The sequence below is a fragment of the Pseudomonas sp. PF05 genome (assembly GCF_056521845.1).
This window is the reverse complement of the sequence record NZ_JBWLPW010000013.1, coordinates 1-57,671: the sequence shown is the minus strand read 5'-3', so window position 1 is coordinate 57,671 and position 57,671 is coordinate 1. Positions and strand designations below refer to the sequence as shown.

The 57,671-nt window shown below is 61.6% G+C and carries 44 protein-coding genes (1 of these 44 running past the window's edge); 26 read left to right on the top strand and 18 right to left on the bottom strand.

Going from position 1 to position 57,671, the window contains the following annotated elements:
- On the top strand, positions 1–473 hold the 3' portion of the coding sequence (locus AC09SL_RS20815) for a threonine aldolase family protein (RefSeq protein WP_058543380.1). 568 nt of this gene lie to the left of the window's left edge; only the last 473 of its 1,041 coding nucleotides appear in the window; its start codon lies off the left edge, out of view; its stop codon occupies positions 471–473.
- A 171-nt stretch (positions 474–644) separates the two neighbouring features.
- On the opposite strand, the gene gbcB is transcribed toward AC09SL_RS20815, so the two are convergent.
- Positions 645–1,745 carry a glycine-betaine demethylase subunit GbcB gene (gbcB, locus tag AC09SL_RS20810; RefSeq protein WP_058543379.1) on the bottom strand — a complete coding sequence of 367 codons (1,101 nt, stop codon included), beginning with the start codon at positions 1,743–1,745 and terminating at the stop codon, positions 645–647.
- A 283-nt stretch (positions 1,746–2,028) separates the two neighbouring features.
- On the opposite strand from gbcB, the gene gbcA reads away from it, so the two are divergent.
- Positions 2,029–3,324 carry a glycine-betaine demethylase subunit GbcA gene (gbcA, locus tag AC09SL_RS20805; protein WP_064106876.1) on the top strand — a complete coding sequence of 432 codons (1,296 nt, stop codon included), beginning with the start codon at positions 2,029–2,031 and terminating at the stop codon, positions 3,322–3,324.
- A 102-nt stretch (positions 3,325–3,426) separates the two neighbouring features.
- Here the strand turns inward: gbcA and AC09SL_RS20800 are convergent, their stop codons facing one another.
- The 9 genes from AC09SL_RS20800 to AC09SL_RS20760 all read right to left on the bottom strand — a co-directional run bounded on the left by AC09SL_RS20800 (position 3,427) and on the right by AC09SL_RS20760 (position 19,160).
- Complete coding sequence (locus AC09SL_RS20800) at positions 3,427–4,671, bottom strand: metallophosphoesterase (RefSeq protein WP_058543659.1); 1,245 nt, start codon at positions 4,669–4,671, stop codon at positions 3,427–3,429.
- Between the two features lie 27 nt (positions 4,672–4,698).
- Positions 4,699–6,567 carry a c-type cytochrome gene (locus AC09SL_RS20795; RefSeq protein WP_058543658.1) on the bottom strand — a complete coding sequence of 623 codons (1,869 nt, stop codon included), beginning with the start codon at positions 6,565–6,567 and terminating at the stop codon, positions 4,699–4,701.
- 187 nt (positions 6,568–6,754) lie between these two features.
- The gene (locus AC09SL_RS20790; RefSeq protein WP_058543657.1) at positions 6,755–10,207 is read right to left on the bottom strand and encodes a GMC oxidoreductase; all 3,453 of its coding nucleotides are present in this window, start codon (positions 10,205–10,207) and stop codon (positions 6,755–6,757) included.
- A gap of 1,127 nt (positions 10,208–11,334) precedes the next feature.
- On the bottom strand, positions 11,335–12,105 hold the full coding sequence (etfB, locus tag AC09SL_RS20785; protein WP_064106877.1) for an electron transfer flavoprotein subunit beta: 771 nt from the start codon (positions 12,103–12,105) through the stop codon (positions 11,335–11,337).
- Positions 12,106–12,118: 13 nt separating this feature from the next.
- Positions 12,119–13,339 (bottom strand): electron transfer flavoprotein subunit alpha, encoded by a 1,221-nt coding sequence (etfA, locus tag AC09SL_RS20780; protein ID WP_058545292.1) that lies wholly within the window; start codon positions 13,337–13,339, stop codon positions 12,119–12,121.
- Positions 13,336–15,288 carry a dimethylglycine demethylation protein DgcB gene (dgcB, locus tag AC09SL_RS20775; RefSeq protein WP_058545293.1) on the bottom strand — a complete coding sequence of 651 codons (1,953 nt, stop codon included), beginning with the start codon at positions 15,286–15,288 and terminating at the stop codon, positions 13,336–13,338. Before dgcB ends, etfA begins: the two co-directional genes overlap by 4 nt.
- 208 nt (positions 15,289–15,496) lie before the next feature.
- A complete protein-coding gene (gene dgcA / locus AC09SL_RS20770) occupies positions 15,497–17,557 on the bottom strand; it encodes a dimethylglycine demethylation protein DgcA (RefSeq protein WP_058545294.1) in 2,061 nt (686 codons plus the stop codon).
- Between the two features lie 15 nt (positions 17,558–17,572).
- The gene (locus tag AC09SL_RS20765; protein ID WP_030139308.1) at positions 17,573–18,103 is read right to left on the bottom strand and encodes a DUF5943 domain-containing protein; all 531 of its coding nucleotides are present in this window, start codon (positions 18,101–18,103) and stop codon (positions 17,573–17,575) included.
- 79 nt (positions 18,104–18,182) lie between these two features.
- Positions 18,183–19,160: a dipeptidase gene (locus tag AC09SL_RS20760; protein WP_030139307.1), complete on the bottom strand. Its 978-nt coding sequence runs from the start codon at positions 19,158–19,160 to the stop codon at positions 18,183–18,185.
- A 235-nt stretch (positions 19,161–19,395) separates the two neighbouring features.
- Between AC09SL_RS20760 and AC09SL_RS20755 the strand changes: the two genes are divergently transcribed.
- Entirely contained in the window at positions 19,396–19,797 is a 402-nt protein-coding gene (locus AC09SL_RS20755; RefSeq protein WP_058545295.1) for a lysozyme inhibitor LprI family protein, read from the top strand.
- A 57-nt stretch (positions 19,798–19,854) separates the two neighbouring features.
- Positions 19,855–20,271, top strand: coding sequence for a DUF3010 family protein (locus tag AC09SL_RS20750; protein WP_058545296.1), 417 nt, complete (start codon positions 19,855–19,857; stop codon positions 20,269–20,271).
- A 201-nt stretch (positions 20,272–20,472) separates the two neighbouring features.
- On the opposite strand, the gene AC09SL_RS20745 is transcribed toward AC09SL_RS20750, so the two are convergent.
- Positions 20,473–21,648, bottom strand: coding sequence for an ATP-binding protein (locus tag AC09SL_RS20745; protein ID WP_058545297.1), 1,176 nt, complete (start codon positions 21,646–21,648; stop codon positions 20,473–20,475).
- 68 nt (positions 21,649–21,716) lie between these two features.
- Positions 21,717–22,676 carry a GlxA family transcriptional regulator gene (locus AC09SL_RS20740; protein ID WP_058545298.1) on the bottom strand — a complete coding sequence of 320 codons (960 nt, stop codon included), beginning with the start codon at positions 22,674–22,676 and terminating at the stop codon, positions 21,717–21,719.
- A gap of 186 nt (positions 22,677–22,862) precedes the next feature.
- Here AC09SL_RS20740 and AC09SL_RS20735 point away from each other — a divergent pair, with 186 nt between their 5' ends.
- From AC09SL_RS20735 to AC09SL_RS20710, 6 genes are all read left to right on the top strand, one after another.
- Positions 22,863–23,807: a choline ABC transporter substrate-binding protein gene (locus AC09SL_RS20735; RefSeq protein ID WP_058545299.1), complete on the top strand. Its 945-nt coding sequence runs from the start codon at positions 22,863–22,865 to the stop codon at positions 23,805–23,807.
- 71 nt (positions 23,808–23,878) lie between these two features.
- On the top strand, positions 23,879–24,766 hold the full coding sequence (gene cdhC / locus AC09SL_RS20730; RefSeq protein ID WP_014340599.1) for a 3-dehydrocarnitine:acetyl-CoA trimethylamine transferase CdhC: 888 nt from the start codon (positions 23,879–23,881) through the stop codon (positions 24,764–24,766).
- 162 nt (positions 24,767–24,928) lie between these two features.
- Positions 24,929–25,894, top strand: coding sequence for an L-carnitine dehydrogenase (locus AC09SL_RS20725; RefSeq protein WP_058545461.1), 966 nt, complete (start codon positions 24,929–24,931; stop codon positions 25,892–25,894).
- A gap of 131 nt (positions 25,895–26,025) precedes the next feature.
- Positions 26,026–26,502 carry a thioesterase family protein gene (locus AC09SL_RS20720; protein WP_058545451.1) on the top strand — a complete coding sequence of 159 codons (477 nt, stop codon included), beginning with the start codon at positions 26,026–26,028 and terminating at the stop codon, positions 26,500–26,502.
- 20 nt (positions 26,503–26,522) lie between these two features.
- Complete coding sequence (locus AC09SL_RS20715) at positions 26,523–27,686, top strand: gamma-butyrobetaine dioxygenase (RefSeq protein ID WP_058545452.1); 1,164 nt, start codon at positions 26,523–26,525, stop codon at positions 27,684–27,686.
- 382 nt (positions 27,687–28,068) lie between these two features.
- Complete coding sequence (locus tag AC09SL_RS20710) at positions 28,069–28,332, top strand: hypothetical protein (protein ID WP_058545453.1); 264 nt, start codon at positions 28,069–28,071, stop codon at positions 28,330–28,332.
- A gap of 83 nt (positions 28,333–28,415) precedes the next feature.
- On the opposite strand, the gene gbdR is transcribed toward AC09SL_RS20710, so the two are convergent.
- Positions 28,416–29,519 (bottom strand): choline metabolism transcriptional regulator GbdR, encoded by a 1,104-nt coding sequence (gene gbdR / locus AC09SL_RS20705; RefSeq protein ID WP_058545454.1) that lies wholly within the window; start codon positions 29,517–29,519, stop codon positions 28,416–28,418.
- Positions 29,520–30,218: 699 nt separating this feature from the next.
- Positions 30,219–31,595 (bottom strand): L-serine ammonia-lyase, encoded by a 1,377-nt coding sequence (locus tag AC09SL_RS20700; RefSeq protein WP_058545455.1) that lies wholly within the window; start codon positions 31,593–31,595, stop codon positions 30,219–30,221.
- 424 nt (positions 31,596–32,019) lie between these two features.
- On the opposite strand from AC09SL_RS20700, the gene AC09SL_RS20695 reads away from it, so the two are divergent.
- The 12 genes from AC09SL_RS20695 to yccS all read left to right on the top strand — a co-directional run bounded on the left by AC09SL_RS20695 (position 32,020) and on the right by yccS (position 49,852).
- Complete coding sequence (locus AC09SL_RS20695) at positions 32,020–32,967, top strand: choline ABC transporter substrate-binding protein (RefSeq protein WP_058545456.1); 948 nt, start codon at positions 32,020–32,022, stop codon at positions 32,965–32,967.
- 70 nt (positions 32,968–33,037) lie between these two features.
- Positions 33,038–33,883: a choline ABC transporter permease subunit gene (choW, locus tag AC09SL_RS20690; RefSeq protein WP_058545457.1), complete on the top strand. Its 846-nt coding sequence runs from the start codon at positions 33,038–33,040 to the stop codon at positions 33,881–33,883.
- Positions 33,880–35,058, top strand: coding sequence for a choline ABC transporter ATP-binding protein (gene choV, locus AC09SL_RS20685; RefSeq protein WP_058545458.1), 1,179 nt, complete (start codon positions 33,880–33,882; stop codon positions 35,056–35,058). Before choW ends, choV begins: the two co-directional genes overlap by 4 nt.
- Positions 35,059–35,493: 435 nt before the next feature.
- Entirely contained in the window at positions 35,494–36,114 is a 621-nt protein-coding gene (gene betI / locus AC09SL_RS20680) for a transcriptional regulator BetI (protein ID WP_058545459.1), read from the top strand.
- A gap of 80 nt (positions 36,115–36,194) precedes the next feature.
- The gene (betB, locus tag AC09SL_RS20675) at positions 36,195–37,667 is read left to right on the top strand and encodes a betaine-aldehyde dehydrogenase (RefSeq protein WP_003206360.1); all 1,473 of its coding nucleotides are present in this window, start codon (positions 36,195–36,197) and stop codon (positions 37,665–37,667) included.
- Positions 37,668–38,057: 390 nt separating this feature from the next.
- Positions 38,058–39,761: a choline dehydrogenase gene (gene betA / locus AC09SL_RS20670; RefSeq protein ID WP_058545460.1), complete on the top strand. Its 1,704-nt coding sequence runs from the start codon at positions 38,058–38,060 to the stop codon at positions 39,759–39,761.
- A 156-nt stretch (positions 39,762–39,917) separates the two neighbouring features.
- A complete protein-coding gene (locus AC09SL_RS20665; protein ID WP_064106878.1) occupies positions 39,918–41,360 on the top strand; it encodes a TldD/PmbA family protein in 1,443 nt (480 codons plus the stop codon).
- Positions 41,360–42,697 (top strand): TldD/PmbA family protein, encoded by a 1,338-nt coding sequence (locus tag AC09SL_RS20660; RefSeq protein ID WP_058546326.1) that lies wholly within the window; start codon positions 41,360–41,362, stop codon positions 42,695–42,697. The genes AC09SL_RS20665 and AC09SL_RS20660 overlap by 1 nt, the downstream gene beginning before the upstream one ends.
- A gap of 70 nt (positions 42,698–42,767) precedes the next feature.
- On the top strand, positions 42,768–44,234 hold the full coding sequence (gene mdtD / locus AC09SL_RS20655) for a multidrug transporter subunit MdtD (RefSeq protein WP_116643671.1): 1,467 nt from the start codon (positions 42,768–42,770) through the stop codon (positions 44,232–44,234).
- A 369-nt stretch (positions 44,235–44,603) separates the two neighbouring features.
- Complete coding sequence (gene dbpA / locus AC09SL_RS20650; RefSeq protein WP_230149652.1) at positions 44,604–45,941, top strand: ATP-dependent RNA helicase DbpA; 1,338 nt, start codon at positions 44,604–44,606, stop codon at positions 45,939–45,941.
- A 244-nt stretch (positions 45,942–46,185) separates the two neighbouring features.
- Complete coding sequence (locus tag AC09SL_RS20645; protein ID WP_064106880.1) at positions 46,186–47,364, top strand: BaiN/RdsA family NAD(P)/FAD-dependent oxidoreductase; 1,179 nt, start codon at positions 46,186–46,188, stop codon at positions 47,362–47,364.
- 304 nt (positions 47,365–47,668) lie between these two features.
- Positions 47,669–49,852, top strand: coding sequence for a YccS family putative transporter (gene yccS / locus AC09SL_RS20640; protein WP_058544061.1), 2,184 nt, complete (start codon positions 47,669–47,671; stop codon positions 49,850–49,852).
- 107 nt (positions 49,853–49,959) lie between these two features.
- Here the strand turns inward: yccS and AC09SL_RS20635 are convergent, their stop codons facing one another.
- Positions 49,960–50,697, bottom strand: a complete 738-nt coding sequence (locus AC09SL_RS20635; RefSeq protein ID WP_058544060.1) for a substrate-binding periplasmic protein — start codon at positions 50,695–50,697, stop codon at positions 49,960–49,962.
- A gap of 261 nt (positions 50,698–50,958) precedes the next feature.
- On the opposite strand from AC09SL_RS20635, the gene AC09SL_RS20630 reads away from it, so the two are divergent.
- Entirely contained in the window at positions 50,959–51,411 is a 453-nt protein-coding gene (locus tag AC09SL_RS20630) for a GNAT family N-acetyltransferase (RefSeq protein WP_058544059.1), read from the top strand.
- Positions 51,412–51,563: 152 nt separating this feature from the next.
- Here AC09SL_RS20630 and AC09SL_RS20625 read toward each other — a convergent pair whose 3' ends face one another.
- From AC09SL_RS20625 to AC09SL_RS20615, 3 genes are read right to left on the bottom strand one after another with little or no spacing between them, the layout of a single operon-like run.
- Entirely contained in the window at positions 51,564–51,860 is a 297-nt protein-coding gene (locus AC09SL_RS20625; RefSeq protein ID WP_058544058.1) for a winged helix-turn-helix domain-containing protein, read from the bottom strand.
- Between the two features lie 4 nt (positions 51,861–51,864).
- A complete protein-coding gene (locus tag AC09SL_RS20620) occupies positions 51,865–52,368 on the bottom strand; it encodes a M48 metallopeptidase family protein (protein ID WP_058544057.1) in 504 nt (167 codons plus the stop codon).
- A gap of 42 nt (positions 52,369–52,410) precedes the next feature.
- Positions 52,411–54,534: a putative bifunctional diguanylate cyclase/phosphodiesterase gene (locus AC09SL_RS20615; RefSeq protein ID WP_058544056.1), complete on the bottom strand. Its 2,124-nt coding sequence runs from the start codon at positions 54,532–54,534 to the stop codon at positions 52,411–52,413.
- A gap of 322 nt (positions 54,535–54,856) precedes the next feature.
- On the opposite strand from AC09SL_RS20615, the gene AC09SL_RS20610 reads away from it, so the two are divergent.
- From AC09SL_RS20610 to AC09SL_RS20600, 3 genes are all read left to right on the top strand, one after another.
- A complete protein-coding gene (locus AC09SL_RS20610; RefSeq protein WP_058544055.1) occupies positions 54,857–55,528 on the top strand; it encodes a polysaccharide lyase family 7 protein in 672 nt (223 codons plus the stop codon).
- A 299-nt stretch (positions 55,529–55,827) separates the two neighbouring features.
- On the top strand, positions 55,828–56,496 hold the full coding sequence (locus AC09SL_RS20605) for a polysaccharide lyase family 7 protein (protein WP_058544054.1): 669 nt from the start codon (positions 55,828–55,830) through the stop codon (positions 56,494–56,496).
- Between the two features lie 464 nt (positions 56,497–56,960).
- Positions 56,961–57,245 (top strand): hypothetical protein, encoded by a 285-nt coding sequence (locus AC09SL_RS20600; protein WP_058544053.1) that lies wholly within the window; start codon positions 56,961–56,963, stop codon positions 57,243–57,245.
- The last annotated feature ends 426 nt before the right edge of the window (positions 57,246–57,671 follow it).

The following is a 57,671-nucleotide window of genomic DNA, read 5'->3' as shown; positions in this document are numbered from 1 at the left end:
CCGACCTGACCTGGAAGGCCGGCGTGGACGTGCTGTGCTTCGGCGGCACGAAAAACGGCATGGCGGTGGGTGAGGCGATCCTGTTCTTCAACCATGACCTGGCCGAAGACTTCGACTATCGCTGCAAACAGGCCGGGCAACTGGCCTCGAAGATGCGTTTTCTCTCCGCGCCCTGGGTCGGCTTGCTGCAAAACCAGGCCTGGCTCAAGCACGCCCGCCACGCCAACCACTGCGCCCAATTGCTGGCAGAGCTGGTCAGCGACATTCCCGGCGTGGAATTGATGTTCCCGGTCCAGGCCAACGGCGTGTTCCTGCAACTCTCGGAGCCGGCCATCGCCGCGCTGACCGCCAAGGGCTGGCGTTTCTACACCTTCATTGGCAAAGGCGGCGCACGGTTCATGTGTTCGTGGGATACCGAAGAAGTGCGGGTGCGGGAATTGGCGGCGGATATTCGGGAAGTGATGAGCGCCTGAAGCAACGACCGATATCTTGTAGGAGCTGTCGAGCGGAGCGAGGCTGCGATCTTTCCAAGCCAGATTAAATCTCAAGCGAAAGATCAAAAGATCGCAGCCTCGCTTCGCTCGACAGCTCCTACAGAGCCGAGCGGGAGCAAGCGCCCTCGCCACAGGGGGCTCACTGCAGCATCAGAACTCGATCCGCACATCCCCCTTCGGCACGCTGCAGCACGACAGGATGTAGCCCTCGGCCTCGTCGTCCTCGGTGATCCCGCCGTTGTGGTCCATCTCCACTTCCCCGCCCAGCTTCAGCACCTTGCAGGTGCCGCAAATGCCCATGCCGCAAGCCTTGGGGATCATCATGCCAAGCTTGGCGGCGGCGGCGTGGACGGTCTCTCCCGGACCCACGCGAATACTCTTGCCGGAGGCGGTGAACTCCACCAGATGCAGGTCCGCCATATCGACTTCCGGGGCGTCGGCAGCCTGTTCGGCCTGTTCCACCGCGTCGGCGCGGGCTTCCGGTGGCGTGGCGCCGAAGGATTCCTCGTGGTAACGCGTCATGTCGAAGCCAGCGGCTTCCAGCAGGCGCTTGACCGCGTTCATGTATGGCGTCGGGCCACAGCAAAACACTTCGCGCTCCAGGAAGTCCGGCGCCATCAACTCCAGCATCTTGTGGTTCAAATAGCCGCGATACCCGGCCCAGGGCTCGCCCAGCCCGTGTCTTTCGCAGATCAGGTGCAGGTTGAAGTTATCGATCCGCGACGCCATGTGCTCAAGCTCGCGGTGATAGATGATGTCCTTGGGCGAGCGGGCGCTGTGGATAAACACCATGTCGACGTTGGCATTAGTGTCGTAGTACCAGCGCGCCATGGACATCACCGGCGTGATGCCGACGCCGCCGCTGAGGTAAAGCACCTTCGGGTTCGAGAAGTCGATGGCATTGAACAGGCCAACCGGCCCGTGTACCGCCAGTTCCTGGCCTTCATGCAGGGTGTCGTGCAGCCAGTTGGACACCTTGCCCCCCGGTACGCGCTTGATGGTTACCGAAAAACTGTAGGGCACCGACGGCGAGCTGGAGATGGTGTAGGACCGCATGATCGGCTGACCTTCGATTTCCAGCTCCAGGGTCACGAACTGCCCCGGCTTGAAAAAGAACAGGATCGGCTGATCAGCCATGAAACAAAAGGTGCGCACATCCCAGGTTTCCTGGATGACTTTGACGCAACGGACAATGTGACGACCATTGGCCCAGGTCTGGGTGGTTACCGGGTTCAGGAAGCTGTTGGACATGCTGATCTCCACGGCCGACTGTCGGCCTCTTATGAGGCGATTCTGCGTATAGCGCGAACCGCCCATTTACCTATCTGCGACATTCACATGCTTACCGCGACCAGCCCCCAACGGCCGGACCTTGCGCGTCGGGAACAGATTGGGCCATGTCGCCCATGGATAAGGTTCGCCCCCTGCGCGGCCCCACACTCGCCCCCAACAGACAAATAATATTTTCTGCCTTGCGTAGCACATATGATCAGCCACTTTCGCCGGCCACGTAGAGGGCCATGAGGATAAAACGATGGACGTCACCGCAACCCTGAGCCTGGGCGATCCGCTGGAACCCGCACGCAAGGCCACCGCGCAAATGCTGCAGGAACGCGAGCGCACTTTCTCGCTGCCGCAGCCGTTCTACTCCGATGAGCGCCTGTTTGATATCGACATGCAGGAAATCTTCCAGAAGGAATGGTTGATCGCCGGCATGACCTGCGAAATTCCGACCAAGGGCAACTACCTGACCCTGCAGGTTGGCAAGAACCCGATCATCGTGATTCGCGGCGCCGATGGCGTGGTGCATGCGTTCCACAACGTCTGCCGTCACCGTGGCTCGCGGCTGTGCACCAGCGAAAAGGGCAAGGTCGCCAAGCTGGTCTGCCATTACCACCAGTGGACCTATGAGCTGGACGGTCGTCTATTGTTCGCCGGCACCGAAATGGGCGCCGATTTCGACATGAACCAGTACGGCTTGAAGCCAGTAAACGTGAAGACCGCTGGTGGCTACATCTTCATCAGCCTGGCGGAGAACCCGCCGGCCATCGATGACTTCCTGTCGACCCTGACCCATTACATGGAACCCTACGACATGGAAAACACCAAGGTGGCGGTGCAAACCACCTTGATGGAGAAAGCCAACTGGAAACTGGTACTGGAAAACAACCGTGAGTGCTACCACTGCGGCGGCGCGCACCCGGAACTGCTCAAGACCCTGCTGGAATGGGACGACGTCACCGACCCACGCGCCGACCAGGCGTTCAAGGACCACGTGGCTGCCTCCGCCGCTGCCTGGGACGCCGAGAAGATCCCTTACGCCCACGCCAGTTTCGGCCTGCGCAACCGCATCGTGCGCATGCCGCTGCTCAAGGGCACCGTGTCGATGACCATGGACGGCAAGCAAGGCTGCGCCAAGCTGATGGGCCGCATCAAGAACCCGGACCTGGGCTCGATGCGCATCCTGCACCTGCCGCACTCGTGGAACCACTGCATGGGCGACCACATCATCGTGTTCACCGTGTGGCCGATCAGCGCCCAGGAAACCATGGTCACCACCAAGTGGCTGGTGCATAAGGATGCAGTCGAAGGCGTGGACTATGACGTGGCGCGCATGCGCCAGGTCTGGGACGCCACCAACGACCAGGACCGTCGCCTGGCCGAAGAAAACCAGCGCGGCATCAACTCCACCGCCTACCAGCCAGGCCCGTACTCCAAGACCTATGAGTTCGGCGTGGTGAACTTCGTGGATTGGTACAGCGAGCGCATGCTCAACAACCTGGGGGCCGAACCGGCACCGTACCTCAAGGGCGTTCCGGTCCAGGGCTAAGTCAGAAGCATCGCGAGCAAGCTCGCTCCCACAGGTTTTGTGAACGACACAAAACCCCTGTGGGAGCGAGCTTGCTCGCGATAGCGGTCTAAGATTCACCGGCTACTTGGAAGACCACCGCACACTGCCATCCTCCCCATAAAACGTCTCGACAATCTCCTCCCCCTTCAGCCGCACCTTCACATACCCGTTCAACACCCGTTGCGGATACGCCTCGTCCCCTGCCAACTGGGTCTCCGACCACAGCACCCGGGCATGCCCATTCAATTCGCTGGTGGTGCCGTAGGGGATCGCCCCGTGCCCGGCGCAGCGCGCATGCAATCCGCCTTGCGGCGCGTAGCAGATGCCGTTGTGCAGATGCCCCCAATACCAGTAGTCCGGTTCTCGCCCCAAGGCATCGCACACCGGTTGGTAGAGCGCGGTCTTGTTGTGCCCGGAAATGTCGAAGCCCTGGTGATGACTGAGCACCATGAGTTTCTTGCGCTTGGGCAGGGTCTTCATCCACTCGATCTGCTGGGTGTTGAGGGTGCCGTCCATGTACAGGTTCATGGCGTCCGAGGCGTAGGCGCTGTCCAGGCCCACCACCAGCCAGTCGTCGTTGTACAAGGCAAAGTAACTGGTGCCTTGCTGCACCGGGAAACGCTTGGACAGTTCCTTGAAATAGCCGTGGGCGCCGCTGTACATCTCGTGGTTGGAATTGAGGGTGAACGCGCCATGCTTGCCCTGGGGCCAGCCGACCATGTCGACGTCTTCCTGGGAATGGGTGCCGGCGTAATACACGTCACCCAGATGGATGGTGAAATCGGCCAGGGCCAGCTGCATCTGGTTGGCCACCGCCACGGCCGGGGCGTGACTGTCGAACGGCCCGGTGCCCCAGTCGCCAGCAATGGCCAGCACCACGTCGTTGTCCATTTTCACCAGCGCCGGGTTGGTGGCGAACGGCGCATGGTGGCGCAGGTTTTCGATCCACTTGAGCAGCGCCTCGCTCCACAACAGGTCCAGCAGTTCCCATTTGCGGCAGCCGAGCAAGGTGCCGTCCTTGAGCACCCGGGTCGGCAACTCGTCCTCGCTTTGCGGCAAGGGCGTGGCGTTGCCGATCTTGAGGATCGACAAGCCGTGGGACAACTCCCAGGGTACGGCAGGTTCGTCGTCCGGCAGTTCGCCATGTTCGATGACATGCCGCGCCTGGTCGTGGCCTCGCTGCAATAATTTGACGATGGCCTGGAATTCCTCGGGCTCCAAGTCGTTGACCAGTTTTTTCCAGGACATCTCCAGCCGCGTGACCAACCCGTGCAGGCGGACCTTGACCTTGTCGAACTCATGTTCCCAATGATGCAGTAATGACATGTGAACGCTCCTTCGCAATGCCCTGGGCTACAGGGTCTTCATGAATTCGATCAGGGCCCGTTTGTCGACATCCGACAGCTGCGTGCCATACAGGTGACCGCCGTTGTGGTTGCCTTCCAGGCGGGTGTCATATTTGAAATCCGCCGACGCCTTCATCTGCGCGCCGCTGGTAATGAAGCCGACCTTCTCCTGGTCGTAGATGTCGGAGCCGGTGTAGAACACCTGCGGCCGCTGTTCCGGTGCTTGCAGCAAATCCCACAGGGTCGGCACCGAACCGTTGTGCAGGTATGGCGCGCGCAGCCAGATGCCGTCGGTGGGCGTGTTGCTGTAGCTCTGGGTCTTGCGGTAGGCGCCAAAGTCGAACGGCGGCTTCTTGAAGCCGTGGAACGCCGTCACCAGGCCGGTGGTGAAGGAATTCAGGCGATGAGGGTCGGTGCCCAACTGGTCGATGTTGGTGGTGACCTGGCCGGTGTCGCTGCGGCCAAAATCATGGCAACCGGCGCAGTTTTTCTCCCAGATCGGTTTGCCTTGGGCGACTTTCGCCTGGTCCAGGGCGAACGGCCAGGCCGGTGCCTTGTGGCCCAGCAGCCAGTTGGTCACGCGATTGAAACTCGGTGGCAGCACCGATTCCGGCGTCGCGCCCACGGCCATGGCCGCTGCGTAGTTGCGTTCGTGGATCTGGTTGTTATTGCCGTCCCAATGCAGGTACATGGACTCGCGGGGTTTCTGGTTCCAGACCTGCGGCAGGTCCACGGTGCCGATGGTGGAGTCATCCGGGAAGCCGAACACCACCATTTTGGTCGGGTTGAAAGTGTCGGTCCGCCCTGGCCCCTGGTCCGGACGCAGTTTCTGCCAGGCGTACGCTTGCTTCTGCTTGAGCAGCGCGGTCTTGGCCATCGGGATGATCAGGTAACGGTTGTACAGCTTTTCGAAAAAGCCCAGCTGGAACTTGCTGTTGATCGCCGCCATCACCGCATCGGGGGTGAATTTCGGGTCGCTGGCACAATCGTAGGCGAACCACTGGAAGGCTTGCAGTTGCAGGGTATTGGCCGGTGCAGTGGCGACCGGAACCGCTACGTCACTGGTGTTGGCCCGATAGGAACCGGTGTGGCACAGGGCGCAGTTGGGCTCCACGGTGGGGTAGCCGAGTTGCCGCTTGGCCATGCCGATGGGCAGGTCGTTGCCGTTTTCATAGAGGAACCCGAACACCTCATAGCCGCCCGGTTTGGGCAGTTTTTCCGGGCACATTTGCGGCAGCACGGCGAACAGGTAGTAGGGAATCCGCGCCTCGATGCCCAGGCCGATGGCGGCGTATTTGTAATGGTCTTCATCGGAGGCGAAGTCCGGTTGCGGCACTTCGCGGATCATCTGGTACCAGGTCTGGTAACCGATGAAACCCAGCAGCAATACCACCACCAACGTGCCGACCTTGAAACCGTGGCGCTGCCAACGCAGCGCCCAGCCGGCGCGCCACTCCCGCCAACCGGCGCAGAGCAAGGCCAGCGGACGATTGGCCACTGGGCAGCCCAGGTACAACAGCACGCCCAGGATCAGGAACATGCTCAGGTCGCCCATCAACATCGGCACGAACAGCTGGCCCTGGTTGTTGGTGTTGATCAGGTAGATCCAGAACACCACCGCCACCAGCCGCGACAGCACGCACAACCATGAGTGCACGACGAAACGCGGCGCGTTAAACCCCGAGGGCATGTAGAACAGGCTGATCCCCACCAGCAACATGCCGGTATTTTCCAGCCAGGGATCGGACAACACGGGCGGCAGGCCGAGCATGGACGTCAGCAACGCCGGCGCGAACAGCGCCGGTATCGCGAAGACCATGTTCATGACAATCCCGACCCAGATGATGCGTTGGAACCAGCGGATGTAAGTGTTCATGGCATCCTTTTCCTTATTCTTGACTCACCACACAGCCTTTGCGGCCAGAGCTTGCTCCCGCTGGGCTCCTGTAGGAGCTGTCGAGCGAAGCGAGGCTGCGATCTTTCCAAAGACACTCGAATCTCAAGCGAAAGATCAAAAGATCGCAGCCTTCGGCAGCTCCTACAGAGCCGAGCGGGAGCAGTGATTAGCCAAGCGCCGTCTTCTCCAGGTGCTCAAGGATGATCGGATACACATCCACCACCGCATCCTTGCCGAACATGCAGTCGATGTGGCCGTACCCCGGTATTTCGTGGCGGCTGAACAACTGCGGGCCGTGCATCTCGCACAATCGTTCGTAGGTCTTGAGGGTGCTTTGCGGCAGGTAGCACTGGTTGTCGGCGCCGCTGATGAAGCAGATCGGCAACTTCAGCCGATCGAAATGCGGCATGTAGACGTCGTTGCCCTTGAAGTCCACCAGGTGCCCTTTGCGCACGATCAGCGCCAGGTGCTCGAAGGTCTGGATGTTCGATTCGCCGAACAACTCATGCAGGTTGTCGTGCAGGGTTTCGTTGAGGGTGTCGTGGCGGTACAGCGAGGCATACATAAACGTGATGCGATGGCAGACCGGGTTGGTGCAATAGCCCTGGGCCTCGATCCGGGCATAGCCATTGAGGGCCTTGTCGTAGAGTTTGTTGAACCAGCTTTCCTTGGTATCGGCGTAGGCCGTGAGGGACTTGATGCCGATGGCATCGAGCATCCCCGGCAAGTGCAGACCGGCTTTCAGACCAGTGGCGGTGGCGACCACCGTGTCGGCGGCGATCTGCGAGCAGACCACCGAGCGCACGCCCTGCAAGCCTGCCAGCATCGACATGAAGAACGTCGTCGCACCGTAGCAATGCACCACGCACTGCACGTCCCGGGCCAGGGTCGCTTGCTGGATCTGCTCGATGGCGGCCTTGAAGTCGTACTGGGCCACTTGGTCGCCGTTCCATTCGTTTTTGCTGGCCGGCAGCAGGATGCTCACCCGCAGGTCCAGCAGCCAGACGTCGTATTCGTGCTTGCAGAGGTATTCCAGCAGGTTGGTGTGGATGGTGTCGGTGGAGAAAATATTCGAGCCCACGCCCAGGCCATGGACCAACATCACCGGGCCTTTGGTGCCGGCCTGGTACCGCGTCAGGCGCAGCTCGACGTTGTCTTCGGTCTGGAAGAAATGCACCACCGGTGGCGGCGCATCCAGCGGCCGTTTCAACCGGGGTGGCGCGTCCGGATTGAAGTAGACGTCGCCCGCGAAGACACCGCCGTAGCTCTCCCACAAGATGCCGGCAAAGAACTTGCCGAACCGCGCCAGCGCCTCCACGCGCTCACGTTCATTGCGCGCGTTAAGCACATTCATGGTGGTCATTTGCTTGGCGAAGTCGGCCGGCAGAATGTGCATCACCCCGGAGCCGATCACCGCGCCGGTCTTGTCCGGCCCGTGATAGAGCGTGACATAGAGCGTGCTGGTGTCGTGCCAGATGTTCAGCACGCCGTTGTCCTCGGGCACGGTCTTGAAGGCGCTGAAATAATAGTCGCTGCCGTCTTCGGCGGTCAGCTTCATGTCGTAGTTCATGTGCCGCACACCAACTTGTTCCTGGTACTGCTCGAACAGGTTGAACACCCCATTGCTGGCGACCAGCGGCTGCGGCGAGAGCGACGGTGCGTCGAGGGTGCCCACCAGGGTCGCGGCGTGCTCCGGTTCCTTGATCAGCCGGTTGAGGTCGGCGGCGGTGATGGTCAGGGTGAATTCGATGGGCGAGTTGTCGGCCTTGCCACGCTTGGCCGCCGCTTCGTACAGGCTCAGATCGGTGCCTTGGGGCTGGATAAAGGCGGTGGAAAAGTAGCCCTTCATGGTTTCGGTGAACTGCACGCCGAGGGTGGGTGCCGCCACCGGTTTGCGCGGGGCCGAGGGCAGCGTGTAGTCGATGACCCAGCCTCGATCAGCCGCCAGCAGGCCCATGTTGCGCTCGCTCACCGCCGAGATGGTCAGCAGCGGGTTGACCGCCAGTGACGTGGGAATCACCGCACCGTCGGTCACGTACAGGCCCGGATAGACATCGGTGCCGCTGGTGCCACTGAACACCTGGCCCTTGTGGTTGACCACGCCTTGGGTCGCATCTTCGCCCATCACGCAACCGCCCAAGGGATGGACCGAGACGATGCTGTGCTTGAGCAGCTTGGTCCAGATCGGGTTCTCGACCCAGATCCCGCCCAGGGCCTTGGTGCTCTGGTGCAGCCGTTCATTGCCGAGGGTGACGTTCTCCTGTTCGCCGACGCCGGGCCAGTCGATGCGCAACTGATCCTTGTTGTCGAGCAGCATGCGGCCCTTGGCGTTGTCATGGCTCATGATCAGGTAGGTCTGCATGTTATGCAGCGCGCCGTAGTAGGGGCCGCGCAAAAAGCTCTCGGCCTCCCGTCCCTTGTACTTGAGGCTGGCGCCGAAACCGGTGTCGGTGGGCACGCCGATCATTTCGGCAAACGCCGCCATGCTCGGCACCATGGCCCGGCCGAGGGCGCCGGGAATCGAACCTTCTTCGATGACCATGCGGCTGCGCCAGTCGCCCTCGGTGCGCATGTCGATGATCGAGGTGATGCACGGCCCCACCGGCTCCAGTTCCTTGGCCGAATGGGCGCCGAAGCCGATGCCGTTGATGGTCTGGTCGCAGTTGTGGCCGAAGCCCAGGATGTCGCCGTTGCCGCTCATGTGTTCGCCCAACTGGCTGGACATCGACAGGCCCTTGTCCCGCGAGCGCAACATGATTTCAGTGGAGCCCAGGGTACCGGCGGACACCACCACGATGTCGGCGCGAACGAACAGGGTCGGCGCCGAGAACATCTCCCGACCGCTGTCCAGGTATTGGAAGTGCACGATCCAGCCATCGCCGTCGCGCTCCAGGTGCCGCACCTCGGCCTGGCAGAAAATTTCCGCGCCGTGGTTCCAGGCATCGGGCAGATAGTTCATCAGCGTGGTGTTCTTGGCCTTGTTGTTACAGCCCGAGACGCAATCGCCACAGCCATTGCACGGCAGCTGTTCGACGCCGACGTGATTAAGATTGTTGGGCAGTTTGTCGAAGGTCACGTTGATCGGCGGCTTGTAGAAATGCGCGCTTTGCTTGAGGTAGTCGGCGGACTTCTTGTGGGCATCAAGCTTGGGCAGGTTCGGCCCCGACGCCGGATACGAATTGGGCTTGAGCATCTCCCGGGCCCGGGTGTAGCCGTCCTTGAGCAGCGTGTCGCGGTGTTCCCGTACCGCCTGGGGCCAGCGCGGGTCCTCGAACACGCCCGGCTCCGGCTCCAGCGAAACGTTGGCATTGATCAGCGACGTGCCGCCCAGGCCACAACCGACCACCACGTTTTGCTGGGCGTTGACGTGCAGGTCGAACAGCCCGGTGCGCGAACCGATGTGGCCATCCGGGTCGTGAACTTGCAGTTCCTCGGTGGCCGCGAGCAGGGTATTGGGGTATTCGCCGGGCTGGATTTCCCGGCCTCGCTCCAGCAGGCACACCTTGCGTCCGGCCCTGGACAGGCGCGAGGCAGCAATACCGCCACCGTAGCCGGAACCGATGACAATCACGTCGTAGTGTTCCTGGATGTCACTGATGGGGGTCGAGATCCGTGTCATGTTCAAGTCCTCTCAGGCAGAAGGGGCAACTCTGCGGTTGCCTGCAAATCGACAGGCGCACGAACGCCTGGCCGCTATCCCGCAAGGGGCGAACGGCAGTGAGCGGTTACGAAGCAAACTCAGGTACTGATCAGGGCGCTATAGCCGCGCACGCTGATTGACGGCACGTCGACGGGGGCGCTTGGGCAGCGCGGTGGGACGCTTCGGCACGCACGTTACAGGGAAAAAAAAATAGGTGCGGGGGGGCTGGCTATCCATCATGCGTTCTCCCTGAACCTGACATGGATAAAGTGACGATGTCCTTGTGCCATGGAGTGAAGACAGCCCACAGACCCTCGTCAAGGCAGTGACTTAGAACTGTATGAAATTTGATCTATCGCGATTTGCACTATGCAGGCCGTGGCTTGCAGCGTTCGGCGAACAAGTTATCCACACGACCACCCACAGCTAATGGGGACAAGTGCGGGTATGCCCGGCATTTTTCCACCGGCAAAGTGAATAAAAACCGTGACTTATGAACAATGATGGTTTTACCGGCCTATCGGTTGTTTTTTGATCAAAGGCCTGTAAGCCTTGCCTGGCAAGGGGTGTGGCGGTGAGCGAACACCTTATCCACAGAAGCACCAACAGTGTTTGGGGGTAATTTTGACGATTCTGTGGAAAACCCATTGAACGGCTTGTAAATCGAGGTTTTCCAGGCGTTTTCCCGACAAAAAGGACTGATTGATCATTTTATAATCAACTGACTGAACGCCACGTCCCGTATGGCCTGCAGCGTAGAGCGAACATCTTATCCACAGAAGCGCCAACAGAGATTGGGGGCAAGTTTCAGCTTGAACGGATAACTACTCACAGGCAAAAGCCAATAAAAACCGTGGGTTAGGCTGGCTATTTTTTGATCGCAGGCCTGCAGGGCCTGGTTTTCATAGGTTGCAGCGAGGGGCGAACAGGTTATCCACAGAGGCGCGCACAGGGATTGTGGGTAACCCACCATGCCTATCTTCTGTAGGAGCTAGCCCTGTGGGAGCAAAGCTTGCTCGCGGTGAAAACGCCTCGGTCTCTTAAGTCCAAGCCGCCTGGATCGCGAGCAAGCGTTGCTCCCACAAGGGGGTTAGGGGTATTTGAGGTCAGCGAACCACGCCTTCCTCCACCAACAGCTTGAGAATCGCCTCGGCCCCTGCCTCCGGGCTCACGTCCTTGAGCACTTGCCCGCCTCCACCGCTGGCCTTGGCCGTGGCGGCTTTCATGCGGTCGGCGCCGCTCTTGGCCTTGATCACTTTCAAGCGTTTGGGGCGTGGCTTGGCCGGTTGCAGGGTTGCCACCGCCAGCAAGGTGTCGTCGATCACCTCGACTTCCTCGCCATGCAATGCCCCCCGCCGGGCCGGGCCGAAGGCGCTTTGCCGGGGTTTTGGCGCGGCGTTATCCACAGTGGCCAGGAACGGCAGGCGCACTTTGAGACGGCGACGTTGACCGCGAGGCAAGGCTTGCAACACCAGGGCCACGCCGCCGTCGATGGATTCGACCTGGGCCAGCCCCACCACCAGCGGCCAACCGAGATTCTCGGCCAACAGGAACGGCAACATGCCCGAGCCTTCACCGGTTTCCGCCTGGCTGCCGGTGAGCACCACTTGGGCACCGGCGTCACGCAGGTAATCGGTCAGGGCCGGCAGGGCGTCGGCACCCACGGGGTTTTCCAGCACATGCAGTTCGTCCAGGCCCATGCCCAGGTAGGCGCGCAGGGCCGGTTCGGCCACGTCGCCGGCGTGCAGCACTTGCAGGTCGCTGCCGGCCAGCTGCAGGCCCAGTTCAACGGCCCGGGCGTCCTGTTCGGCGCGCCGGGGCCGACCGGAAGTGGGGTGGGCGCCGATGGACACGAGGCTGATCACTTGGGTACTCATCAACTTATCCTTCTTAAGCCGCATCGCGCTTGGCTTCGTTGCGGTAAGCCTCTACCGCCGCGATCAAGGCCTGGAGAATCGCCGCGCTGTCACCGATCACCGACAGGTCTGCCCGTTTGATCATGTCGCAACCTGGGTCGAGGTTGATCGCCACCACCTTGTCGCAGGCGCCGATGCCCTGCAGGTGCTGGATCGCCCCGGAAATCCCCACGGCCACGTAGACCCGCGCCGTGACCCAGGTGCCAGACGCACCGACCTGGCGATCGCGGGCCATGAAACCGTCGTCCACCGCCACCCGCGAAGCGCCTTCGGTGGCACCCAGGGCCGCAGCGGTCTGGTGGAAAAGATCCCAGTCCTTGACCCCGTTGCCGCCGGAGAAAATGAATTCGGCCTCGGCCATCGGGATCGCGCCCGGGTCCACTGCCACCGCACCGAGGTCTTCAATGCGCGACAAGCTACGGGCCACGCTTGTGGATAACTCCACCGGCAAGGCTTCGTGACGGGTCTCACTGACCGGTTCGGCGCATTCGGCCGCCGCCAGGATCAAGCGCGCCAATGGCCGGGCCAAGTCTTGCAGGCCGGCACCGGCGCGGCCGATGCACTCTTCGCCCTTGACCTGCCAGACCCGCGTAGCCGGGCGTTCGCCCAGGGCTGCGGCAAAACGCCGACCCAGTTCACCGCCACCGGTGCGGCTGTCGGGCAGCAGCCAATGGCGTGGGTTGAATTGGTTATCCACAGCCCGCAGGCCTTGCACTCGTTGCTCCGGTGCATAACCGCTGAATGCCTCACCTTCCAATACCAACAAGCGGTCGACACCGGCCGTGGCGAAGGCGTTTTCCTTATGCTCGCCGAAGACCACCGCCAACACCGCACCTTCGCTGCCGGCAAGCTGATGGGCCAGGCCCAGCAGATCGCGGTCGTGGCTGCTGAGGCGGCCACCGACCATGTCCGGCACCACACTGATGAAGAACGCCGGTTGCGGCACCTGATGCAGCGGCAGTTGCACTTCAGCGGCAGCGGTACGCTTGGTTGCGCCGCCCTGCTGGGCGCCGCTGCGGTCGATACGCTTGATGCCGTTGGGGCCGATGAAACCGATACCATGGACATTCTTGCGGATGATGCCGTTGGGCCCCATCCAGCTGTGCTGCACCGGTTGCATCGCCGCGTGCAGCGGGTGCAGGCGGTTGCGGGCGATCCACTCGGCACGAGGGTCGCGGCGGATGATTGTGCTCATGAATGCACCTGCGCGAGTTCACGTTTGGACGGGGCCACTGGCTTGCTTGGCGCCGCGTCTTCCAGCAGCGCGTCGGCCACCAGTTCGGCAATGTCCTTGATCATCGGCCGCGGTTCGACCACGCCTTCCAGCATCGCGGTGCACTGTGGACAACCCACGGCCACCAGTTCGGCGCCGGTTTCGCGGATGTCTTCCATGCGCATGTCAGGGATTCGCTGCTTGCCGGGGATGTCCGTGATTGGCGCACCGCCGCCACCGCCGCAGCAACGCGAACGGAAACCGGAACGCTGCATCTCCTTGACCTCGATGCCCAGCGCGCGCAGCACCTGGCGCGGCGCCTCGTATTCGCCGTTGTAGCGGCCCAGGTAGCACGGGTCGTGATAAGTCACGCTGTCGCCCTTGTGCTGGCCGAGGTTCAGCGCCCCGGCGTCGATGATTTCCGCCATATAGGTGCTGTGGTGCTGCACCAGGTAGTTGCCATCGAAGGCGCCGTATTCGTTTTTCAGCACGTGGAAGCTGTGGGGGTCGCAGGTGACGATGCGGTTGAAGTTGTATTTGGCCAGGGTCTGGATGTTGCGCTTGGCCAATAGCTGGAACGTCGCCTCATCACCCAGGCGCCGGGCCACGTCGCCACTGTCGCGTTCTTCGAGACCGAGCACGGCAAAGTCGATTTTCGCCGCCTTGAGCACTTTGACGAAGGCGCGCAAGGTGCGCTGGTTGCGCATGTCGAAGGCACCGTCGCCGACCCAAAACAGCACGTCGGTGGATTTCTTCTCGCTGAGCAGATTGAGGTTCAGGTCCGCCGCCCAGTTCATCCGTCCGCCCGGAGCGAAGCCGCCAGGGTTGTCGGTGGCGATGAGGTTTTCCAGCACTTCGGCGCCCTTGTTCGGCGTGGCGCCTTTTTCCAGGGTCAGGTGCCGACGCATGTCGACGATGGCGTCGACGTGCTCGATCATCATCGGGCATTCCTCGACGCACGCCCGGCAGGTGGTGCAGGACCACAGCGTCTCGGCATCCACCAGACCGTTGACGATCGGCTGATGTAGGTTGCCGCTGTGCTCGCCCACAGGTTTGCCTGGGTAGGGGCTACCGGCGAATTTCGCATCGGTGCCGCCGGCCAGGCCGACGACCATGTCCTGGATGAGTTTTTTCGGGTTCAGCGGCTGACCGGCAGCGAACGCCGGGCAGGCAGCCTCACACTTGCCGCACTGCACGCAGGCATCGAAGCCCAGCAGTTGGTTCCAGGTGAAGTCCTTGGGTTTTTCCACACCCAGCGGCGCGCTCGGGTCATTCAGGTCCAGCGGCTTCAGGCCGGTGGAGCGACCGCCACCAAAGCGCTCGGCTCGGCGGTGCCAGGCCAGGTGCAGGGCACCGGCGAAGGCGTGTTTCATCGGCCCGCCCCAGGTCATGCCGAAAAATAGTTCCGACACACCCCACAGCACGCCGACACCGAGGATCGCCGCCACCAGCCAACCGCCGAAGTTTTCCGGGAGGATACCCGCCACCGGCAGGGTCACCAGGAAGAACGACGCCGAGAAGGCCAGCAGGCTTTTCGGCAGGCGCATCCACGGGCCCTTGGACAAACGGGCCGGCGGATTGCGCCGGCGCAGGTAGACGAAGATCGCACCGACGAACATCACGGCCGACATCAACAGCAACGCATAGCCGAGGAAGCGATTATGCAGGCCAAACCCGTGGACCAGGATCGCCAGCACCACCGACGCCACCGCACCACCGGCCGTGGCGACGTGGGTATTGGCAATGTATTTGTCCCGCGCCACCACATGGTGCAAATCCACCATGTAGCGCTTGGGCATGGCGAAGAGACCGCCGATCAGGTCGACCTTGGCCGGTCGTCCGCGGCGCCACATGTTCACCCGCCGCAAGGCGCCAAGGACCGCGAGGCCCAAGGCAGCGAACAGCAGGATTGGAAGAAGGGTGTTCAACATGGTGAAGCTCCCAAAGACCTCAGGGTCATGTGCGCGCCAGTGAGAGCGACGCACCTACTTGTGGCGAGGGAGCTTGCTCCCGCTGGAGCGCGAAGCGCTCCCAAAACAGCCCCAGGTGTAAACCTGACGCTCCTCGACTGATAATTTGGGGCCGCTTCGCAGCCCAGCGGGAGCAAGCTCCCTCGCCACAGGTGATGGTGTTAAGCCGTTAGAAATCCTTGCACAACCGCAGGGCGTCGTAGATGGCCGCGTGGGTATTACGCTGGGCCACGCAGTCGCCGATGCGGAACAGCAGGTAGCCGTCGCCACTCTGCGCAAGGCACGGCTGGGGCTTGATCGCGAACAGGGCTTCAACGTCGATCTGGCCCTTGTTGCGCGAACCTTCCTTGAGCGCGTAGTAGATTTCCTCGTCCGGCCGCACGCCGTTTTCCACCACCACCTGGTCCACCACGCGTTCTTCCTTGGCACCGGTGTATTCGTTCTCCAGCACCGCCACCAGCTTGTCGCCTTCGCGGTAGACCTTCTCCAGCATCATGTCCCCGGTCATGATCACTTCCTTGGGGTACATGCTGCGGTAGTAGGTAGGGAACGACGTCCCGCCAATCGCCACGCCCGGCTTGATGTCGTCGGTGACGATCTCGACCTGGCTGCCTTTGTCGGCGAGGAAGTCGGCCACCGACATACCGGTGAATTCGCAAATGGTGTCGTAGACCAGCACGTTCTTGCCCGGCGCAACCTTGCCGTCGAGCACGTCCCAGCTGCTGACCACCAGCCCTTCGGCAGCGCCCCAGTGTTCGTTCTGCTCCAGGAACGGATGGCCGCCGACGGCCAGCACCACCACATCCGGACGCAGGTCCATGATGGTCGCCGCGTCAGCCGCCACGCCCAGGCGCAGGTCGACTTTCAACCGTGCCAGTTCCAGTTGGAACCAGCGGGTGATGCCGGCGATCTGGTCCCGTTGCGGGGCTTTCGAGGCGGTGGTGATCTGCCCGCCGATGAATTCCTTCTTCTCGAACAAGGTCACATCGTGGCCACGTTCGGCGGCCACGCGCGCCGCTTCCATCCCCGCTGGGCCGGCACCGACCACAACGACTTTGCGCTTGGGCCCGGTGGACTTCTCGATGATGTGCGGCACGCCCATGTATTCACGGGACGTCGCGGCGTTCTGGATGCACAGCACGTCCAGGCCTTGGTACTGGCGGTCGATGCAGTAGTTGGCGCCGACGCACTGCTTGATCTGGTCGATCTGGCCCATCTTGATCTTGGCGATCAGGTGCGGGTCGGCGATGTGGGCGCGGGTCATGCCGACCATGTCGACGTAACCGCCCTCCAGGATCCGCGTGGCCTGGTTCGGGTCCTTGATGTTCTGCGCGTGCAGAACCGGAACCTTGACCACTTCCTTGATACCGGCGGCCAGGTGCAGGAACGGCTCCGGTGGATAACTCATGTTCGGGATGACGTTGGCCAGGGTGTTGTGGGTGTCGCAACCCGAGCCCACCACGCCGATGAAATCCAGCATGCCGGTGTCGTCGTAATACTTGGCGATCTGCTTCATGTCCTCATGGGACAAGCCGTCCGGGTGGAATTCGTCACCGCAGATGCGCATGCCCACGCAGAAGTCGTCACCGACCTCGGCACGCACGGCTTTCAACACTTCCAGGCCGAACTTCATGCGGCCTTCGAAGGTGCCGCCCCATTCGTCGGTCCGCTTGTTGACCCGCGGGCTCCAGAACTGGTCGATCATGTGCTGGTGCACGGCGGACAGCTCGACGCCGTCCAGGCCACCGGCCTTGGCACGTCGTGCGGCCTGGGCGTAGTTGCCGATCACCCGCCAGATCTCTTCCGGCTCGATGGTCTTGCAGGTGGCGCGGTGCACCGGCTCACGCACACCGGACGGCGACATCAGGGTCGGCCAGTTGAAACCGTCCCAACGCGAGCGCCGGCCCATGTGGGTAATCTGGATCATGATCTTGGCGCCATGCTTGTGCATGGCGTCGGCCAGGTTCTGGAAGTGCGGGATGATGCGGTCGGTGGACAGGTTCACCGAACTCCACCACTCCTGCGGGCTGTCGATGGCGACCACCGACGAGCCACCGCAGATCGCCAGGCCGATGCCGCCCTTGGCCTTCTCTTCGTAATACTTCACGTACCGGTCGGTGGTCATGCCGCCGTCGGTGGCGTAGACCTCGGCGTGGGCGGTGCTGAGCACACGGTTGCGGATGGTCAGCTTGCCGATCTGGATCGGCTGGAACATTGCTTCAAAAGCCATGGCGCAATCCTCGACTTACAACGGCTTGACGATGAACAGGCCGTCGTCGTGGCCTTCTTCGGAACCGCCGTAGACCTGCTCGGCCACGGTGCGGATCGAACTGCCGCGCGCGGCCAGGATCTGGTCCATGGCGCCGGCGAACCAGCCGGTGAACATGTAGTCGACCTTGCGCCCGACCTTGCCGTACACATAGACGAACGCCGAGTGTTCGAGCTTGACGCTGGCGGTGCCTTTGTCCAAGTCGATGTCCTGGATCTTGAACAGGCCCCAACCACGCTGCGACAGGCGCTTCATGTAGTGCTCGAACACCGCGACGCCTTCCAGGCCATGGCATTCGGCTTCTTTTTCACACCAGTGCCAGGCGGATTTGTAGCCGGCCTTGTAGAGAATCTCGGCGTAGGCGTCGGCGCCCAGCACTTCTTCGATGCCCATGTGGTTGTTGACGAAAAAGTGACGCGGCACGTAGAGCATCGGCAGGGCGTCGGAGGTCCAGACACCGGTTTCGCTGTCGACTTCGATAGGCAGTTGGGGGGCGATCTTGGCCATGAAAACTTGACTCCGGAAATTCGTGGTATTGCCTGCGGCGCAGAGGGCCGCAGGTAGAGGATTGGCGGTGCGGCGGCGTTTATTCGCCCCAGACGTCTTTCAAGACGTTGACCCAGTTTTCACCCATGATCTTGCGCACCACCCGCTCGGGATGGCCGCGCTTGAGCAGCGTTTCGGTGAGGTTCGGGAACTCGCCCACAGTTCGGATGCCCAGGGGGTTGATGATCTTGCCGAAGCTGGTCAGACGACGGGCGTAGCCCTTGTCATGGGTCAGCATTTCGAAGAAGTCCTGGCCGTGGCCCTGGGTGAAGTCGGTGCCGATGCCGATGGCGTCTTCACCGACGATGTTCATGGTGTATTCGATGGCTTCGGCGTAGTCGTCGATGGTCGAATCGATGCCCTTGGCCAGGAATGGCGCGAACATGGTCACGCCAACGAAACCTCCGTGGTCGGCAATGAACTTCAGTTCTTCATCGGACTTGTTGCGCGGGTGTTCTTTCAGGCCGGACGGCAGGCAGTGGGAATAGCACACTGGCTTCTTCGATTCGAGGATGACCTCTTCGGAGGTCTTGGAGCCGACGTGGGACAGGTCGCACATGATGCCGACGCGGTTCATCTCGGCGACGATTTCGCGACCGAAGCCCGACAGGCCGCCATCACGCTCGTAGCAGCCGGTGCCCACCAGGTTCTGGGTGTTGTAGCACATCTGCACCACACCGACGCCCAGTTGCTTGAAGATCTCGACGTAGCCGAGCTGGTCCTCGAAGGCATGGGCGTTCTGGAAGCCGAAGATGATGCCGGTCTTGCCCTGTTCCTTGGCGCGACGGATGTCGGCGGTGGTTTTCACCGGGATCACCAGGTCGCTGTTCTCGCGGATCAGTTTCTGGCTGGCCACGATGTTGTTGATGGTGGCCTGGAAACCTTCCCACACCGACACGGTGCAGTTGGCTGCGGTCAGGCCGCCCTTGCGCATGTCTTCGAACAGGTCGCGGTTCCACTTGGCAATGATCAGCCCGTCGATAACGATGCTGTCGGCGTGCAGTTCGGCTGGGCTCATCAGGCAGTCCCCTTTTGTCAGCGATTCATGCGCCGAATCGTGTGCCGGCGCTTTGGGGCCAGCATATGCCTGAGGGCCGTGGCGACCGGGTGCAAAAACGACAGGGGAATTGCCGAAAGCGTCAATCCACGACAAAGGGGTATGCCAGGCCCAGCCTGCCCGTCTGTTCTTTAGCCGACGCTTGCCCCAGAATCCGCCGCATCACTGGTTTTCACTGGACTCGAGCGGCAACACAATGAAATCAATCTTCCTGGCTTTGGCACTGATCAGCACCGTCGCACACGCAACCGAAGACACCGAACCAAACCCCTGCGATGAAGTTGAAAACGACGTCCAGACCCTGGCCTGCTCGGCCTACGGCAAAGCCGCCGCCGAACAACTACTCGCCGAAAACCTGCAAAGCCTCTTTGAGCGCCTGCAAACCCGCTACGCCAGCGACAAGGCCCAGCTCAACGACATCACCGCCAAGGTCAAGTCCGCCCAACAACTGTGGCAAAAACAGCGCGACGCCGACTGCGCCATCGCCGCTTTCCCGGCCAAACCCAGCAGCGAAGCCTACAAAATCGCCGAAAACGATTGCATGGCCCAGGTGAGCGACGATCGGTCGGAGTTTTTGGAGTCGATTGGGCAGGAGTGATGCTTCAGAAACCGTTTAGCGCGGTAAGCTGCTTGCATCATTGGTAAAGGGATTCACATGAAAACGTGCGGCATCGAAATCAAAGGCAGCGAAGCGATCATCGCCGTTGCCTCGCTGGATCAACAGGCGTTGAGCCACGTCCCTCTGAACACCAAGAAAATCGCCCTGGACGACGATGACGAAGCCGCCAACGTCAAGGCGTTCGCCGCGCAGGTGCGAGCGTTCGTGACTGATAATGGTATCGAACGCATCGCCATCAAGAAGCGCAGCAAGAAAGGCGAGTTCGCCGGCGGGCCGACGACGTTCAAGATCGAAGGGGTCTTCCAGTTGCTGGAAAGTTGCGAGGTGACGCTGCTGTCGCCGCAGACCATCAATGCGCAGAGCAAGAAACATGACTTCGTCCTGCCGGCGACGCTGAACAAGTATCAGCATGAGGCTTATAAGGCGGCGTGTTCGGCGTTGGTGAAGAAATAGAGCTTTTCCAACCGGACACCGTACCTGTGGCGAGGGAGCTTGCTCCCGCTCGGCGCTGTAGGAGCTGGCGAAGCCTGCGATCTTTTTGATTTTTCGCTTGAGACTCAAGTGTCTGGAGAAAGATCGCAGCCTCGTTGCACTCGACAGCTCCTACAGCACCCAGCGGGAGCAAGCTCCCTCGCCACAGGATGTATTTCAAATTCAATGTTGCTGGCGATACCCCTTCAACCACTCCGCAAACGCCTTGTCCTCCAGCGCATAACCACCCCGGTTGGACTTCCACACCAATTCCTTTTCACGCAGCGCATCAATGCAGGCTTGGATGGTCTGGGTACCGGGTACGACTTCGCTTCCCATGGTCCTCAGCGCCTTGCCCACCGCCTCCAGCGTTGAATCGGTGAAGGGCGCGAAGGGTTCGCTGTTCTGCGAGCGTTCGGCCATGACCTGCAGCACCGCGCGTTGTGGCACCGTCAGGGCGTTCCAGGCGCTCTCGAACTCGGTCCAAACGCCGGCGCGCAGCATTTCGGCGCTGCTGCGCAGCAATTCACCCAAATGGCTTGCCTCCCCCAGCTCCAGAGCAATTTCGCCGATGACGCTGCGCAACATCTCGGGACGGCGCCCCACCAGCTCAAAAGCCTGGTCGAGATCATCGGCATTGAACTGGTTGGTCTGGGCCAGGTGCGCGTTCAAATGAGCGGTATAGGCTTGGGTGAAGGCTTTGCCCAACAACGGAAACGGCGTGATGCTGGACCCGTAGAACGGTTGGTTGCGGCTCAGTACCAAGTGGGCGAGCTTGTCGCGATTGGAGCCGGTGAACACCAGCCGCAGTCCGCTGGTATCCCCCTCACGTCCCTGGTTGAGCTGGTCACGGGCAGCCTTGAGGCCGAACATCGCGTTGACCCCGGCCTCGGTGGTCAAGGCATGCTGGGCTTCGTCGATCACCAGCACCACGGTTTTATCCGCGGCACGGTGCAACAGCTCCAGCGCCTGGGTCAGCGTCGCCCCTTCGGGCAGTTGCGGCTGGCTGAAATCCCAGGACAACGTGCGCAAGAAGCTGAGTTTGTCGATGCCCATGGATTTGGCGAGCTTGCGGATGCCCTTTTCATAAGGCACCAGTGCCCCGGCGATGGCCGAGGCGATCAGGTCGGCAGGGTCCTTCTCCTTGTTTGCCCAAAGGTCGACGTAGACCGCGAGCCAACCTCGCGTCTCGCATTCGGGAATCAAGTCTTCGCGCAGGAACGTACTTTTTCCGGTACGCCTTGGCGCGGCCAGGAACAGGCCTGAGGTGTAATCCTGGATCCCGGCGCCAGCCAGCCCATCGACAATATTGCGGGCCAGATCGGGGCGCCGGAAGACAAAACCGGGATGCTTGGACATGGTTTTATACTCAATTATGGCGGCAGGTATAATTTATAGTCGCGAGTATAATTAAGTATAAAAGCCTGTCAAACCAGTTCTCGCCCATCCCCCTGCCGTCGCCGATCCTCCCGCGGGCAGCGCTCGAACCGGGCCCGATAGCTGCGAGTGAAATACGACGGTGATTCGAAACCACAGGCAATGCTCACTTCCAGCACGCTCATGTCGGTCTGGCGCAACAGTTGCTGGGCCTTTTCCAGGCGCAGGCGCAGGTAGAAGTTGCTCGGGGTGTCGTTCAGGTGCAGGCGGAACAGGCGTTCGAGCTGGCGACGGGTGACGTTGATCGCCTCGGCCAGCGCCAAGGTGCTCAGGGGCGGTTCGCTGTGGGTTTCCATCTCGCCGATGACGTGCACCAGCTTCTTGTTGCGAATGCCATAGCGGTTGGCGATTTCCATGCGTTGGTGATCTTTGCGCGGGCGGATGCGGCCGAGCACGAACTGCTCGCTGACCTGGATCGCCAGTTCCGAGCCGTGGGCCTGGCCGATCAGGTCCAGCATCAGGTCGATGGAGGCGGTGCCGCCCGCGCAGGTGATGCGACGACGATCGATTTCGAACAGTTCCTGGGTCACGCTGAGCTGTGGATAAGACTCCTTGAACGCCTCGATCGCTTCCCAGTGCAGGGTCACGCGGTGCCCTTCCAATAGTCCCGCCTGGGCCAACACCACGGAGCCGGTGTCGATCCCGCCCAAGGTCACGCCTTCGTTGTCCAGCCGATGCAGCCAGCGCTCCAGTGCCGGGGTGGCGAATTTCAGCGGTTCGAACCCGGCCACCACCCAGAGGGTCGCGCCTTTCTTCAAAGGCTCCAGTGCGGCATCGGCGTTGACCGACATGCCATTGCTCGCCAGCACCGCCCCGCCATCAGCGCTCAACACATGCCAGCGGTACAGCTCGCCGCGAAAACGATTGGCAACCCGCAACGGCTCGATGGCCGAAATGAAGCCGATAGCCGAAAAACCCGGCATCAGCAAGAAGTAGAAATCCTGGGACATGGAGCGCACTCGGTTGGCGGGTAGCGTGCGGACCTTGATACGCCAGTTGCAACGGCCGTTCAAGAGTCGCTGCAGTGCAAGAGCACGTCGCCGCTGTGCGTTTTGCCAGGCGCCGGGCTGCGTAACTTGGCATCACCGGTGCGCAGATGCCGGAACCCATAACAATAAGCTGCCGAGGAACCCGACATGAAACGACTGATCAGCTCTTGCGCTCTTGCACTTTGCGGTACCACTTTCCTCAATGGCGCCGCCATGGCCGCCGAGCCCGCCGCGTGCCAGAACGTGCGCCTGGGCGTGGTCAACTGGACCGACGTCATCGCCACCAGCGCCCTGACCCAAGTGATGCTCGACGGCCTCGGCTACAAGACCAAGCAAACCAGCGCCTCCCAGCAAATCATCTTCGCCGGCATCCGCGACCAGCGCCTGGACCTGTTCCTGGGCTACTGGAACCCGTTGATGACCCAGACCATCACCCCGTTCGTCGAAGCCAAGCAGGTCAAGGTGCTGGAGCAGCCCAGCCTCAAGGACGCCCGCGCCACCCTGGCCGTACCGACCTACCTGGCCGACAAGGGCCTGAAGACCTTTGCCGACATCGCCAAATTCGAAAAAGAATTGGGCGGCAAGATCTACGGCATCGAACCCGGCTCCGGCGCCAATACCCAGATCAAGGCGATGATCGCCAAGAACCAGTTCGGCCTGGGCAAATTCCAACTGGTGGAGTCCAGCGAAGCCGGCATGCTCGCCGCCGTGGACCGCGCCGTGCGGCGCAAGGAAGCCGTGGTGTTCTTCGGCTGGGCGCCGCACCCGATGAACGTCAACGTGCAAATGACCTACCTCACCGGCAGTGACGACGCCCTCGGCCCGAACGAAGGCATGGCTACCGTCTGGACAGTCACCGCGCCGGACTACGCCCAGCAATGCCCGAACGTCGGCCGCTTGCTGAGCAACCTGACCTTCACCGCCGAAGACGAGAGCCGGATGATGCAGCCGTTGCTCGATCACAAGGACCCGCTCGAATCGGCCCGGCAATGGCTCAAGGATCATCCGCAAGACAAGCAGCGTTGGCTCGAAGGCGTGACCACCTTCGACGGCAAGCCGGCGGCCGACAACCTGAAACTCACCAGTAACTGACCAAACGTTCTCCACCTGCGCAGCACCAACGGGCTGCGCGGTGACTCACCACGCCTGAAGGAATCCGCACCATGAACCACGACGTCATCATCACCTGCGCACTCACCGGTGCTGGCGACACGACCGCCAAGAGCCCTCACGTGCCGGTCACTCCGAAACAGATCGCCGCCGCTGCCGTCGAGGCCGCCAAGGCCGGCGCCACGGTGGTTCACTGCCACGTCCGCGACCCGCAGACCGGCAAGTTCAGCCGCGACGTGGCGCTGTACCGCGAAGTGATGGAGCGCATCCGTGAAGCGGACGTGGACATCATCGTCAACCTTACCGCCGGCATGGGCGGCGACCTGGAGATTGGTGCGGGCGAACGGCCAATGGAGTTCGGCCCCAACACCGACCTGGTGGGTCCGCTGACGCGCCTGGCCCACGTCGAGGAGCTGCTGCCGGAAATCTGCACCCTGGATTGCGGCACCCTGAACTTCGGCGACGGCGACACCATTTACGTCTCCACCCCGGCGCAACTGCGGGCCGGGGCCAAGCGCATCACCGAACTGGGGGTCAAGGCCGAGCTGGAAATCTTCGACACCGGTCACCTGTGGTTCGCCAAGCAACTGATCAAGGAAGGCCTGCTGGACAACCCGCTGTTCCAACTCTGCCTGGGCATCCCGTGGGGCGCGCCGGCCGACACCACCACCATGAAAGCCATGGTCGACAACCTGCCCGCCGACGCGGTGTGGGCAGGTTTCGGCATCGGCCGCATGCAAATGCCGATGGCCGCCCAGGCGGTCCTGTTGGGGGGCAACGTGCGCGTCGGCCTGGAAGACAACCTCTGGCTGGATAAAGGCGTACTCGCCACCAACGGCCAACTGGTGGAGCGCGCCGGCGAAATCCTCAGCCGCCTCGGCGCGCGCGTGCTCACGCCGGCTGAGGGGCGCAAGAAGATGGGCCTGACCCAGCGCGGCTGAGCCGACATCCACCTTCCCCTATTGGGGGGCTCAACCTGTGGGAGCAAGGCTTGCCCGCGATAACGGTATGTCAGTCGACATCCCCGTTGAATCTACTGCCGCCATCGCGGGCAAGCCTTGCTCCCACAGGAGATCACCGAACTATTTTTTCAGGAAATCACCATGAGCTTTATCACCGACATCAAGACCTTCGCCGCCCTGGGCAGCGGTGTGATCGGCAGCGGCTGGGTCAGCCGGGCCCTGGCCCATGGCCTGGACGTCGTCGCCTGGGACCCGGCGCCGGGCGCCGAAGCGGCGTTGCGCAAGCGCGTCGCCAATGCCTGGGGCGCCCTGGAGAAACAAGGCCTGGCGCCCGGCGCTTCGCAAGATCGGCTGCGCTTTGTCGCCACCATCGAAGAATGCGTGCGCGACGCCGACTTCATCCAGGAAAGCGCCCCCGAGCGACTGGAATTGAAACTCGAGCTGCACGCTCAGATCAGCGCCGCCGCCAAGCCAAACGCGCTGATCGGCTCCAGCACTTCGGGGTTGCTGCCAAGCGAGTTCTATGAGGGTTCCACCCACCCGGAACGCTGCGTGGTCGGGCACCCGTTCAACCCGGTCTACCTGTTGCCGCTGGTGGAAGTGGTCGGCGGCAAGCACACCGCGCCCGAAGCCGTACAGGCGGCGATGCAGGTGTATGAATCCCTCGGCATGCGGCCACTGCACGTGCGCAAGGAAGTGCCCGGTTTCATCGCCGACCGTTTGCTCGAAGCGCTCTGGCGCGAGGCCCTGCACCTGGTCAACGACGGCGTCGCCACCACCGGCGAAATCGACGATGCGATCCGCTTTGGCGCCGGCTTGCGCTGGTCATTCATGGGCACGTTCCTGACCTACACCTTGGCCGGCGGCGATGCCGGGATGCGCCACTTCATGGCCCAGTTCGGCCCGGCGCTGCAACTGCCGTGGACCTACCTGCCGGCGCCAGAGCTGACCGAGAAGCTGATCGACGATGTGGTGGACGGCACGAGCGCGCAATTGGGCAGCCACAGCATCTCGGCCCTGGAGCGCTATCGTGATGACTGCCTGCTGGCGGTGCTGGAGGCGGTGAAGGCCACCAAAGAAAAGCATGGGATGGCCTTCAGCGAATAACCGGCTGCAGGTCTGGCCCCATCGCGAGCAAGCTCGCTCCACATTGGCTCTGTGTCGTTCACAAGACCTGTGGGAGCGAGCTTGCTCGCGATAGCGCCGGCTCAATCACCACAACCATCGGAACCCACCCCATGCCCACCCTCACCACCTACCAAACCCGCATCCTCCCCGAATGGGTCGATTACAACGGCCACCTGCGCGATGCCTTCTACCTGCTGATCTTCAGCTACGCCACCGACGCGCTGATGGACCGACTCGGCCTGGACAGCCAGAACCGCGAAGCCAGCGGCCACTCGTTGTTCACCCTCGAATTGCACCTGAACTACCTGCACGAAGTGAAGCTCGACGCCCAAGTCGAGGTGCACACGCACATCATCGGCCACGACGCCAAACGCCTGCACCTCTATCACAGCCTGCATCTGGTCGGCGGTGATAAAGAACTGGCCGGCAATGAACAGATGCTGCTGCACGTCGACCTGGCCGGCCCACGCTCAGCACCCTTCGCGGAACCGACCCTGGACCGGCTCAAAACCCTGCTCGACCAGCAATCCGACCTGCCGCCCCCAGCGTACATCGGTCGGGTCATCGCCCTGCCTCCCGCCCGATAAGCCTTGCACTGGAGATCGCCATGAACACCGCCGCCGCTTTTGCCGACTTCCGCCGTTACCCCCTGATCTTCCCATTGACCGCCGCCACGCCGTTGGCCGATCGGGTGCAAGTGACGTGGGCGGACGGTCGGGTCAGCCCCTTTCATCACCAGTGGTTGCGGGACAACTGCCCTTGCCCACAATGCGTCTACAGCGTCACCCGCGAGCAGGTGCTGGAGATCGTCGACGTCCCTGAAGACATCGCCCCCGGCGCGACCCGCCTCGACGACGAAGGCTGTCTGTGCGTGGACTGGCAGGACGGTCACCAGAGCCGTTTCGACCCGGGCTGGTTGCGCGCCCACGCCTACGATGATCAGTCCCGCGCCGAGCGCCTGGCGAACAAGCCCCGGCGCCAACTGTGGCGACACGACCTGCAACTGCCCGTGTTCGATTACCCGGCACTGATGGACGATGCCGATGCGTTGTTGCAATGGTTGCTGGCAGTGCGCGACATCGGCCTGACCCAGGTGCGCGGCTTACCCACCGAACCCGGCTCGCTGAGACGGATTGCCCAGCGCATTTCCTTCATTCGCGAGAGCAACTTCGGCCTGCTGTTCAACGTGCAGTCCAAGGCCGATGCCGACAGCAACGCCTATACCGCCTTCAACCTGCCATTGCACAGTGATTTGCCGACCCGGGAATTGCAGCCGGGGCTGCAGTTTTTGCATTGTCTGGTGAATGACGCCGACGGTGGCGAGAGCATTTTTGTCGACGGTTTTGCCATTGCCCAAGCGCTGCGCGAGGAAGACCCCGAGGCCTTCGACGCGCTGTGCCGGATTCCGGTGGAATTTCGCAACAAGGACCGTCGCAGCGACTACCGCTGCCTGGCACCCATCATTGCGCTGGACGCCGTCGGGCAGGTTTCGGAGATCCGCATGGCGAACTTCCTGCGTGGGCCGTTCGACACCTCGGTCGAGCAGATGCCCAAGCTTTACCGCGCCTACCGCCGCTTCATCGGCCTGACCCGCGAGCCGCAATTTCGCCTGGTACAGCGTCTCGAACCCGGCCAGCTCTGGTGCTTCGACAACCGTCGCACCCTTCACGCCCGCAATGCCTTCGACCCGGCTTCCGGGGCGCGACATTTCCAGGGGTGCTATGTGGATCGGGATGAATTGTTGTCGCGGATCCTGGTGTTGCAACGCTAGACCGCGTCATCGTTCATCGCGAGCAAGCCCGCTTCCACAGGGGTTCTGTGCCGTTCACAAAATCTAATGTGGGAGCGAGCTTGCTCGCGATAGCGGTCTGTCCTGCCGCCCATCGCCCCCCTGATTCACAGGCAAAAAAATCCCCGATCAAGCCGTGACAGGATCGGGGCAGGTTGCGTTACTGGAGGAGCTGTCGCGCGAGGGTGACCAAACCATCGTGATTCAGCTTGGGGCCAGTGTGCACAGTCCAGATCCGCACAAGTTAGCCGAAAACGACGCCTCCATAGTCATTCATGACATCGCGACCATTTGCCCTTGCCGCCGCTTCGGGTGGCTACCAGAATCGAGACACGACCCCAATCCCTGAACAAGGAAAAGCGTCATGATGTACGCCAATTTGATCGACCAGGAAGACCTGCTGGGCCATCTCAAGGCCCTGGGGGTGAACATACCCAGTAACTCCACCGCCGAGCAGGCGTGCGAGTGCGCCGTACGTGGGCTGGACACGGTCCGAGCCAATGAATTGCGGCGGATGGTCAAGGAGATGTACACCAGCAGCGCCACCATCCTGCCGGCCGTGCGCCAGGCGATCGATAAGCAGCTGTTGCCGGCTCTGACGGATTACCAGCAAAACCATAGCGCCTGACAGAACCCAATTGCTCCCACAGGATCTGTGTCGTTCACAAAACCTGTGGGAGCGAGCCTGGTCGCGATGAAGGCGCTGCGGTCTCAGAGCCTCACACTGGCAAACGTCGACTCATTACGCGCCTGGCTCAGAGCCGACAGCGGGCCGGACAATGGCGACAGCACCAGGGCCTGCGGCAACGGCATCATCGCCACCTGTTGCGTGGTGTTGGAACCGACGCGCTCGTCGCGCGGCGGAATGCCGAAGTACTCGCGGTAGCACTTGGAGAAGTGCGGGGTGGAGACGAAGCCGCACACCGAGGCCACTTCGATGATCGACATCGGCGTCTGCTTGAGCAGTTGCCGCGCACGGATCAGCCGCAGCTTGAGGTAATAGCGCGATGGCGAGCAGTGCAGGTACTTCTGGAACAACCGCTCCAGCTGGCGCCGGGACACGGCGACATACACCGCCAGTTCGTCCAGGTCGATCGGCTCTTCGAGGTTGGCCTCCATCAACGCGACGATTTCCTGCAACTTCGGCTGATTGGTGCCGAGCATGTGCTTGAGCGGCACACGCTGGTGATCCTGCTCGTTGCGGATACGCTCGTAGACAAACATTTCCGAGATCGCTGCCGACAGCTCACGACCGTGATCGCGGCTGATCAGGTGCAGCATCATGTCCAGCGGCGCGGTGCCACCAGAGCTGGTGAAGCGGTTACGGTCAAGGCTGAACAAGCGGGTGCTCATCGACACCCGTGGGAAAGCTTCCTGCATCGCCGCCAGGCATTCCCAGTGCACGCTGCAATCGAAGCCGTCCAGCAGGCCGGCGCAGGCCAGGGCCCAACTGCCGGTACAAACTGCGCCGAGGCGACGGGATTGGCGGGCCTGGCTCTGCAGCCATGACACGTGTTCGCGTGTCACGGTGCGCTGGATGCCGATGCCGCCACAGACGATGACGGTGTCCATGGCCGGCGCCTTGTGCATGGAGGCGTCGGGGGTGATCTGCAAACCGTCGCTGGCCCAGACCTGGCCACCATCGACCGTGAGGGTGGTCCAGCGATACAGCTCGCGACCGGACAATTGGTTGGCCATGCGTAGCGGTTCTACCGCGGACGCCAGGGAAATCAGCGTGAAATTGTCCAGCAGCAAAAAGCCGATGGATTGAGGCGTACGGTTCTGGGGCCCGGCCCCGGAGTTGGACGGCGTCATCGCGGTATCTCCTCACACAAAGCGGGTGATGGCCTCAGGCGGAGGCTCTTTTTATTGGTTATTGCCCTCGTTCTCACGAAGGAGATGGGCTTTACAGCGATAGAGCAATTGCCATGCCTAAATTGAATGCGTGTTCAATAAATCCTGAAAACGACATCGAGACCTGTCTATATAAGGCGTGTATCAAGTACGGATCATGAGCGCTATCAATGGCGGTTGGCGCTGGTCACAGAGGGCTGTGAGCAGTTCGGTAGCACTTGTGGGAACTGGGCTGCGGGGCTTGCGCAACAGGTATCACCACAGGTGCGAATGACGGACGGTCGAGCACGGTTCAACGGTTGGCTCGACAACAGGGCTCTTGTCTGTTTGCGACGCGCTAAAAGGTGGCGCGTTTGCAGATTGGTGTTCATTTTGTGAGCGGTTTTTACATTCATCTGCATGGAAGGAGCTTGCTCCCGCTCGACCCTGTAGGAGCTGGCGAAGCCTGCGATCTTTTGATCTTTTGATCTTTTGATCTTTCGCTTGGGACTCAAGTGTCTGGGGAAAGATCGCAGCCTCGTTGCACTCGACAGCTCCTACACAGCTCCTCCACAGTTCCAACACAGTTCCAACACAGTTCCAACACAGTTCCAACACAGTTCCAACACAGCTCCGACACAGCTCCCTTACCTGGCCACAAGGTTCGGCATGAACGTTGGATCAGCACTCCACCGCACTGACCGCCAAGCCGCCGCGCGAGGTCTCTTTGTATTTGTCATGCATGTCGGCGCCGGTATCACGCATGGTGCGGATCACCCGGTCCAGGGAGATGAAATGCTGGCCGTCACCGCGCAGGGCCATTTGGGCGGCGTTGATGGCCTTGACCGCGGCGATCGCATTGCGCTCGATGCACGGCACCTGCACCAGGCCGCCCACTGGATCGCACGTCAGGCCAAGGTTGTGCTCCAGGCCGATTTCCGCCGCGTTGCACAGTTGCGCAGGCGTTGCCCCGAGGATCTCCGCCAGGCCGGCCGCCGCCATGGCGCAAGCCGACCCCACCTCGCCCTGGCAACCGACTTCGGCGCCGGAGATCGATGCGTTCTTTTTGCACAGGATCCCGACGGCCGCCGCACCTAGGAAATAATCCACGACGTTGGCGTCGGTGACCGCTTCGCTGAATTTCATGAAGTAATGCAACACCGCCGGAATGATCCCCGCCGCGCCATTGGTCGGCGCCGTGACCATGCGCCCACCGGCAGCGTTCTCCTCGTTGACCGCCAGCGCGAACAGGTTGACCCACTCCATGGCACTGAGGGTCGAGCCGATGACATTGGGCTTGTTCAGCTCTTGCAAGCTGCGATGCAACTTGGCCGCACGCCGACGCACATTCAAACCACCCGGCAAGATGCCTTCGTGCTTGAGGCCCTGCTCGACGCAGTCCTGCATGGCCCGCCAGAGCTTCATCAGGCCGCTGCGGATCTCGTCTTCCGAACGCCAGACCTTTTCGTTGGCCATCATCAACTCGGCCACCCGCAGGTTATGGCTGCGGCATAACTCGAGCAGCTCTTGGGCGCTGGAAAAATCGTAAGGCAGTTCAGTGCGGTCCAGGTCCACCACACCGCTGGTAGCCTGGGCCTGATCGACGACGAAACCACCGCCGACCGAGTAATAGGTGTCGCGGTGCAGCTCGCCGTTGGCGGCCTCAGCCACCAGCGTCATGGCGTTGGGATGAAACGGCAGGTTCTCGTCGATCAGGCGCATGTCCCGGGACCAGACGAAAGGCACCGGCAGGCGACCGTCCAGCAGCAGGGTCTGGGTCTGGCGCAGTCGCTCGATGCGCGCACCAATCTGCGACGGATCGATCGCGTCCGGCCACTCGCCCATCAAGCCCATGATCACCGCGTTATCGCTGCCATGGCCGATGCCAGTGGCCGAAAGCGAACCGTAGAGCTGAACTTCCACCCGCGTTACTTGTTCCAAAAGTCCTCGCTCACGCAAACCTTGCACGAACAACGCAGCGGCCCGCATCGGGCCCACGGTGTGTGAGCTGGATGGGCCGATACCGATTTTGAACAGGTCGAAAACGCTGATTGCCATTGCCGAAAACCTCCAGAACAGGCACATCCGGGCGCAGGAGCGTCCGGTGACGGAGCTGCTACGCTCAACGCCGGGATGGCCGCATCATCCGGTTTTTGCCTTGGGGTCCGACGTCTGACACCGACGCAATCATGCCCACCAACGCCGCCCCGTCCTGGCCTCGGTTTTACGCCGTTTTTCTGCGTATCAGAGGCCCGCCAGGGGCGGAAAAAATCTGTAAACGACGTCACCGACACTGGATGCGACCCTCCCTGTACTGGATACGACCCACCCTGTAGGCGTCAGATTTGCACTGGTACATGATCGGTTACGGCTCGTTTGCAAGGCCGCGTGTCAGAGAGTGCCCACGCGCCACCAACCGCAACATCCAATAAGCGCGGTTGTCCTGACCGGACACCGCCGATAAAACACCAGGAGTCCACCCATGAAAGGTTCCACATCGTTGTTGTTGGCCGCCATGCTGAGTCTTCCGATGCTGGCCAACGCTGCAGAACCCGAACAGTGCAGCACCGTCAACTTCTCCGACGTCGGCTGGACCGACATCACCGTGACCACCGCCACCACCAGCGTGGTGCTCGAAGCCCTCGGCTACAAGACCAAGACCACCATGATTTCCGTGCCGGTGACCTACAAGTCCCTGGCCGACGGCAAGAACATGGACGTGTTCCTCGGCAACTGGATGCCGACCATGGAAAACGACATCAAGGCCTACCGCGAAGCCGGCACCGTGGAAACCGTGCGCACCAACCTCAAGGGCGCCAAGTACACCCTTGCCGTGCCTCAGGCCTTGTATGACAAAGGCCTGCACGACTTCGCCGACATCCCCAAATTCAAGAAAGAGCTGGACGGCAAGATCTACGGGATCGAACCTGGCAACGACGGCAACCGCCTGATCCAGAGCATGATCGAAAAGAACGCCTTTGGCCTGAAGGACGCAGGCTTCAAAGTCGTCGAGTCGAGTGAAGCCGGCATGCTCTCGCAGGTCGACCGCGCCTCCAGGCGTGGCACCGATGTGGTCTTCCTCGGCTGGGCGCCACACCCGATGAACACCCGCTTCAAGATCCAGTACCTGACCGGCGGCGACGACTTCTTCGGCCCCGACTTCGGTGCCGCAACCGTGGCGACCAACACCCGCAAGGGCTACAGCCAGGAATGCAGCAACGTTGGCCAGTTGTTGAAAAACCTGGAGTTCACCGTCGACATGGAAAGCACGCTGATGGGCAACGTGCTCGACGACAAGATGAAGCCTGAAGCCGCCGCCAAGGCCTGGCTGAAGAAAAACCCACAGGTACTCGATACCTGGTTGGCTGGCGTGACCACCATTGACGGTAAACCTGGCCTGGAAGCCGTGAAAGCCAAGCTCGCGCAATAACTGCTTATGTTATGCCGGGCGAGTTCGCTCGCCCGGGCTGTTTATCCCTTGCATGCGGACGTTCGCTACCATGCTTATTGATCAGAAAATACCCTTGGGCCAGTACATCGCCGGCTTCGTCGAATGGCTGACGGAACACGGCGCCGACACCTTCGATGCCATCGCGCTGTTTCTGGAAACGATGATTCACGGCGTGACGTTTGCGCTGACCTGGTTCAATCCCCTGGCCCTGATCGGCCTCATCGCGCTATTGGCGCACTTCATCCAACGCAAATGGGGCCTGACCGTATTCGTCATTGCGTCCTTCCTGTTGATCCTCAACCTGGGTTACTGGCAAGAGACCATGGAAACCCTCGCCCAGGTGCTGTTCGCGACCCTGGTTTGCGTACTGATTGGCGTGCCGCTGGGCATTGTTGCCGCGCACAAGCCGATGTTCTACACCCTGATGCGGCCGGTGCTCGATCTGATGCAGACCGTACCGACCTTCGTCTACCTCATTCCTACCCTGACCCTCTTCGGGCTGGGTGTGGTCCCGGGCCTGATCTCCACGGTGGTGTTCGCGATTGCCGCGCCCATCCGGCTGACCTACCTGGGCATCCGCGACGTACCGGACGAACTGATGGACGCCGGCAAAGCCTTCGGCTGCTCCCGACGCCAGCTCCTGTCGCGCATTGAACTGCCCCATGCGATGCCGAGCATCGCGGCCGGTATCACCCAGTGCATCATGCTGTCGTTGTCGATGGTGGTGATCGCCGCGCTGGTGGGTGCCGATGGCCTGGGCAAACCGGTGGTCAACGCACTGAATACCGCCGATATCGCCCTGGGCTTCGAAGCCGGCCTGGCGATCGTGTTGCTGGCGATCATGCTCGACCGAATCTGCAAACAACCCGACGCCAAAGTAAGGGGTGACGCATGAGCACCATTCGTTTTGAAGACGTCGACGTGATCTTCGCCAAGGATCCACGCGAGGCCCTGAAGCTGCTCGACCAAGGCATGACCCGCAACGAAATCCTGAAGAAAACCGGGCAAATCGTCGGCGTGGAAAAAGCCAGCCTGGACATCGAGAAAGGCGAAATCTGCGTCTTGATGGGCCTGTCCGGCTCCGGCAAATCCAGCCTGCTGCGCTGCATCAACGGTCTGAACACCGTCAGCCGCGGCAAGCTGTTCGTCGAACACGACGGCCGGCAGATCGACATCGCCTCCTGTACCCCCGCCGAACTGAAGATGATGCGCACCAAGCGCATCGCCATGGTGTTCCAGAAGTTCGCCCTGATGCCCTGGCTCACGGTGCGCGAGAACATCAGCTTCGGTCTGGAAATGCAGGGCCGTCCAGAGAAAGAACGCCGCAAGCTGGTGGATGAGAAGCTGGAGCTGGTGGGCCTGACCCAGTGGCGCAACAAGAAGCCCGACGAATTGTCCGGCGGCATGCAGCAACGGGTCGGCCTGGCCCGCGCCCTGGCGATGGACGCCGACATCCTGCTGATGGACGAACCCTTCTCCGCCCTTGACCCGCTGATCCGCCAGGGCCTGCAGGACGAACTGCTGGAGCTGCAACGCAAGCTGAGCAAGACCATCGTGTTCGTCAGCCACGACCTCGACGAAGCCCTGAAGCTGGGCAGCCGTATCGCGATCATGAAAGACGGCCGGATCATCCAGTACAGCAAGCCGGAAGAAATCGTACTGAACCCGGCGGATGACTATGTGCGCACCTTCGTCGCCCACACCAACCCGCTCAACGTCCTGTGCGGTCGCAGCCTGATGCGCACCCTGGACAACTGCAAGCGCATCAACGGTTCAGTGTGCCTGGACCCGGGCGGCGATTCCTGGCTCGACCTGGCCGAAGGCAACACCATCAAGGGCGCCCGGCAGAACGGCGCGGCGCTGGACCTGCAAAACTGGGTACCGGGCCAAGCCGTCGAAGAGCTGGGCCGGCGTCCGACCCTGGTGGACTCCAACATCGGCATGCGCGACGCGTTGCAGATTCGCTACCAGACCGGCAACAAACTGGTGCTCCACGATAACCAACAAGTCGTCGGGATCCTGGGCGACAGCGAGCTGTACCACGCACTGCTCGGCAAAAACCTGGGCTAAGCCAACACCTGCAAAAACGCCGCGAGATGAACGCGGCGTTTTTGTTTGGTGGTTCTGAACTGCTGACTAGCTTGACCTTGAATGCAAATAACTGTGGCGAGGGGATTTATCCCCGCTGGGCTGCGCAGCAGCCCCAAAAGCTGCGAACTCATTCCGCCTGACACACCGAGACACCAAGCTCTGGGGCTGCTGCGCAGCCCAACGGGGATAAATCCCCTCGCCACAACAGTGTTCCAGCTCTCAAGCGCATTAGGCCTGCATGCCAACCGACGAGTGTTATAAAGACATCCCCAAAAGTCTTCGCCCCGGCAAACAGCGATGACTTGTCATAGAACTTATTTTTTGTTGATTGAACGTTCAATCAAAACAAAATAGACTGGCTTTCGTTCCGGCAGACGACATTCGTGCGCCGGATGGCCTAAGGAGATGTGCTAGATGCCCAAGGTCGGTATGCAACCCATCCGCCGCCAACAACTGATCGAAGCCACGTTGCAAGCGGTCGATCAAGTCGGCATGGGGGACGCCAGCATTGCGCTGATCGCCCGTTTGGCCGGTGTCTCCAACGGCATCATCAGTCACTACTTTCAGGACAAGAATGGCCTGATCGCGGCCACGGCCCAGTACCTGATGACTGTCCTGAGCGAGAACGTCACCGCGCGCCGCCAGGCACTGGAGGACGCAAGCCCCCGGGCTCACCTGAAGGTGATCATCGAAGGCAACTTCGACGCCAGCCAGGTCAACGGCCCGGCAATGAAAACCTGGCTGGCCTTCTGGGCCACCAGCATGCACCACCCGTCTTTGCACAGGTTGCAGCGGATCAACGATCACCGTCTGTATTCCAACCTGTGTTGCCAGTTCCGCCGCGTGTTGCCCGTTGATCAGGCACGCAGCGCGGCACGGGGCCTGGCCGCGCTGATTGACGGCTTGTGGCTGCGCGGAGCGCTGTCGGGAGACGCGTTCGATACCGCCCAGGCGCACCAGATCGCTTACGAATACATGGATTTCCAACTGGCCAAAGCAGGGGCGCCAGAGCACACAGAACCGCTCGACTCCTGAACCGCCGCCCAAGCGCGTAGTCAGCTATAAACGACACGCTCCGGTGGCCAGCCAACCACTCATGCACTTGCGAGGACTTTATGGCCCGTTTCGAACTGCAAAAACTCTACATCGATGGCGCGTACAGCGATGCCAGCGGCGACGCCACTTTCGAAGCCATCAACCCTGCCAACGGTGAAGTCCTTGCCCAAGTGCAGCGTGCGACGTTCGAGGACGTCGAGCGCGCCGTGGTCAGCGCCGAAAAAGGCCAGAAGGTCTGGGCCGCCATGACCGCCATGCAGCGTTCGCGCATCCTGCGTCGCGCCGTGGACATCCTGCGCGAGCGCAACGATGAGTTGGCCGCCCTGGAAACCCTGGACACTGGCAAGGCCTACTCCGAAACCCGCTACGTCGACATCGTCACCGGCGCCGACGTGCTGGAATACTACGCCGGCCTGGTGCCAGCCATCGAAGGCGAGCAGGTTCCGCTGCGTACCACTTCATTCGTCTACACCCGTCGCGAGCCCCTGGGCGTGGTGGCCGGTATCGGCGCATGGAACTACCCGATCCAGATCGCCCTGTGGAAATCCGCCCCGGCCCTGGCAGCCGGTAACGCGATGATCTTCAAGCCGAGCGAAGTCACCTCGCTGACCACCCTGAAACTGGCCGAGATCTACACCGAGGCCGGCGTCCCAGCGGGCGTGTTCAACGTACTGACCGGCAGCGGCCGTGAAGTCGGCACCTGGCTGACCGAGCACCCGCGCATCGAGAAAATCTCCTTCACCGGTGGCACCGACACCGGCAAGAAGGTCATGGCCAGCGCCTCGAGCTCTTCGCTCAAGGACGTGACCATGGAACTGGGCGGCAAGTCGCCGCTGATCATCTTCGACGACGCCGACCTGGATCGCGCCGCCGACACCGCGATGATGGCCAACTTCTACAGCTCCGGCCAGGTCTGCACCAACGGCACCCGCGTGTTCGTGCCGAGCCACCTCAAGGCGGCCTTCGAAGCCAAGATCGCCGAGCGCGTGGCGCGCATCCGCATTGGCAACCCAGAGGACGAAAACACCAACTTCGGCCCGCTGGTGAGCTTCGCCCACATGGAAAGCGTGCTGGGCTATATCGAGAAAGGCAAAGCCGAAGGCGCGCGCCTGCTGTGCGGCGGCAGTCGCCTGACCGACGGCGAATTGGCCAAGGGCGCCTTTGTCGCCCCGACCGTGTTCACCGATTGCACCGACGAGATGACCATCGTGCGTGAAGAAATCTTCGGCCCGGTGATGAGCATCCTCACCTACGACACCGAAGAAGAAGTGATCCGCCGCGCCAACGACACCGACTTCGGCCTGGCCGCCGGCGTCGTCACCCGCGACCTGAACCGTGCCCACCGTGTGATCCACCAGCTCGAAGCCGGCATCTGCTGGATCAATGCCTGGGGTGAATCGGCGGCTGAAATGCCAGTCGGTGGCTACAAGCAATCGGGCGTGGGCCGGGAGAATGGCATCAGCTCGCTGAACAACTTCACCCGCATCAAATCGGTACAGGTCGAGCTGGGCGATTACACGTCGGTGTTCTGATCTGACACCGAGCCTGAGGCCGGGGCCTTTTGTGGCAAGGGGGCTTGCTCCCGCTGGGCTCTGTAGGAGCTGGCGAAGCCTGCGATCTTTTGATCTTTTGATCTTTTGATCTTTTGATCTTTTGATCTTTTGATCTTTTGATCTTTTGATCTTTTGATCTTTTGATCTTTTGATCTTTTGATCTTTTGATCTTTTGATCTTTTGATCTTTCGCTTGAGATTCAAGTGTCTTTGGAAAGATCGCAGCCTCGTTGCACTCGACAGCTCCTACACAGCTCCTACACAGCTCCTACACAGCTCCTACACAGCTCGTATACAGCTCCTACACAGATCGTATACAGCTCGTATACAGACCGCGGCCTGAACCCAATTCAAAAAGAGGGTGCATTTCATGTCCCAAACATTCGATTACATCATCATCGGCGCCGGTTCGGCCGGTAACACCCTGGCCACCCGCCTGACCGAAGACGAAGGCGTCACCGTCCTGCTGCTCGAAGCCGGCGGCCCGGACTATCGCCTGGACTTCCGCACGCAAATGCCCGCTGCCCTGGCGTTCCCGCTGCAAGGCCGGCGCTACAACTGGGCCTACGAGACCGACCCGGAGCCGCACATGAACGGTCGCCGCATGGAGTGCGGTCGCGGCAAGGGCCTGGGCGGTTCTTCGCTGATCAACGGCATGTGCTACATCCGCGGCAACGCCCTGGACTATGACAACTGGGCCAAGCTGCCGGGCCTGGAAGACTGGACCTACCTGGACTGCCTGCCATATTTCCGCAAAGCCGAAACCCGCGACATCGGCCCGAACGATTACCACGGCGGCGACGGCCCGGTCAGCGTGACCACGCCCAAGGCCGGCAACAACCCGCTGTTCCATGCCATGGTCGAAGCTGGCGTGCAGGCCGGTTACCCGCGTACCGAAGACCTCAACGGCTACCAGCAGGAAGGCTTCGGCCCGATGGACCGTACCGTCACGCCCAATGGCCGTCGTGCCAGTACCGCGCGCGGATACCTGGACATCGCCAAGAAGCGTTCGACACTGACCATCGTCACCCACGCCCTGACCGACAAGATCATCTTCGAAGGCAAACGTGCGGTCGGCGTGCGTTACCTGGTGGGCGCCGCTGAAGAGCGCGTCGAAGCCCGGGCACGCAAGGAAGTGCTGCTGTGCTCCGGCGCCATCGCCTCGCCGCAGATCCTGCAACGCTCCGGCGTCGGCCCGGCTCAGTTGCTGGAAAGCCTCGACATCCCGGTGGTCCACGATCTGCCAGGCGTCGGTGAAAACCTGCAGGATCACTTGGAGCTGTACCTGCAATACGCCTGCACCCAGCCGGTTTCGCTGTACCCGTCGCTGCTCTGGTACAACCAGCCAGCCATCGGCGCCGAATGGCTGTTCAACGGCACCGGCATCGGCGCCAGCAACCAATTCGAGGCCGGCGGTTTCATCCGCACCCGTCCGGATTTCGATTGGCCGAACATCCAGTACCACTTCCTGCCGGTGGCGATTAACTACAACGGCAGCAACGGCGTGAAGGAACACGGTTTCCAGGCACACATGGGCTCCATGCGCTCGCCAAGCCGCGGCCGGATCCAGGCCAAGTCCAAGGACCCACGCCAGCACCCGAGCATTCTGTTCAACTACATGGCGACCGAGCAGGACTGGCAGGAATTTCGCGACGGCATCCGCCTGACCCGCGAGATCATGCAGCAGCCGGCGCTCGATCCGTTCCGTGGCCGCGAGATCAGCCCAGGCATCGAAGTGCAGACGGACGAGCAGTTGGACCAGTTCATCCGCGAACACGCCGAAACCGCCTTCCACCCGTCCTGCTCGTGCAAGATGGGCACCGACGACATGGCGGTGGTGGACGGCGAAGGCCGCGTGCATGGCATGCAAGGGTTGCGCGTGGTGGATGCTTCGATCATGCCGATCATCACCACCGGCAACCTGAACGCGCCAACGATCATGATGGCCGAGAAAATCGCCGACAAGATCCGCGGTCGCAAGCCGCTGCCACGTAGCACCGCCCCGTACTTCGTGGCCGGCGACGCGCCAGTGCGTGGCAAGCCACTGCGGGAAGTCGGGCCTAGCGCCCAGTAAGGCCCAGGAGCGCCATCGCGAGCCTGCTCGCGATGGCGTCCAACCTGACCCCAAACTTCCATCTACCTTGATCCCTCCCCCGCCCAGGCCTAATCTAGAGCCGCCGCGTCAATGCACCGCACCTCGCTGCACCGCCACTCCATACAAGGAGGTTCCATGTTCGACTTCCACCCCCAGCTCAAGCAGCGTTTTGCTGCCCTGCGCACGGGCGCTGAATTCTTTTCCCTGCGTTACGTGCGCGAATCCGGCCAGCATTTGTCGGTGCGCAAGAATGTCGCCGAACCGCCCAGCCTGGGCCGTGATGAAGGGGCGATGCTCACCGTGCGGGTCAACGGGGTCGAGGCGTATGCCGCCACCAACGACCTGTCCCAGGCCGGCCTGCAAGCGGCGCTGGAGCGTGCCGAGCAACACGCGCGCGGGCTCAAGCCCCATGCCCTGTTGGACCTGCGCGAGCATACGGTGTCCAGCGACCGTGCCGATTACTTCTCGCCGCATTTCGACCAGGCCTTCCCACCACTGAGCGATTGCTACCAATTGCTCGGCGACGAGTCAGCCGCGGTGCCCCAGGACGAACGCCTGGTGAACTGGCAAGCCAGCATCGGCCTGACCCAGGTCGAGCAGATCTACCTCAACAGTGCCGGCGCTGAACTGCGCCAGGCCCAGCGCTTCATCTACCCGGCCCTGGAAGTCACCGCCTTCGACGGCCACGACAGCCAGACCCGCACCCTGGGTCGGGAAAACTTCGGCCAGCAAGGCGGCTTCGATGTGATCAGCCGCAGCGGCCTGATTGGCGCCGGGCTGAGAATTGCCGACCAGGCCCTGCAGTTGCTGCTGGCGCCGAACACGCCGCAAGGCCCCCGCGACCTGCTGCTGATGCCCGACCAGATGATGTTGCAGATCCACGAATCCATCGGTCACCCGCTGGAACTGGACCGCATCCTGGGGGACGAGCGCAATTACGCCGGCACCAGCTTCGTCAAGGCCAGCGATTTCGGCCACCTGCAATACGGCTCCAGCCTGTTGAACGTGACCTTCGACCCGGACATTCCCGAAGAACTGGCGAGCTACAGTCATGACGACGAAGGCAGCGCCGCCAGCAAACAATTCCTGATCCGCGAAGGCCTGTTGCTGCGCCCACTGGGCGGCGCACTGTCGCAGTTTCGCGCAGGCCTGGACGGCGTCGCCAACAGCCGCGCCTGCGGCTGGAACCGTCCGCCCATCGACCGCATGGCGAACCTGAACATCGAACCCGGCGACCAGTCCTTGGAACAACTGATCCAGGGCATCGAGCACGGCGTGTTGATGCGCACCAACCGCTCATGGTCCATCGACGACGCCCGCAACAAATTCCAGTTCGGCTGCGAGTGGGGCCAGTTGATCGAGAACGGCGAGCTCAAGGGCGTGGTGAAGAACCCCAACTACCGGGGTATTTCCGCGCAATTCTGGAAGAGCCTGCGCGCCGTGGGCGATGCCAGCACCTCCCGGGTCCTCGGCACGCCGAACTGTGGCAAGGGCGAACCGAACCAGGTCATCCGCGTCGGCCATGCGTCACCGGCGTGCGTGTTCAGCAACATTGATGTGTTTGGGGGAGATGCCTGATGAGCACCCTTAATAATGAGGCCGAGGCATTCAAGGTGTTGGTCGACTGGCTGCGCGCTGCCCTGCATGAGCAGGAACAGTTCACCTTGGGTTATGCCGCCGAGTCCTCGGCCTTCGTGCGCTTCAACCACGCCCTGGTGCGCCAGGCCGGGCAGGTGCAGCAGGCCAATGTCAGTTTCAAATTGATCGACGACGGACGCCATGCCGACTTGCAGATCACTTTGTCCGGCGACACCGAGAGCGACCTGCAACGTCTGTCCGAAGGCCTGCAACAGCTGCGCGACACCTTGCCGCTGCTGCCCCGCGATCCGTATCTGCTGCTCAACCACAACCACTGGCAGAGCTATAACGTGCAGGACCATCCACTGCCGGACACCGAACAGGCCGTGGCTGAAATTACCCGTGCCGCCAAAGGCCTGGACCTGGTGGGATTCTATGCGGCCGGGCCCATCAGCCGAGGTTTCGCCAGTTCTTCGGGAGCGTTTGGCTGGCATCAGGCCAACAGCTTCAACTTCGATTTCAGCCTGTTCCATGAAAACGGCCAGGCCGTGAAAGCCAGTTACGCCGGGCATGCGTGGAGCAGCGAAGGATTCGCCCAGCGCTTCGAACAGGCCCGCGAGCAACTGGCATTCCTGGGCCGACCACTGCGCACGCTGCCGCCCGGCGAATACCGCGCCTACCTGGCGCCGGCCGCCCTGGAAGAGATCATGGGCATGCTCAGTTGGGGCGGGTTCTCGGCCCGGGCAATTGCCAGCAAGCAGAGCCCGCTGCAGAAGTTCTACGCCAACGAAGCAAGCTTGAGCCCCAACGTGTGGCTGAGCGAACAGGTCAGCGGCTCCTTGAGCCCAGCGTTTTCCGACGAAGGTTATCCCCGTGACGACCTGGGGCTGATCGCCAAGGGCACGGCCAATGCGCAGTTGATCAACTCCCGCAGCGCCGCCGAATACGGCCTCACCGCCAACGGCGCCAGCAGCTACGAATACCCCACGGCACTGGACATGCAGGGCGGGCAACTGGAGCACAACAATATCCTCGAACAACTCGGCACCGGCCTGTACATCAGCAACCTCTGGTACCTGAACTACTCGGACCAACCGGCCGCCCGCCTGACCGGCATGACCCGCTTCGCCACGTTCTGGGTCGAGAACGGCCAGATCGTAGCGCCGGTCAGCACCATGCGTTTCGACGACAGCGTCTACAGCTTGCTGGGCTCGCAACTCGAAGCCCTGACTCGAGAGCGGGAATTGCTGCTTTCGGCCAGTACCTACAGCCAGCGAGCCACGGCCTCGATGTTGTTGCCGGGGGCGCTGGTCAAGCGATTGACCTTGACGCTGTAAAAAAGCATCGCGGGCAAGCCTTGCTCCCACAGGATGTGCGCCGTACGTGTGGGAGCAAGGCTTGCCCGCGATGAAGCCAACAGACACCCGAACACAAACAAGAGGTCCCATGCCCAACCGTGCACCGCTCGACGCCGTCACCGCCCGCTGGCTTCCGTGGGTGGTGGCGATCGCCTTCTTCATGCAGTCCCTGGACGGGACCATCCTCAACACCGCCCTGCCCGCCATGGCCAGCGACCTGGCGGAAAACCCGCTGCGCATGCAGGGCGTGATCATTGCCTACATGCTCACCGTGGCGCTGCTGATCCCGGCCTCGGGCTGGATCGCCGACCGCTTCGGCACCAAGAAGATTTTCTTCGGGGCGATCCTGCTGTTCAGCTTCGGCTCGCTGCTGTGCGCCTTGTCCAGTTCGTTGAGCATGCTGATCGGCGCCCGGGTCATCCAGGGCCTGGGCGGAGCGCTGATGCTGCCGGTGGGCAGGCTGGTGGTGCTGCGGGCGTATCCGCGCTCGGAACTGGTGCGGATCATGGGCTTCATCACTATTCCCGGCCTGCTCGGCCCACTGATCGGCCCGACCATGGGTGGCTGGATGGTGGAGTACCTGACCTGGCACTGGATCTTCATCATCAACCTGCCGGTGGGCGTGATCGGTTGTTATGCCGTGTGGAAGTTCATCCCCGACCTGCGGGGCAGCGAACGCACGCGGTTCGATGGGCTGGGGTTCCTGCTGTTCGGCGCGGCGATGGTGCTGATCACCATCGCCATGGAAGGCCTGGGTGAACTGCACTTGCCGCACCTGCGCGTGATGTTGCTGCTGTTCGGCGGCATGGCCTGCCTGGCGGCCTATTGGCTGCGGGCCGGGCATGTCGAGAACGCGCTGTTCCCACCGTCACTGTTCAAGACCCGGACCTTCGCCGTGGGTATTCTTGGCAACCTGTTCGCGCGCCTGGGCAGCGGCGCCCTGCCGTTCCTGGTGCCGTTGCTGCTGCAAGTCGCCCTGGGCTATTCACCGTCCCAGGCCGGGATGAGCATGCTGCCCCTGGCGGCGGCGGCCATGGTCGCCAAGTCCGTGGCCCGACCGTTGATCGAGCGCTTCGGCTACCGCACCGTGTTGACCGGCAACACCCTGGCCCTGGGCCTGATGCTGGCGAGCATGGGCCTGGTCAACGAGCAGACGCCGTACTGGCTGCTGCTGGCGCAACTGGCGGTGCTGGGGGCGATCAACTCGCTGCAATTCACGGCGATGAACACCGTGACCCTGATCGACCTGGACGACGCGAGCGCCAGCAGCGGCAACAGCCTGCTGTCGGTGGTGGCGCAACTGTCCCTGAGCCTTGGTGTGGCCTGCGCAGGTGCCTTGCTCGGCGGCTTTACCGCCCAGGTGGGCAATGATGGGGTGGAGACAGTGCTGGGCGCGTTCCAACTGACCTTCGTGACGGTGGGAGTCATGGCGATGCTGGCGGCGACGATTTTTTCCCAGTTATCGAAACAGGATGGACGGCGGGTCAAGCGACCGGATGAGCATATCGAGCATTAATTGGAGGCCCCCCCGCTGGAGCGTAGGAGCTGTGTAGGAGCTATGTAGGAACTGTGTAGGAGCTGTCGAGTGCAACGAGGCTGCGATCTTTCCCCAGCCACTTGAATCTCAAGCGAAAGATCAAAAGATCAAAAGATCAAAAGATCAAAAGATCAAAAGATCAAAAGATCGCAGGCTTCGCCAGCGCCTACAGAGCCCAGCGCGAGCAAGCTCCCTCGCCACATGTTCTGCGGTTTGGCCCTCACAGCTCGTCCAGAACTTTCGAAGAAAATGGCACGGGGCTGCTACACTGCGCGACATTTTGTTTTGCAGGCCAGTCCCGTGACCACCATTGCCACCGCTTTTAATACTTTGCCGCTGTCCGCCGCCATGCTGGCTAACCTCGAATCACTCGGTTATGCCCAGATGACGCCGATCCAGGCGCAAAGCTTGCCGGTGATCCTCAAGGGCATGGACCTGATCGCCCAGGCCAAGACCGGCAGCGGCAAGACCGCCGCCTTCGGCATCGGCCTGCTGAACCCGATCAACCCGCGTTTCTTCGGCTGCCAGGCCCTGGTGATGTGCCCGACCCGTGAGCTGGCCGACCAGGTCGCCAAGGAAATCCGTCGCCTGGCCCGCGCCGAAGACAACATCAAGGTCCTGACCCTGTGCGGCGGCGTGTCCTTCGGCCCGCAGATCGCCTCCCTCGAACACGGCGCCCACATCATCGTCGGCACGCCAGGACGCATCCAGCAGCACCTGCGCAAGGGCTCGCTGGTGCTGGATGGCCTCAACACGCTGATCCTCGACGAAGCCGATCGCATGCTCGACATGGGTTTCTACGACGCCATCGAAGACATCATCCAGCAGACCCCGGAACGCCGCCAGACGCTGCTGTTCTCCGCCACCTACCCGGTAGGCATCAAGCAACTGTCGTCCAAGTTCATGCGTAACCCGCAGCAAGTGAAGGCCGAGGCGTTCCACTCCGACGCGCAGATCGAACAGCGCTTCTACGAGATCTCCCCCGAGGAGCGTATGGACGCAGTGGTCAAGGTGCTGGCGCATTTCCGCCCGGCTTCCTGCGTGGCGTTCTGCTTCACCAAGCAGCAGGTCCAGGAAACCGTCGACCACCTGACGTCCAAAGGCATCTCGGCCGTCGGCCTGCACGGCGACCTGGAACAGCGCGACCGTGACCAGGTGCTGGCCATGTTTGCCAACCGCAGCACCTCGGTGCTGGTGGCCACCGATGTGGCGGCCCGCGGCCTGGACATCGATGCACTGGACATGGTGATCAACGTCGAACTGGCCCGGGACTCGGAAATCCACATCCACCGCGTCGGCCGCACCGGCCGCGCCGGCGAGAAAGGCATCGCCATCAGCCTGGTGGCACCGTCCGAAGCCCACCGTGCCCAGGCCATCGAGCAACTGCAGAAGTCGCCTTTGAGCTGGGACCAACTGGACAACCTCAAGCCCCAGGGCGGCGGCCCGCTGTTGCCGGCCATGAGCACCCTGTGCATCGGCGCCGGGCGCAAGGACAAGGTCCGTCCCGGCGACATCCTCGGTGCCCTGACTGGCGAAGCCGGCATTCCCGGTGCCCAGGTCGGCAAGATCGCGATCTTCGATTTCCAGGCCTATGTAGCCGTGGAGCGAGGGATCGCCAAACAGGCCCTGCAACGCCTGAACGATGGCAAGATCAAGGGCCGCTCGTTGCGGGTGCGGATCCTCTGACGGCGGTTGATTCACCCTGTGGCGAGGGAGCTTGCTCCCGCTGGGCTCTGTAGGAGCTGGCGAAGCCTGCGATCTTTTGATCTTTTGATCTTTTGATCTTTCGCTTGGGATTCAAGTGGCTGGGGAAAGATCGCAGCCTCGTTTCACTCGACAGCTCCTACACAGCGCCTACGGGAGCGCCTCAGCGGGAGCAAGCTCCCTCGGCATAAAAGCTCCCTACCTATCCAAACTTGAGGACACCGTTTTGCGCTCTACCGAAGTCGTGATCATTGGCGCTGGCGCCGCAGGGTTGATGTGCGCGCTGACCGCGGCCGCGCGCGGGCGGCAGGTGATGTTGCTGGACCACGCCAACAAGGCCGGCAAGAAAATCCTCATGTCGGGCGGTGGACGCTGCAATTTCACCAACATGTACACCGAGCCGGGCAATTTCCTTTCGCAGAACCCGCACTTCTGCAAATCGGCCCTGGCCCGCTATACCCAATGGGATTTCATCGCCCTGGTGGCCAAGCACGGCGTGCCCTATCACGAGAAAAAGCTCGGCCAGTTGTTCTGCGATAACAAGTCCAGCGACATCCTTGGCCTGCTGCTGGAGGAATGCGACCAGGCCGGCGTCAGCCTGCACCTGGACACCTCGATCACGCAGATCGAAAAAACCGACGGCGGCTACCTGTTGCAAACCACCCTCGGCGCCATCGCCTGCCAATCCCTGGTGATCGCCACGGGCGGGCTGTCGATCCCGACCCTGGGGGCGACCGGTTTTGGTTATCAGGTGGCAAAACAGTTTGGCCATGAACTGCTGCCGACCCGCGCCGGCCTGGTGCCGTTCACCATCACCGATCAGCTCAAGACCCTCTGCACCGAACTGTCGGGCACGTCGGTGGATTGCCTGGTGAGCTGCAACGACCAGAGCTTTCGCGAGAACATCCTGTTCACCCACCGCGGTCTGAGCGGCCCGGCGATCCTGCAGATTTCCTCGTTCTGGGCGCCAGGGGACACGGTGCAGATCAACCTGTTGCCCGACCACGACGTGCCGCAATGGCTGCAACAGCAACAGGCCGAACGCCCCAACAGCGAACTCAAGACGTTGCTGGGCGAGTTGTTCACCAAGAAAATGGCCAACCTGCTGGCGGACACCTGGTTCGTCTCCAAACCCATGAAGCAATACACCCACGCGGAACTGGCGGACATAGCCGAGAAACTGGCGAGCTGGAACGTCATCCCCGCCGGCACCGAAGGCTACCGCACTGCCGAAGTCACCCTGGGCGGCGTCGATACCCGGGAAGTCTCGTCCAAGACCATGGAATCGCTGAAAAGCCCCGGCCTGTATTTCATCGGCGAAGTGCTGGACGTCACCGGACACCTGGGCGGGTTCAACTTCCAGTGGGCGTGGGCATCAGGGTATGCGGCGGCGCAGTACGTCTGAGCCCCATCTATGCTGAGCCTGCTTTTGTAGCAAGGGAGCTTGCTCCCGCTGGGCTCTGTAGGAGCTGGCGAAGCCTGCGATCTTTTGATCTTTCGCTTGAGACCCAAGTGTCTGGGGAAAGATCGCAGCCTCGTTGCACTCGACAGCTCCTACGGCCCAGCGGGAGCAAGCTCCCTCGCCACAGGGTAGAGATGTGTCCTTCGCATGCCGGAACACTTTTTGCTGTCAGATGTGATCGCCGCCATTGCGTCGGCGTCATTACTGCCTCAATTTAGCGTCATTGCCCGTCAGGCCCGTGTACTTCATGTCATCGACTTCGTTTAGCCAGTCTCTGCGTCGCCTTTGGGCGTTGGATAAGTTCAGTTATAGCGTGCGGGTCTTCATCGCCCTGACCGGCAGCATGGGGCTGTGCTGGTACCTGGACGAGATGGCGCTGCTGATTCCCTTGTTCCTGGGCATCATCGCCAGCGCCCTGGCCGAGACCGATGACACCTGGCAAGGCCGCCTCAACGCGCTGGCCGTGACCCTGGTGTGCTTCACCGTCGCGGCACTGTCGGTGGAATTGCTGTTCCCCTACCCCATCCTGTTCATCATCGCCCTGGCCCTGGCAGCCTTTGGCCTGACCATGCTTGGTGCCCTGGGCGAGCGTTATGGTGCGATTGCCTCGGCCACGTTGATTCTTTCGGTCTACACCATGATCGGCGTGGACCAGCGCGGTGGCGCGGTCACCGACTTCTGGCATGAACCGCTGCTGCTGGTGGCCGGTGCCGCGTGGTACGGCCTGCTCTCGGTGTTGTGGCAAGCGCTGTTTTCCAACCAACCGGTGCAACAAAGCCTGGCGCGGCTGTTTCGTGAGCTGGGCCGTTACCTGAAGCTCAAATCGTCGCTCCTGGAGCCGATCCGCCAACTGGACGTCGAAGCCCGACGCCTGGAACTGGCCCAACAGAATGGCCGAGTGGTCGCGGCGCTGAACGCGGCGAAAGAGATCATCCTGCACCGCGTGGGCAATGGCCGCCCCGGCTCGAAAGTCAGCCGCTACCTGAAACTGTACTTCCTGGCCCAGGACATTCACGAACGCGCCAGCTCTTCCCACTACCCCTACAACGCCCTGGCCGAGGCCTTCTTCCACAGCGACGTGCTGTTCCGCTGCCAGCGCCTGCTGCGCCAGCAAGGCAAGGCCTGCCAGGCACTGGCCGAGTCGATCCAGCTGCGCCAGCCGTTCGTCTACGACGACACCTTTGCCGAGGCCCTCAACGACCTGCACGCGTCCCTCGAACACCTGCGCATCCAAAGCAACCCGGCCTGGCGCGGCTTGCTGCGATCGCTGCGAGCCCTGTCGGCCAATCTTGCCACCATGGATCGCCTGCTCAGCGATGCCAGCAACCCCGACGCCCTGGCCGACGCCACCGATAGCAGCCTGCTCGACCGCTCGCCGCGCAACCTCAAGGATGTCTGGCTGCGCTTGCGCACCCAGCTCACGCCGACCTCGCTGCTGTTCCGTCATGCCCTGCGCCTGCCCCTGGCCCTGAGCGTGGGCTACGCCATGGTGCATCTGATCCACCCGTCCCAGGGTTATTGGATCATCCTCACCACGCTGTTCGTCTGCCAGCCCAACTACGGCGCCACCCGGCGCAAGCTCGGCCAGCGGATCATCGGCACCGCTATCGGCCTGACGGTGGCCTGGGCGCTGTTCGATCTGTTTCCCAACCCGCTGGTGCAATCGAGCTTCGCCATTGCCGCCGGGGTGGTGTTCTTTACCAACCGCACGACCCGCTACACCCTGGCGACAGCGGCGATCACCATCATGGTGCTGTTCTGCTTCAACCAGGTGGGCGACGGCTACGGGCTGCTGCTGCCGCGGCTGTTCGATACCCTGCTCGGCAGCCTGATCGCCGGGCTTGCGGTGTTCCTGTTCCTGCCCGACTGGCAGGGCCGCCGGCTGAACAAGGTGCTGGCCAATACGCTGACCTGCAACAGCATTTACCTGCGCCAGATCATGCAGCAGTACGCCGCCGGCAAAAGCGACGACCTGGCCTATCGCCTGGCCCGACGCAACGCCCACAACGCCGATGCCGCGCTGTCCACCACGCTGGCCAACATGCTGATGGAGCCGGGGCATTTCCGTAAGGAAGCCGATGTGGGGTTCCGCTTCCTGGTGTTGTCCCACACCCTGCTCAGTTACCTGTCTGGCCTGGGCGCCCACCGGGGCACCGAACTGCCGGCGCAGGTACGCGAACAACTGATCGATGGCGCGGGGGTGAAACTGGCGACGAGCATCGACGAAATCGCCCAGGGCCTGGCGAGTAAAACGCCGATTGTGGTCCAAAGCGACGAAGAGGAAGCCCTGGCCAATGAGCTTGAGCAGATGCCCGATGAAATCGACGAAGGACAGCGGTTGGTGCAGACGCAGTTGGGGTTGATCTGCCGGCAACTCGGTCCGTTGCGGACCTTGGCGGCGCATTTGATCAAGGACACCAGCGAGGCTTGAGGTTGTGGTGAATGGGCCGGCCCCTTCGCGAGCAAGCCCGCTCCCGCATTTGGAATGCGTACTCCTGTGGGAGCGAGCTTGCTCGCGATGAGGCCAGCCCGGGCACCCTACATCCCGTGAGCTTTCAATAACCGCGCATAACTCCCATCCGCCTTCATCGCAGCGATCTCCCGGTCAAACCCCGCCACGATCTGTTCATGCTCCGGGTTCTTCAGGCTGACCAGGATGTGCAGGCTGTTTTCACTCAACGCCTTCGGCAAAAATTCCACGGCATTACGCACCCTGGCGGATTCGCGGGCCAGGTAATAACGGGCAACGTACTCGTCTTCCAGGGTCAACTTCACGCGGTCGGCAGCCAGCATGCGCACCGCCATCGCGAAGTTGTGCACAGGGACTTTCTGCATTTGCAGGTCTTGGTCGAAGTCCTTGGAATAGGCGTAGCCCCGAACCACGGCGATGGGATAAGCACGCAGTTGTTGCAGGCTGTCGAACTGAATCGCTTCGCCCTTGCGCTTGAGGAAACGCACGCGGTTGAGCAGATACTCGGCCGAGAACTGGCCGATGTGAGTGCGTTCTTCGCTGTACCAGGCGTTGACCAGCACGTCATAGCGGCCCTCGCCGATGCCCAGCATCGCCCGGGCCCAGGGCACCTGTTCGAAGTCCGCGGCATAGCCGGCCCGGGCCAGGGCCGTGCTGACGATATCGGTGGCCAGGCCACCATTGATCAACGTGGAATCGGTAAAGGGCGGCCAGGCATCGGCGACCAGACGCAGCTTTTGCGCACAGGCCTCGTAGCTCAGCAACAGCAACCCGATCAATGCAAGAGCTCGATGCAATCGCGGCATGCCAAACATCCTTGACGGGTTCAAAGCCCGGTTTGTTTTTAGCCGAAACTCAACGGATATTCTCAGAGATCCGGTCCTAACATTAGCTCATTGGAACCGCTGCGCAGCGCTGTCACGAAGATTACACAAAGAAGACAACGCTGCGACAGGGGAATGATGGCATTTTGACCTTTATCGCAGATTTTCCAGTCGACCGAAAAAGAGACTTCCGGGCCAAGCACGCTTAAGATCGGCACCAGGTTCTTCAGGAAATTTTAAAAAATGGATATCGAGTGGGTCTGCAAACATCACAATGACCTGAGCAAGAAACAGCTGTATGCCATCCTCAAATTGCGTGCCGAAGTATTCGTTGTCGAGCAGAACTGCGCCTACCAGGATGTCGACGGCCTGGACCTTGAAGGCGACACTTGCCATCTGATGGCCTGGCAGGGCAACCACCTGGTGGCCTACCTGCGCTTGCTCGACCCGCACTCGCAAAACAGCGACGTGGTGATCGGGCGCGTAATCATCGCCCCGCAAGCACGCGGCCAAGGGCTGGGTCACACGCTGATGGAGCAAGCGCTCAAGCAGGCCGAGAAGCATTGGCCCGGTACGTCGATCTCATTGTCGGCCCAGGCGCATCTGCAGGGGTATTACGGACGGTATGGGTTTGAAGTGGTGGGCGTGGAATACCTGGAGGATGGGATTCCACACATCGGCATGCACCGGCCGTAGGAGCTGCCGTAGGAGCTGCCGTAGGCTGCGATCTTTTGATCTTGAGCTTGATCTTGAGCTTTCGTTTGAGATTCAAGCGTCTGGGGGAAAGATCGCAGCCTCGTTGCACTCGTCAGCTCCTACACAGCTCCTACACCGCTCCTACACAGCTCCTACGGGTACTCAAGCACCGCCTTGATCCGCGGCAAATTCCCTTCGATCCACCCCCGATCGATCGCTCCCCAATCGCGAATCCGATACCGCCCGGCATGATTGCGCGCGCCGTCCTCTTGCTCGAACTCACAAACGATATCCAGGTCGGCCAGCGCGGCGATGGTGTCCTGGGCGGTGCGCCGCGGCATGCCGGTGGCTTCGATGAGGGCCGGGACGTTGCTGGCGACGCCGCTGTCGATCAGGTAAGCCACGTACAGGCGACGGTAGAAGCTGCTCTTGGTCTTGCTGACGTCCATTCGGTCATTCCTTGTGGGGTTGCAGGTCCCGCCAGGTCAGGTACACCCGCAGGTCGAATTCCAACTGGTGATAGCCCGGCAGCATGTGCTCGCAGAGTTGGTAGAACGCCTTGTTGTGGTCCGACTCCTTGAAGTGCGCCAGCTCGTGCACCACGATCATGTTCAGGAACTGCGGCGCCGCGTCCTTGAACAGGGCCGCGATGCGGATTTCCTTCTTGGCCTTGAGCTTCCCGCCCTGCACCCGCGACACCGCGGTATGCAGGCCGAGGGCGCGGTGGGTCAGGTCCAGGCGACTGTCGAACAACACCTTGTCGATGGCCGGCGCGTTACGCAGGTATTGCTGCTTGAGGTCCAGCGCATAACCGTACAGGGCCTTGTCGCTCTGGATCGAATGCCGGCCCGGATAGCGCTGTTGCAGGTAATCGCCCAGTCGGTCCTGGGCGATCAATTGCTGCACTTGGGCTTGCAGGGCGGCGGGGTAGGCCTGGAGGTATTTGAGCGCGGTCATCAAGGGGCAACACAGTCACAAGAGGCCGCCAGTGTAGCGAATTCAAGCCTGCACCGCGCTCCAGTCGAACGGCGTGGCAAAGGCATCGGTGTCTTCGGCCATCAAGGGCCGCGCCACGAGGAAGCCCTGCACGTACTCACAGCCATGGGCCTGCAGCCACTGATATTGCTCGTGGGTTTCCACCCCTTCGGCAATCACCCGCAAGCCCAGTTGCGTACACAGGTCGATTACCGAGGCGGCCAACGCGGCATCCCGGGGCGACCCTGGCAGGCGGGCGATCAGGTGCCGGTCGAGCTTGAGAGTGTCGAGTTCAAGGTCGCGCAGATGCGTCAGAGAACAAGGCCCCGAACCAAAGTCATCCAATGCCACCCGCACTCCGAGGTGACGCAGCAGGCGCAATTGCTTTTGGGTTTCATCGGGATTGCGCATCAGCGCATCTTCGGTCACCTCGACCTCCAACTGCCTGGGCTTCAAGGCATGGCGCTCCAGGACCTGGCGTAACTCGGTCACCAGGTTGGGCATGCCGAACTGGGTGCTACTCAGGCTCACCCCCAACACCAGGTCGTCAGCGAACAACCGTTCCCAGACTTTGCGCTGAGCCGCGCTGCGATGATAAATCCAGCTGCCCAGGCGACTGATCAACCGCGCCTCTTCCAGCAAGGGCAGGAACAGGCCCGGCGGAACATCGCCAACGCTGGGGTGCTGCCAGCGCAACAGCGCCTCGAAGCCGCGGATCCGCCCATCGTTAATGCTCACCTGCGGTTGATAGACCATATTGAAATCGCGGTTCTCGATGGCCGAGCGCACGCTTTCTTCCAGCATCAGCCGTGAACGGGCTCGACCGTTCATTTCATGATCGTAAAAACGGTATTGCTGGCGGCCGGCACGCTTGGCTTCGTACATGGCGATGTCGGATGCCCGCAGCAACCCATCGAGATTGGCGCCGCAATCGGGGTACGTCGCGATGCCGATGCTGGCCCCCAATGCCACGTCCATGCCTTCGATCTGCTGGCAGATCGCGACGCGCTCGATGAGTTTCTCGGCGATCTTGGCCGCCTGCTCGGGAAACTCCAGGTCCAGCAGCGCCGTGAACTCATCCCCGCCCAGCCGCGCCAGGATATCGAATGGCCGCAGGCACGCCTTCAACTGCTCCGACACCCAGCGCAATACCCGGTCCCCGGCATCGTGTCCCAGCAAGTCATTGACCCGCTTGAAGCCGTCGAGGTCCAGGTACAGCAACACCCAGTTGCTTTCCAGTCGCTCGCTGCGCATCAACAGGTTTTCCGCCGTCTGGTAGAACCCCCGGCGGTTGAGCAAGCCGGTCAACGGGTCCGTGACAGCCTGGTATTCGAGTTGTTGGTGCAAGTGGCGAACCACCGACATGTCCTGGAGCGTCACCACCATCGCCTTCTGCTCCGAGGGCAGCGGCGCACAGGACAAGGCCACCGACACCTGCTGGCCGGGCGCCGTGCGCAGGACCGCGTCATGCAAGCGCCAGGTTTCACCCCGACGATAGGCATTGTGGATATCGGAATCGACCCACTCGGGAATGTGCGGTTTCTGCAGGAAATCCAGGAACGGCATGCCCTGCAACTGCTTGGCGGTAGCATTGAGCAAGCGGCAGGTGGAGGGGTTGGCGAAGCGGATACACCCATGCTCATCCACCACCAGGATGCCTTCGGCGGCGTTGTCCAGCACCGAGGCATTGAAAGCCCTGGCTGCTTCGAGATCCTGGCTCAGGCGCTGCAAGGCCCGGCGATTGCGCTGGTGCTCGAGCAGCGCCTGGACCTTAGGCTTGAGGATCTGCGGATCGAAGGGCTTGAACAGGTAATCCACGGCGCCACTGGCATAACCCTTGATGACTGCATCCTGGGATTGCTCGTTGGCCGTCAGGAAAATGATCGGCGTGAGCCGCGTGCGCTGGCTGCCACGCATCAGGCGCGCCACTTCGAAACCGTCCATCTCGGGCATCTGCACATCCAGCAGAACCAGGTCGATATCGTGTTCGAGCAACAGGTTGAGCGCCTCGACCCCCGAGGACGCGGTCATGACTTGCCAATCCTGACGCTGCAACAAGGCTCGCATGCTGAGCAGGTTTTCAGGGTAATCATCAACAATCAAAAGGACAGAGCTGTCTTCGCCGAGCGTTGGTTGCGCGCATTCCATGCTGCTTCTCTTATCGGGCGCCACGTCCGTTTTTACGTAGCAAAGCGGACAAATACTGTCCCCTCACTCTAGACCGGGATTATGAAAAGCAGTAGGTGTCAACGCGCCATCATCCGGGCAAAGCCCGAAATAGCCGACTAACGGTCACCCTCATCGGGCACAGAAACTGCAACGACACCCTCGACGAACATTTGACGTCAAACATCCGCCGAACGGTTAACAAGAAAAGCCCCTGTCCAGCGTTCCAAAACGCTTCAAAAGGGCGGTTTAAAGCCTCCCGCTACGGCATAAACGTTTACATCTCGATACGCAGGACCTGGACATGATTGATCTCGCAACCTGGAACTTGAGCATCCCCGAGGGCAGCCCGGCGATGACCATCGAAACCCCTCGGCTGGTCCAGGGGTTCAAGGACCAATATTTCAACGCAGAAACCGGCACCGTATTCTTCTGGGCACCGGTGACCGGCACCAAGACGGCCAACGCCAGTTACCCGCGCAGCGAACTGCGCGAAACCTACGCTGACGGCACCCTGCGCAATTGGCTTTACCCTGCGGCGGACAATTCCCTGCGCGCGATCGTGACCGTCAATCAGGTGCCTAGTACTGGCAAGATCGTGATCGGCCAGATTCACGCCAAGGACAGCACCAGGCCGATGGTGAAACTGGAGTACCAGTACAAAACCTACAGCTCTACCGGAAATATCGTTGCCAAGGTGCGCATGCGTCCTGACGACGCGACGGGCCAGGTCATCACTATTGCCACGGGCGTGACTCTCAACCGCAGTTTCTCTTACATGATTCATTTGAGCCCGAAGGGTGCGCTGGGCATCACCGCGGCGGGTTACAACTGGCGAACCTCCGTTGATCCGAGCTGGAAAGTCAAACCGCTCTATTTCAAGGCCGGCGTGTACGTGCAGGACAATACCGGCTATGTCACCGAAGGTGGGAAAGCGACGTTCAGCCTGCTGGAAATCAAACACACCACCCGTTGAATACCGCTCGACTTCGAAGGCATCCGTTTTCCGGATGCCTTTTTTTTGTCCGCGTAAGGTGAAAGAGCCAAATGGCCATCGCCCAATTGTTCCGAGAAAATCCTGGCTAGCCGACCAACGGTTATCTGTCTCGGGCACAAAAGCGGCAAACGCAACTCTGACGGACTGTTGACGCCAGCCCTCCGCCAGACGAATGTGCCAAACATTCGCCTGCGCTCCCTTCTGGCCTCAGCAAAAGCGCGTCTTAGAGCCTTCGGCTGTGGCGTAAATCATTTCTTCTTCTCAGAAAGGATCCGAACATGGTCGATCTTGCAACCTGGAACCTGAGCATCCCCGAAGGCAGCCCGCCGAAAACCATTGAAACGCCTCGGCTGGTGGATGGGTTCAAGGATAAATATTTCAACTCCGAAGGCAGCACGGTGTATTTCTGGTCACCGGTGACCGGCACCAAGACTGAAAACGCGATCTACCCACGCAGCGAATTGCGCGAGACCTACAAGGACGGCACTTTGCGCAACTGGGTCTATCCCGACGCCGACAATCAGCTACGGGCAAAACTCGTTGTCAATCAAGTGCCCAGCAGCGGCAAGATCGTGATTGGTCAGATCCATGCCAAGGACAGCAGCAAGCCCATGGTCAAACTGGAATACCAATACAAGGACGCCAGCGCCACCGGGAACATCGTCGCCAAGGTCCGCATGCGCCCCGATGACAGCGAAGGCAGGGTCATTACCGTTGCCACGGGGGTGAAGCTGAACCGGTCCTTCTCTTACCGGATCCACCTGGATCGTACTGGCGACCTGGGCATCACCGCAGCCGGTCATAGTTGGTACACCACCGTTGGCCGTGCCTGGCGCGACAAGCCGCTGTACTTCAAGGCTGGGGTGTATGTGCAGGACAACACCGGCTACACCAGTGAAGGTGGGAAAGTGACGTTCAGCGTGTTGGATATCGATCACAACACCTGAAATTTCACTTCCGATAATCTCGTAGGAAACCCCCTCTTGTGGCGAGGGGATTTATCCCCGCTGGGCTGCGAAGCAGCCCCTCTTTTCGTCAGACCTACCGCATGTGCCGACTTTACGGCGGCTGCGCCCTCGAGCGGGAGCGAGCGCCCTCGCCACCGGGGGGGGCGGTGCGTCCTACACGTCGATTTTGATCTCGAAAATCTCCTCTATAGTTCGGCTTGTCTGCTGGCTTTGGTCAGTGGGCAAGGGTTTCGCAGCCCACTGACAGAACAGAGACTTTGCACCGTCAAATGAAAATTCAGGCAAACTCGCCTGCGTTCATTTTATGGCGGTTGCGCGCGGGAGACCTTCGGGTCTGCCGGGTTTGGTCTCTATCTCGGTCTGCGAACCCGCGCGCAACTGCCACCCATTTGTTTCGCAGCAAGAAGGTGGCGATCAATTTTTATTAATAGAGCCCAAACCTTATGACGACGACTCAATCACTTAGCCGCTTCACCCCTCTTACTCCAATCGCCACCACCCAACCTGTGCTGTTCATCGACAAAACCGCCCCGCTAACAGAGCTTCACGCCTGCGCCAGCGAACGCCTACACGCCACCCTCGACTACCTGACACTCATGGCCTGCGCCACCCTGCGCGATTCGGCCGCCAGCGACTTCAATACCCTCACCAATGTTGCCCGGATCCTGGTTCAGGATGTCACCGATGTGTTCGGCGTCATTGAGCAGCGTGGGCTTGAAGAAGAATAAATATTGCGGGCATATCCATTGCTGCGGTAACGGCTGCTTAGGGTTCCGCCCTTACGGCGGCTCACTTTTGAAGAGCGCAAAAGTAAGCAAAACGCTACATGCCCCACCACTCGGCACCTCGCCTAGGCTCGGTGTGCCCGAACGAAGGCATTGCTCCGTGGGCCCGCCGCGAAGGGCCATCCATGGCCCAGCGCGGCTATCCCGGCATCCATGCCGGGATGCCCACTCCACAATGCCTGCGTTCGGCCAGCGTGGTTAACGGGGCGCCGAGATCAACGTCCACCGCGAGGCGGCCTTATAGCCGGCCTGGCTCTCCCGGTCGTACACCCATCAAATCTGTTTAAGCAGGACCTGTGGGAGCAAAGCTTGCTCGCGAGGCGGCCTGACAGCCGACCTGGTTCTCCGGGTCGTACACCCATCAGATCA

What these genes read in the sequence shown, in the direction of transcription:
- AC09SL_RS20695 (WP_058545456.1), top strand. Translation starts at nt 32,020, where the DNA reads ATGAAAGGTTCCACATCGTTGTTGTTGGCCGCCATGCTGAGTCTTCCG.
- AC09SL_RS20725 (WP_058545461.1), top strand. Translation starts at nt 24,929, where the DNA reads ATGAGCTTTATCACCGACATCAAGACCTTCGCCGCCCTGGGCAGCGGT.
- etfB (WP_064106877.1), bottom strand. Translation starts at nt 12,105, where the DNA reads ATGAGTACCCAAGTGATCAGCCTCGTGTCCATCGGCGCCCACCCCACT.
- etfA (WP_058545292.1), bottom strand. Translation starts at nt 13,339, where the DNA reads ATGAGCACAATCATCCGCCGCGACCCTCGTGCCGAGTGGATCGCCCGC.
- AC09SL_RS20600 (WP_058544053.1), top strand. Translation starts at nt 56,961, where the DNA reads ATGACGACGACTCAATCACTTAGCCGCTTCACCCCTCTTACTCCAATC.
- AC09SL_RS20790 (WP_058543657.1), bottom strand. Translation starts at nt 10,207, where the DNA reads ATGACACGGATCTCGACCCCCATCAGTGACATCCAGGAACACTACGAC.
- AC09SL_RS20740 (WP_058545298.1), bottom strand. Translation starts at nt 22,676, where the DNA reads ATGTCCCAGGATTTCTACTTCTTGCTGATGCCGGGTTTTTCGGCTATC.
- AC09SL_RS20660 (WP_058546326.1), top strand. Translation starts at nt 41,360, where the DNA reads ATGAGCACCCTTAATAATGAGGCCGAGGCATTCAAGGTGTTGGTCGAC.
- AC09SL_RS20620 (WP_058544057.1), bottom strand. Translation starts at nt 52,368, where the DNA reads ATGACCGCGCTCAAATACCTCCAGGCCTACCCCGCCGCCCTGCAAGCC.
- dgcB (WP_058545293.1), bottom strand. Translation starts at nt 15,288, where the DNA reads ATGTTGAACACCCTTCTTCCAATCCTGCTGTTCGCTGCCTTGGGCCTC.
- AC09SL_RS20630 (WP_058544059.1), top strand. Translation starts at nt 50,959, where the DNA reads ATGGATATCGAGTGGGTCTGCAAACATCACAATGACCTGAGCAAGAAA.
- cdhC (WP_014340599.1), top strand. Translation starts at nt 23,879, where the DNA reads ATGAACCACGACGTCATCATCACCTGCGCACTCACCGGTGCTGGCGAC.
- gbcA (WP_064106876.1), top strand. Translation starts at nt 2,029, where the DNA reads ATGGACGTCACCGCAACCCTGAGCCTGGGCGATCCGCTGGAACCCGCA.
- AC09SL_RS20795 (WP_058543658.1), bottom strand. Translation starts at nt 6,567, where the DNA reads ATGAACACTTACATCCGCTGGTTCCAACGCATCATCTGGGTCGGGATT.
- betB (WP_003206360.1), top strand. Translation starts at nt 36,195, where the DNA reads ATGGCCCGTTTCGAACTGCAAAAACTCTACATCGATGGCGCGTACAGC.
- AC09SL_RS20765 (WP_030139308.1), bottom strand. Translation starts at nt 18,103, where the DNA reads ATGGCCAAGATCGCCCCCCAACTGCCTATCGAAGTCGACAGCGAAACC.
- dgcA (WP_058545294.1), bottom strand. Translation starts at nt 17,557, where the DNA reads ATGGCTTTTGAAGCAATGTTCCAGCCGATCCAGATCGGCAAGCTGACC.
- AC09SL_RS20760 (WP_030139307.1), bottom strand. Translation starts at nt 19,160, where the DNA reads ATGAGCCCAGCCGAACTGCACGCCGACAGCATCGTTATCGACGGGCTG.
- AC09SL_RS20715 (WP_058545452.1), top strand. Translation starts at nt 26,523, where the DNA reads ATGAACACCGCCGCCGCTTTTGCCGACTTCCGCCGTTACCCCCTGATC.
- betI (WP_058545459.1), top strand. Translation starts at nt 35,494, where the DNA reads ATGCCCAAGGTCGGTATGCAACCCATCCGCCGCCAACAACTGATCGAA.
- AC09SL_RS20610 (WP_058544055.1), top strand. Translation starts at nt 54,857, where the DNA reads ATGATTGATCTCGCAACCTGGAACTTGAGCATCCCCGAGGGCAGCCCG.
- AC09SL_RS20750 (WP_058545296.1), top strand. Translation starts at nt 19,855, where the DNA reads ATGAAAACGTGCGGCATCGAAATCAAAGGCAGCGAAGCGATCATCGCC.
- mdtD (WP_116643671.1), top strand. Translation starts at nt 42,768, where the DNA reads ATGAAGCCAACAGACACCCGAACACAAACAAGAGGTCCCATGCCCAAC.
- AC09SL_RS20625 (WP_058544058.1), bottom strand. Translation starts at nt 51,860, where the DNA reads ATGGACGTCAGCAAGACCAAGAGCAGCTTCTACCGTCGCCTGTACGTG.
- AC09SL_RS20710 (WP_058545453.1), top strand. Translation starts at nt 28,069, where the DNA reads ATGATGTACGCCAATTTGATCGACCAGGAAGACCTGCTGGGCCATCTC.
- choV (WP_058545458.1), top strand. Translation starts at nt 33,880, where the DNA reads ATGAGCACCATTCGTTTTGAAGACGTCGACGTGATCTTCGCCAAGGAT.
- AC09SL_RS20605 (WP_058544054.1), top strand. Translation starts at nt 55,828, where the DNA reads ATGGTCGATCTTGCAACCTGGAACCTGAGCATCCCCGAAGGCAGCCCG.
- dbpA (WP_230149652.1), top strand. Translation starts at nt 44,604, where the DNA reads ATGCTGGCTAACCTCGAATCACTCGGTTATGCCCAGATGACGCCGATC.
- AC09SL_RS20635 (WP_058544060.1), bottom strand. Translation starts at nt 50,697, where the DNA reads ATGCCGCGATTGCATCGAGCTCTTGCATTGATCGGGTTGCTGTTGCTG.
- AC09SL_RS20720 (WP_058545451.1), top strand. Translation starts at nt 26,026, where the DNA reads ATGCCCACCCTCACCACCTACCAAACCCGCATCCTCCCCGAATGGGTC.
- AC09SL_RS20800 (WP_058543659.1), bottom strand. Translation starts at nt 4,671, where the DNA reads ATGTCATTACTGCATCATTGGGAACATGAGTTCGACAAGGTCAAGGTC.
- AC09SL_RS20665 (WP_064106878.1), top strand. Translation starts at nt 39,918, where the DNA reads ATGTTCGACTTCCACCCCCAGCTCAAGCAGCGTTTTGCTGCCCTGCGC.
- AC09SL_RS20700 (WP_058545455.1), bottom strand. Translation starts at nt 31,595, where the DNA reads ATGGCAATCAGCGTTTTCGACCTGTTCAAAATCGGTATCGGCCCATCC.
- choW (WP_058545457.1), top strand. Translation starts at nt 33,038, where the DNA reads ATGCTTATTGATCAGAAAATACCCTTGGGCCAGTACATCGCCGGCTTC.
- AC09SL_RS20735 (WP_058545299.1), top strand. Translation starts at nt 22,863, where the DNA reads ATGAAACGACTGATCAGCTCTTGCGCTCTTGCACTTTGCGGTACCACT.
- AC09SL_RS20745 (WP_058545297.1), bottom strand. Translation starts at nt 21,648, where the DNA reads ATGTCCAAGCATCCCGGTTTTGTCTTCCGGCGCCCCGATCTGGCCCGC.
- gbcB (WP_058543379.1), bottom strand. Translation starts at nt 1,745, where the DNA reads ATGTCCAACAGCTTCCTGAACCCGGTAACCACCCAGACCTGGGCCAAT.
- gbdR (WP_058545454.1), bottom strand. Translation starts at nt 29,519, where the DNA reads ATGACGCCGTCCAACTCCGGGGCCGGGCCCCAGAACCGTACGCCTCAA.
- betA (WP_058545460.1), top strand. Translation starts at nt 38,058, where the DNA reads ATGTCCCAAACATTCGATTACATCATCATCGGCGCCGGTTCGGCCGGT.
- yccS (WP_058544061.1), top strand. Translation starts at nt 47,669, where the DNA reads ATGTCATCGACTTCGTTTAGCCAGTCTCTGCGTCGCCTTTGGGCGTTG.
- AC09SL_RS20615 (WP_058544056.1), bottom strand. Translation starts at nt 54,534, where the DNA reads ATGGAATGCGCGCAACCAACGCTCGGCGAAGACAGCTCTGTCCTTTTG.
- AC09SL_RS20755 (WP_058545295.1), top strand. Translation starts at nt 19,396, where the DNA reads ATGAAATCAATCTTCCTGGCTTTGGCACTGATCAGCACCGTCGCACAC.